40 protein-coding genes (2 of these 40 only partly in view) are annotated in these 57,671 nt (G+C 47.4%); 15 read left to right on the forward strand and 25 right to left on the reverse strand.

Annotation, left to right across the window (positions count from 1 at the left end):
• On the reverse strand, window positions 1–493 hold the 5' end (the start) of the coding sequence (locus tag V7S65_RS01410; protein ID WP_336386458.1) for an ATP-grasp domain-containing protein. 575 nt of this gene lie to the left of the window's left edge; the window shows 493 of its 1,068 coding nt (coding positions 1–493); its start codon is at window positions 491–493; its stop codon lies off the left edge, out of view.
• A 5-nt stretch (window positions 494–498) separates the two neighbouring features.
• On the reverse strand, window positions 499–1,206 hold the full coding sequence (locus tag V7S65_RS01415) for an alpha/beta fold hydrolase (protein WP_111580008.1): 708 nt from the start codon (window positions 1,204–1,206) through the stop codon (window positions 499–501).
• 57 nt (window positions 1,207–1,263) lie between these two features.
• On the opposite strand from V7S65_RS01415, the gene V7S65_RS01420 reads away from it, so the two are divergent.
• Complete coding sequence (locus tag V7S65_RS01420; protein ID WP_111580009.1) at window positions 1,264–2,007, forward strand: alpha/beta hydrolase; 744 nt, start codon at window positions 1,264–1,266, stop codon at window positions 2,005–2,007.
• On the opposite strand, the gene V7S65_RS01425 is transcribed toward V7S65_RS01420, so the two are convergent.
• Together V7S65_RS01425 and V7S65_RS01430 are read right to left on the reverse strand one after the other, a co-directional pair.
• Entirely contained in the window at window positions 2,004–4,106 is a 2,103-nt protein-coding gene (locus V7S65_RS01425) for a TonB-dependent receptor (protein WP_336386457.1), read from the reverse strand. The two genes, V7S65_RS01420 and V7S65_RS01425, sit on opposite strands and share 4 nt — an antisense overlap.
• 290 nt (window positions 4,107–4,396) lie before the next feature.
• Window positions 4,397–7,663 carry a TonB-dependent receptor gene (locus V7S65_RS01430; RefSeq protein ID WP_336386456.1) on the reverse strand — a complete coding sequence of 1,089 codons (3,267 nt, stop codon included), beginning with the start codon at window positions 7,661–7,663 and terminating at the stop codon, window positions 4,397–4,399.
• Between the two features lie 404 nt (window positions 7,664–8,067).
• On the opposite strand from V7S65_RS01430, the gene V7S65_RS01435 reads away from it, so the two are divergent.
• Complete coding sequence (locus tag V7S65_RS01435) at window positions 8,068–9,270, forward strand: bifunctional 3,4-dihydroxy-2-butanone-4-phosphate synthase/GTP cyclohydrolase II (RefSeq protein WP_079468575.1); 1,203 nt, start codon at window positions 8,068–8,070, stop codon at window positions 9,268–9,270.
• A 111-nt stretch (window positions 9,271–9,381) separates the two neighbouring features.
• Here V7S65_RS01435 and V7S65_RS01440 read toward each other — a convergent pair whose 3' ends face one another.
• Entirely contained in the window at window positions 9,382–14,112 is a 4,731-nt protein-coding gene (locus tag V7S65_RS01440) for a translocation/assembly module TamB domain-containing protein (protein ID WP_339545001.1), read from the reverse strand.
• 726 nt (window positions 14,113–14,838) lie between these two features.
• Between V7S65_RS01440 and V7S65_RS01445 the strand changes: the two genes are divergently transcribed.
• The 4 genes from V7S65_RS01445 to V7S65_RS01460 are packed head-to-tail and all read left to right on the forward strand — an operon-like array spanning window position 14,839 to window position 21,287.
• The gene (locus V7S65_RS01445) at window positions 14,839–17,994 is read left to right on the forward strand and encodes a SusC/RagA family TonB-linked outer membrane protein (RefSeq protein ID WP_336386454.1); all 3,156 of its coding nucleotides are present in this window, start codon (window positions 14,839–14,841) and stop codon (window positions 17,992–17,994) included.
• 19 nt (window positions 17,995–18,013) lie between these two features.
• Window positions 18,014–19,573 (forward strand): RagB/SusD family nutrient uptake outer membrane protein, encoded by a 1,560-nt coding sequence (locus V7S65_RS01450; protein WP_336386453.1) that lies wholly within the window; start codon window positions 18,014–18,016, stop codon window positions 19,571–19,573.
• 26 nt (window positions 19,574–19,599) lie between these two features.
• Window positions 19,600–20,274, forward strand: a complete 675-nt coding sequence (locus V7S65_RS01455; protein ID WP_079468571.1) for a hypothetical protein — start codon at window positions 19,600–19,602, stop codon at window positions 20,272–20,274.
• 23 nt (window positions 20,275–20,297) lie between these two features.
• Window positions 20,298–21,287 carry a DUF5007 domain-containing protein gene (locus tag V7S65_RS01460; protein ID WP_079468570.1) on the forward strand — a complete coding sequence of 330 codons (990 nt, stop codon included), beginning with the start codon at window positions 20,298–20,300 and terminating at the stop codon, window positions 21,285–21,287.
• A 319-nt stretch (window positions 21,288–21,606) separates the two neighbouring features.
• On the opposite strand, the gene V7S65_RS01465 is transcribed toward V7S65_RS01460, so the two are convergent.
• Genes V7S65_RS01465 through ggt form a run of 4 tightly spaced genes read right to left on the reverse strand, consistent with a single transcriptional unit; the run spans window position 21,607 to window position 25,343 of the window.
• Window positions 21,607–22,659: a hypothetical protein gene (locus V7S65_RS01465; protein ID WP_336386452.1), complete on the reverse strand. Its 1,053-nt coding sequence runs from the start codon at window positions 22,657–22,659 to the stop codon at window positions 21,607–21,609.
• Window positions 22,660–22,664: 5 nt separating this feature from the next.
• Entirely contained in the window at window positions 22,665–23,087 is a 423-nt protein-coding gene (locus tag V7S65_RS01470) for a hypothetical protein (protein WP_079468568.1), read from the reverse strand.
• Window positions 23,088–23,093: 6 nt separating this feature from the next.
• Complete coding sequence (locus V7S65_RS01475; RefSeq protein ID WP_336386451.1) at window positions 23,094–23,621, reverse strand: DUF1572 family protein; 528 nt, start codon at window positions 23,619–23,621, stop codon at window positions 23,094–23,096.
• 15 nt (window positions 23,622–23,636) lie between these two features.
• Window positions 23,637–25,343: a gamma-glutamyltransferase gene (ggt, locus tag V7S65_RS01480; protein ID WP_336386450.1), complete on the reverse strand. Its 1,707-nt coding sequence runs from the start codon at window positions 25,341–25,343 to the stop codon at window positions 23,637–23,639.
• Between the two features lie 129 nt (window positions 25,344–25,472).
• Here ggt and V7S65_RS01485 point away from each other — a divergent pair, with 129 nt between their 5' ends.
• The gene (locus tag V7S65_RS01485; protein ID WP_336386449.1) at window positions 25,473–28,004 is read left to right on the forward strand and encodes a M14 family metallopeptidase; all 2,532 of its coding nucleotides are present in this window, start codon (window positions 25,473–25,475) and stop codon (window positions 28,002–28,004) included.
• Between the two features lies 1 nt (window position 28,005).
• Here the strand turns inward: V7S65_RS01485 and V7S65_RS01490 are convergent, their stop codons facing one another.
• From V7S65_RS01490 to V7S65_RS01535, 10 genes are all read right to left on the reverse strand, one after another.
• Entirely contained in the window at window positions 28,006–28,614 is a 609-nt protein-coding gene (locus V7S65_RS01490; protein ID WP_079468564.1) for a redoxin family protein, read from the reverse strand.
• Window positions 28,615–28,765: 151 nt separating this feature from the next.
• A complete protein-coding gene (locus V7S65_RS01495; RefSeq protein ID WP_159454213.1) occupies window positions 28,766–29,716 on the reverse strand; it encodes a YihY/virulence factor BrkB family protein in 951 nt (316 codons plus the stop codon).
• A 14-nt stretch (window positions 29,717–29,730) separates the two neighbouring features.
• Entirely contained in the window at window positions 29,731–30,783 is a 1,053-nt protein-coding gene (mltG, locus tag V7S65_RS01500; protein ID WP_336386448.1) for an endolytic transglycosylase MltG, read from the reverse strand.
• 132 nt (window positions 30,784–30,915) lie between these two features.
• Window positions 30,916–31,278 carry a preprotein translocase subunit SecG gene (secG, locus tag V7S65_RS01505; RefSeq protein ID WP_079468561.1) on the reverse strand — a complete coding sequence of 121 codons (363 nt, stop codon included), beginning with the start codon at window positions 31,276–31,278 and terminating at the stop codon, window positions 30,916–30,918.
• Between the two features lie 5 nt (window positions 31,279–31,283).
• Window positions 31,284–32,393: a hypothetical protein gene (locus V7S65_RS01510; protein WP_336386447.1), complete on the reverse strand. Its 1,110-nt coding sequence runs from the start codon at window positions 32,391–32,393 to the stop codon at window positions 31,284–31,286.
• 33 nt (window positions 32,394–32,426) lie between these two features.
• Window positions 32,427–32,948, reverse strand: a complete 522-nt coding sequence (gene lptE / locus V7S65_RS01515) for an LptE family protein (protein WP_336386446.1) — start codon at window positions 32,946–32,948, stop codon at window positions 32,427–32,429.
• A gap of 24 nt (window positions 32,949–32,972) precedes the next feature.
• Complete coding sequence (locus V7S65_RS01520) at window positions 32,973–34,211, reverse strand: sigma-54 interaction domain-containing protein (RefSeq protein ID WP_079468558.1); 1,239 nt, start codon at window positions 34,209–34,211, stop codon at window positions 32,973–32,975.
• Window positions 34,212–34,266: 55 nt separating this feature from the next.
• Window positions 34,267–35,679 (reverse strand): tRNA (N6-isopentenyl adenosine(37)-C2)-methylthiotransferase MiaB, encoded by a 1,413-nt coding sequence (gene miaB / locus V7S65_RS01525; protein ID WP_336386445.1) that lies wholly within the window; start codon window positions 35,677–35,679, stop codon window positions 34,267–34,269.
• A gap of 217 nt (window positions 35,680–35,896) precedes the next feature.
• Entirely contained in the window at window positions 35,897–36,403 is a 507-nt protein-coding gene (locus V7S65_RS01530; protein WP_079468554.1) for a hypothetical protein, read from the reverse strand.
• Window positions 36,404–36,426: 23 nt separating this feature from the next.
• Window positions 36,427–37,206 (reverse strand): (Fe-S)-binding protein, encoded by a 780-nt coding sequence (locus V7S65_RS01535; protein WP_336386444.1) that lies wholly within the window; start codon window positions 37,204–37,206, stop codon window positions 36,427–36,429.
• 196 nt (window positions 37,207–37,402) lie between these two features.
• Between V7S65_RS01535 and V7S65_RS01540 the strand changes: the two genes are divergently transcribed.
• From V7S65_RS01540 to V7S65_RS01565, 6 genes are all read left to right on the forward strand, one after another.
• Complete coding sequence (locus tag V7S65_RS01540) at window positions 37,403–37,981, forward strand: RNA polymerase sigma factor (RefSeq protein WP_159454212.1); 579 nt, start codon at window positions 37,403–37,405, stop codon at window positions 37,979–37,981.
• 107 nt (window positions 37,982–38,088) lie between these two features.
• Complete coding sequence (locus tag V7S65_RS01545) at window positions 38,089–39,132, forward strand: FecR family protein (RefSeq protein WP_111580026.1); 1,044 nt, start codon at window positions 38,089–38,091, stop codon at window positions 39,130–39,132.
• A 126-nt stretch (window positions 39,133–39,258) separates the two neighbouring features.
• A complete protein-coding gene (locus V7S65_RS01550; RefSeq protein WP_079468550.1) occupies window positions 39,259–42,738 on the forward strand; it encodes a SusC/RagA family TonB-linked outer membrane protein in 3,480 nt (1,159 codons plus the stop codon).
• An 11-nt stretch (window positions 42,739–42,749) separates the two neighbouring features.
• Complete coding sequence (locus tag V7S65_RS01555; protein WP_336386443.1) at window positions 42,750–44,204, forward strand: RagB/SusD family nutrient uptake outer membrane protein; 1,455 nt, start codon at window positions 42,750–42,752, stop codon at window positions 44,202–44,204.
• Between the two features lie 10 nt (window positions 44,205–44,214).
• Window positions 44,215–45,054, forward strand: coding sequence for a DUF4843 domain-containing protein (locus tag V7S65_RS01560; protein ID WP_111580028.1), 840 nt, complete (start codon window positions 44,215–44,217; stop codon window positions 45,052–45,054).
• Window positions 45,055–45,069: 15 nt separating this feature from the next.
• A complete protein-coding gene (locus V7S65_RS01565; protein ID WP_111580029.1) occupies window positions 45,070–46,476 on the forward strand; it encodes a PKD-like family lipoprotein in 1,407 nt (468 codons plus the stop codon).
• 76 nt (window positions 46,477–46,552) lie between these two features.
• On the opposite strand, the gene V7S65_RS01570 is transcribed toward V7S65_RS01565, so the two are convergent.
• Entirely contained in the window at window positions 46,553–47,869 is a 1,317-nt protein-coding gene (locus tag V7S65_RS01570) for a (Fe-S)-binding protein (protein ID WP_079468546.1), read from the reverse strand.
• 126 nt (window positions 47,870–47,995) lie between these two features.
• Between V7S65_RS01570 and V7S65_RS01575 the strand changes: the two genes are divergently transcribed.
• Complete coding sequence (locus V7S65_RS01575; protein ID WP_336386442.1) at window positions 47,996–48,493, forward strand: phosphoribosyltransferase family protein; 498 nt, start codon at window positions 47,996–47,998, stop codon at window positions 48,491–48,493.
• Window positions 48,494–48,497: 4 nt separating this feature from the next.
• Here V7S65_RS01575 and V7S65_RS01580 read toward each other — a convergent pair whose 3' ends face one another.
• Together V7S65_RS01580 and V7S65_RS01585 are read right to left on the reverse strand one after the other, a co-directional pair.
• A complete protein-coding gene (locus V7S65_RS01580) occupies window positions 48,498–49,436 on the reverse strand; it encodes a DUF2279 domain-containing protein (protein WP_336386441.1) in 939 nt (312 codons plus the stop codon).
• Between the two features lie 102 nt (window positions 49,437–49,538).
• The gene (locus tag V7S65_RS01585; protein ID WP_336386440.1) at window positions 49,539–51,263 is read right to left on the reverse strand and encodes a phospho-sugar mutase; all 1,725 of its coding nucleotides are present in this window, start codon (window positions 51,261–51,263) and stop codon (window positions 49,539–49,541) included.
• Between the two features lie 124 nt (window positions 51,264–51,387).
• Between V7S65_RS01585 and V7S65_RS01590 the strand changes: the two genes are divergently transcribed.
• Window positions 51,388–52,041: a protein-L-isoaspartate(D-aspartate) O-methyltransferase gene (locus tag V7S65_RS01590; protein ID WP_079468543.1), complete on the forward strand. Its 654-nt coding sequence runs from the start codon at window positions 51,388–51,390 to the stop codon at window positions 52,039–52,041.
• A gap of 51 nt (window positions 52,042–52,092) precedes the next feature.
• On the opposite strand, the gene V7S65_RS01595 is transcribed toward V7S65_RS01590, so the two are convergent.
• From V7S65_RS01595 to V7S65_RS01605, 3 genes are all read right to left on the reverse strand, one after another.
• Window positions 52,093–54,561 carry an outer membrane beta-barrel protein gene (locus tag V7S65_RS01595; RefSeq protein WP_336386439.1) on the reverse strand — a complete coding sequence of 823 codons (2,469 nt, stop codon included), beginning with the start codon at window positions 54,559–54,561 and terminating at the stop codon, window positions 52,093–52,095.
• A gap of 169 nt (window positions 54,562–54,730) precedes the next feature.
• Entirely contained in the window at window positions 54,731–57,307 is a 2,577-nt protein-coding gene (locus V7S65_RS01600; RefSeq protein WP_336386438.1) for a TonB-dependent receptor domain-containing protein, read from the reverse strand.
• 167 nt (window positions 57,308–57,474) lie between these two features.
• A protein-coding gene (locus V7S65_RS01605; RefSeq protein ID WP_336386437.1) for a DUF445 domain-containing protein crosses the window boundary here: on the reverse strand, window positions 57,475–57,671 show its end. The gene runs 391 nt beyond the window's last position; only the last 197 of its 588 coding nucleotides appear in the window; its start codon lies off the right edge, out of view; it ends in the stop codon at window positions 57,475–57,477.

Here is a 57,671-nt window from a genome sequence, read left to right on the forward strand (position 1 = left end):
AGAAATCATCCTTATCCTCTACGCGGTATACATGTTTCCATCCGCCACCGGCGTAGGGTTTCATGTATGCCGGGAAGCTAACGTATTCAAAAATGCTGTTCCAGTCGAACGGATAAATCAGGTTGCGGAATGATTTATCGGTGGTATCGTCCGGCAGTTTATAGGAAGGCAGCAGTACGGTGCGCGGCACATTTACGCCGATCTTTTCCGCCAGGGCGTTATTAAAAAACTTATCGTCGGCGCTCCACCAGAAAGGGTTATTGATTACCGCGGTGCCGGCAGCTGCGGCATTTTTCAGGTAAGACCGGTAGAAGGGTACATCCTGCGAAATACGGTCTACGATAACGGCATAGCCCGGATCGGCGCCCTGCATTACTTTGTCGATGGTCACAAATTCCGCAAAGATGCCGGGAGGGTTAATGCGGTTTACACGGTCTACAAATGCCTGTGGAAAAGTGTTTTCCTGCCCGAAGAGAATCCCGATTTTTTTCATGGTGCTTACTTGATAAGTGAAACATAATGCGGCAGCATTTCCCGCCATACCGGCCAGTCGTGGATGGTTTGCGGGCGGATATCCAGCCAGTGGGCTATTTTTTTGCCGGTAAGTATACCGGACAACAGTTCGTTTTGTGGCCGGGTTACATCCCTGTCTGCCACGCCCAGTACAATACCCATGCGCCAGAGGTCTGCATGCTGGTTTTCCGGCACATAATCGGCCGGGTTATTATAGTAAACGTTGTCGTCGTAGTGTCCGTCCATGCGGAATTTAATATCGAAGATCCCGCTCAGGCTGAATAAATAAGAAACACGGTCCGGATGCCGGAAGGCGAAGTTGGCGGCGTGATAACCGCCGAAGCTGCAGCCCGCAGCCACTATCCGCTGATGCCCTGTTTCGGTAACAATGCGGGGCAGTATTTCTTCCATGAGGAGCTTGTCGTAACAGGTATGATTATACGCTCTTTGTTCCGGGGGAATATTTTTATTATACCAGCTGAGTGCATCAATACTGTCGGGGCAATACACTTTAATTCTTCCTTCTTCAATAAACCAGCGGAGGGCTTCAATCAGGCCAAAGTCCTTGCTTTCATAGTAACGCCCCATAGAGGTAGGGAACAGGAGCAACGGGTACCCGCTATCGCCGTATACCAACATCTCAAATTCCTTTCCCAGGTTGGGAGAATGCCATTTTAAATAGTTTTCGGTCACGGGAAAGTGTTTAGTTAAATTTAAAAAAGATTATTGGTTTATTGGTAAATTGTTCCGGTGCAAATACGTCAACATTATATCAATTCTGCGCATCTGGCGCGCAGAGTGCAGCTGGATAGCTACTTCACCGGTACATCTCCCCATATACTTTTACTGGTAAATGATGGTCAGGAACTTTCCGGGTTATTACCGGCGCTGCCGGCCACTGTACTGGCAGTAGGCATTTATGCGGATGCCGACCGGAAAGCTGTTTATGGCACCGCCGGCGTACCGGATTATATGGGGCAGGGCCAGCTGGCAGAAAGCTATACCCGCTTCATTATTGCGGAGTTGCTGCCATTCCTGCAACAACAGTATCCGGATATGCGTATCGTGCAGCGCGCCTTTGCAGGCTTTTCCCTGGGAGGCTTATCGGCATTGGATATTGTGTGGCATCACCCGGACCTTTTCCAGTTGGCCGGTGTTTTCTCGGGTTCATTATGGTGGCGTAGTAAGGCGCTGGGAGCGGGATACCGGGATGATACGCATCGCATTATGCACCAGCTGATCCGCGCAGGCAGCTATCATCCGGGGCAGCAGTTTTTCTTTGAATGTGGTACCGCCGATGAAACGGCCGACAGGAATAACAATGGGGTGATTGACAGTATCGATGATACCCGGGACCTGATAAAGGAGTTATTACAAAAGGGCTACAAACCGGACAAGGATATTTTTTACCTGGAGATTCCAGGTGGCCGGCATGATATGGCCACCTGGAAAACCGCTATGGATCTCTTCTTACAATTACCTTTCTTTTATTAGTAATTAACGGCGATGCCTATATTAAAGGAGGCGCCTTTTCCTTTGGAATAAAACCCTGGCTGCATAAACCACTGGGCGCGTGCCGGGAAATAATCTTCGTTGAAGAGGTTATCAATACCCAGTGTAAGCAGGGTACGGGGCGCCACTTTATAGCTGGCATTGAAATTCACCAGGTTGTACGCAGATAGTTTTCCTTCGTTACCATTGTAAACGCCTTTGGCATTTTTCTCAAAACGGTTCCGGCCATTTACGCCCATGTACTGCAGTCGTACTTCCAGCTCCGGCACCGGGCGGTAGCCGATGCTGCCGGTTACTTTTGGAGGAGCAATCCTTCTGCCATTCAGGTATACATTATAGCTGCCGCCTGTTTTGGCGGTATCGGCTTTTCCTTCGAGGTAGCTGTAACTGGCGCTGATATCGAGGTTATGCAGCACCTGGTATTGCAGCGACGCTTCAAAACCATATACACGTTCGGGGGTTCTGCTTACATTGAACAGATCGGTGTTAGGGTCAAAGATCATGTCTGCACCCAGTTTGGAGGTGCTGATAAATCCGCTTAACTCAAAGCGAAGCTTTTTATATTCGCTCACAAAACCCAGTTCATAGTTATTCACCAGTACTGCTTCTGTATTGATCTTTTTAATATCGTTTACTTTCGCATCGCGCAGCGCCAAGCCTATGTCAGACACGGAGAAGCCCTGTGAAAAACTAAAGTAGGGCATGAATGCCGGCAGGCGGTTGTAGCGGATACCGGCATTAAATAAAGTAGCTGTATAATCCAGGTCGCCGCCTTTTACTGCTATGCTCGGCGCGCTTGTAGTGCCGTTGGCGTTAGTAAGCTGAAGAGTGGTGTAATCATCCACACTTACCCTGACTCTTTCCACGCGCACACCGGCTTTCACGATCAGGTTTTGCCAGAGCGACCACTGTGTTTCCGCAAATGGTGCATAGTTCAGCATATTCATCTCCGGTACCCATATCCTGCCGTCTACCAGCGGCTGTGAAGTAACGTTGTTCAACAGGTCAGCACCATAAGAGAGTGTTCCGTTAAAAGCAGTTTTGTTGGACAGCGGGGAGTTAAACATTAACCGCAAGCCTTTTTTCTTATCGATGGTATGGGACTGTCCATCGCCACCTTCAAAGCGGCCAAACGACACATAAAAGATATCATCCCTTGATTCATAGTACGCATCTGCCGTGAGAGAGGTGCCGCCAATCAGGCTGTCGGCCTGGTAGAGGAGGTGCAGGGTTTGATTTCCTCTCGGCCCGGTGGCCACGCCGGCGGGCGTACCCAATACACCGGAGGCAGGGATGCCTTTGGCGATATCGCCGTTCACGAGGTTGTAGTGGGAGTTCTGCTGGCTGCGGTAGTAGTTGTACATCAGCTGTATACGCTGACGGCTGTTTACCTGGTAGCCAACTTTCGCAAAGGCGTTGTAGCTGTCTGTTTCACCCAAACTGTAGTTAGGGCCAACCAGCTTGCCTTTCGCGTCTTTAAATTCGCCGGTTTGTTCTGCCACACCGCTCACGATGTAATCGAACTTCTTGTATTTTCCCTGTAATACCTGGTTCAAACGGCCGCCCACACTGTTTTTAATACTGGTGAGTGAGCCGGTGGCATTGATCATCGTTTTACCGGATAATATTTTATCTTCTTTGGGCGTAACCGTGATGTAGTTGATCAGGCCGCCGGTAGCGCCGTTGCCATAGATGGCGGTAGCGCCTTTCAGCACATCCACCCTTTCCAGAACGGATGGGTCAATGGAGCGCATATCCACTTCCCCGTTGCGGAGGGGGGTGGATTGCGGAACGCCGTCGATCATGATGAGTACGGAGCGGCCACGGAGGGATTGTCCTACGTTACTGTTGGTTTGTGTACCGGGCGCCAGGCCGGGTACTTCCCGTGCGAGGATATCCGTTACATCTGTATTTACAGTCATGTCATTTTCCAGCGTCTTCCGGGTGATAACGGTTACGGAAGAAGGAACGTTATCCAGTGTTACCGGCTTGCGGCTGGCAGATACTACAATTTCTCCCAGTGCTCTTGGTTCACCCAGTGTATCTTTTTTATGGTTGGTGGTATTTTTCTGTTGTGCCATCAGAGGAGCGGTTATTCCGCAGCCGGAGAGTAGCAGGAGGCATATTTTTTTGTGTAGCATGTGGCGTATAGCAGTGTGTTGCCTTTTTATTTGCGTATTGGCTGAATTATTTACGGGGGCGAAATTAGGTAAAAGGATGGCCATTGATTTACGCAATCGGGAAAAATTTGGGGGAGGGAAGGGGTTTTAAATTTCCTTCCGGGAGAAGTAGATCATCTGAGGTTGCCAGCTAAACAAAAGAGGGCTGACCATCCGGCCAGCCCTCTTCTTATAAATTAAATCCTGCTTTCTTAGAAGCTGTAACGAAGACCAAGTTGTCCTCTCCAGCGTGCAGTGAAGTTGTTGATATAGTATGGTTTTTCATCGCCAAAACCATTGATTTCCCTTCTTCTGTCATATTGGAAAACCGCGTTACCTGAGGTAGCATCCAGTTTTCTGAATGTGAGCGGAGTAGAAGCGTTGTTGGCGATAAAGTAAGTTCTGCCCCAATCCTGGTTCAGCAGGTTACCTACGTTCAGGATATCGAAAGTGATTTCCACTTTATGACCTTTGTAAATAGGCAGTACCTGCGCTATTTTAAAGTCAAAGATATTTTCGAACGGAGTGCGGCTTGCATTTTTCTTTGCATTTTCACCACGATGTTTGCTCAGGTAGCTGTCGTTGCTGATCAGGCGTTCCAGATCAGCTCTCTGTTCATCCGGAGTGCGGCTGTAGATTACATTGCCTTTGGAATCTTTCTGAGAGATCAGGTCGAAGCTCATAGTGGCTACTTCTGTTGCCTTTGGAATGTAGATCAGGTCGTTGTTACCGCTGGAGTTCAGGTCATCACCGGTAGGATCAACAGTGTTGAAATATACCCATGAGTAAGGAATACCAGACTGACCGTTGTAGAACAAGGTTACAGTAGTACGGAATTTATCTTCTTTACCATATTTAAAGGTTTTGGAAGCTACTGCCAATACGCGGCTGCCCATGCTGTAGTTAGAGCGGGCCATTTCCAGGTTGTTCAGGCCATTGATGTTTGGTCCAAAACGCCAGTTGGAACCGGCAGTAGAAGAGGTACCATCATTTACAGAATAAGAATCACCGTAAGAATAGCCAACTTTCAGGAACAAACCGTTACTTGTTTGTTTGGTCAGTTCACCGGAGATGTTATAAGTATAACCTTCGTTGGTGTTTTTCAGCAGGAGAATCTGGTTACCCCAGTTTGTGGTTTTCTTTTTCCAGGTTGGTCTTTTAACACCACCGCCTAAAGAAACGCTGTCACCGGTAGGAATAACGTTCAGGTTTTCCCAGATCGCGTTGTTGAGTGTTTTGGTGAAGTTACCTTCAATAGTAGCACTCATTCCCCATGGCAGTCTTCTTTCGATAGCCAGGTTGGTTTTAAACATCTGCGGGAATTTGAAATCCTTGTCAGACAGGTTAATGTTGGAAGGGCTGCTTCCTACGTTAGCACCCATTGCAGAGAGGTTGGCAGCAGAGTACTGTCCATAAAAAGGACTGTTGCCGTCGTAGTTGAAACGGAAACTGCTAGGTAAACCTGAACCGCTCAAACTTACGTTGGTATATACGTTACCGGTATTTCCATACTGGTTGGAAATCCATACAAATGGTACACGGCCTGTAAAAATACCAACACCACCGCGGATAGTAGTCAGTCCGTCGTTGGTTACATCCCAGTTAAAACCAACGCGCGGAGCGATCAGTGGTCTTGACTTCGGAATGGTGGTAGTAGAATAACCTGCAAAGTTCGGGTCTTTAGAGAATGCTACGTTATCCGGAGGGGTGGTTGGGAAGATAGGAATGTCTATTCTTACGCCATAAGTCAGGGTGAAGTTTTTCCTGATATTCCACTCGTCCTGTGCATAAATACCGATCTGTGCTGCTTTGAAGCCAATACCATCCCGGAGGGTAGAATCTGCGGTGTTATAGTTGATCTGGTATTGTCTTGGTTTCAGGTTATTGATAAATCCGCTGATGGAATCATAAGTGTAAGAACCGAAAGCACCCTGGATAAAGGTATTTTTGATCTTATAGATTTCAGCATTGGCGCCTACTGTAATGGTGTGTTTACCTTTATACATGGTCAGGTTGTCTGTGATAGTCCAGATACTCTGATCCAGTGCATTGGCAGTAGAAGAAAACTCGCTACCCAGGTTGATGGTACGACCGTTATCATTAATGGTAACAGTAGGGAAAGGTTGACCCAGGGAAGTTCTTCTGTCTTTTACATTATTATAACCAATCCTCAGTTCATTACTCAGCCTGTTAGAGAAGTTGGAGTTCAACTCAATAACGCTGGAGTTACTTTTTGAAGGGAATTTATAATAGTTGTTTGCAAAAGCAGCAGTACTGTTAGTCCGGCTGTAGATCAGGTCACTTGCATTCAGGTAGTTATGACGTACGGTCAGTTTATGTACGGCGTTGATGTTCCAGTCGATACGTCCAAAGAGGGTAGTAGATGGTTTATCACGTTCCTGGTCCGTATAACTTCCCAGATCTACTTTATATTTATTCTGAACAAAGTCGTAGATACTTTTCAGTTCATCGACAGTAACGTTGGAAGATCCGGTTGCAGGGTTGAAATCTACCGGGTTATTCCTGACAGATCTCTCTGCATTTACAAAGAAGAACAATTTGTTTTTGATAATTGGTCCGCCCAGTGATGCACCGAATATTTTATTGGTGAAATCGCCGTAGCCCTGGCGGGTAGAATCCGGGGCTTTACCTACGAGGGATTGTCCCTGGTAGTAGAAGTACGCTGAACCATGAAAATCATTTGTTCCGCTTTTGGTAATGGCATTGATACCACCGCCTGTAAAACCGCTCTGTTTAACGTCGTAAGGATTCAGTACAATTTGTAACTGATCAATAGTTTCTATGGAGATAGGGTTGGCGCCTGCCTGGCCACCGTTGGTACCGGAAGCAGATAAGCCGAATACGTCGTTAGTTACAGCGCCGTCAACCGCGAACTGGTTGTACTTGTTACTCTGGCCGCCAAAAGAGATACCCATAGGTGAACCGTCTTTACCATTGGTAGAAACAGATGCCTGCGGGCTCAGTCTTACGAAATCCTGTACACTTCTGTTTACAGTAGGAATATTGTCCATCTGTGTACGGGAAATGTTCAGTGCGGTACCGCCGTTTCCTTTGGCGATAGCCCTGCTGGCAGTAATGCTCACTTCTTTCAGGCTGGTAGAGCCTTCAGAGAGCGATACATTTAACTTCAGCGGTTCCCCGAGTTTGAGGAAAATGTCGTTGTAAGTTTCAGTTCCATAGCTGATAAATGAAACTTCCACCTTGTAAGGTCCGCCAACACGAACGTTAGGGATGGTAAATTCACCACTGCCGCGGGTAGTGGTGCCATAAATTGTTCCAGTAGGTGTGTGGGTGGCTTTTACAGTGGCCCCGATCAGGCCCTGGCCTTTAGAATCGGTTACAACACCGGTTATGCTGCTGGTAGTTACCTGCGCATAGGTTACAAACACGGTGAGCAACAATGAGAATGTAAAGAGTAGTTTTTTAAACCCCATAAAGCAAAGAAGTTGTTGTTTCAAACGCAAAGTTGAACAATTTTCCCGTGAAAATTTTAACGCGGAATTAACAAATTGTTAAGTACACTGTGGATATCTCAAGTGGCATATCAAAATTTGAATTGCATCTAGCCATAGCCTTCTTAATAAATAGTTTTTTCAAGAATTTCCCCGAAAATTACGATTTCTCAAATATGAGATATTAATAATGAGAAAAATCTGCTACCACAGTGAACCTTATCGGGTTTCAGGTGTATAAATCCTCTATTAAATTGGCAATCATTGTTATATGTTAAAATTACGCTGTATAATTAACATCTTCCCAATGGTTTTCATATAGAACAGCACTTACTTCCACCGGCAACTTTTCACATGTATATGTTGTAACTTTGCGCAATTCAACATTACTGACCCGGAGGGAATAATATATGTTAGATACAATAGAAGCAGCAATAGAAGATATAAAAAACGGTAAACTGGTGATCGTGGTAGACGACGAGGACCGTGAAAATGAAGGTGATTTTATCACGGCAGCACGTAACGTAACACCTGAAATCATCAACTTTATGAGTACCCACGGCCGTGGGCTCATCTGCGCACCGCTGGTAGAAGAGCGCTGCGAAGAACTGGGACTGGATCTCATGGTTCGCGATAATACCGCCCTGCACCAAACCCCTTTCACCGTTTCGGTAGACTTGCTCGGACACGGTTGCACTACCGGCATCTCCGCACACGACAGGGCTAAAACAGTACAGGCGCTGATTGATCCCACCACCAAACCGGAACATTTGGGTAAACCAGGCCATATCTTTCCGCTGAAAGCCAAAAGCGGCGGCGTTTTACGCCGTTCCGGCCACACGGAAGCCACCATCGACCTGGCCCGCCTTGCAGGGTTTGAGCCTGCCGGCGTACTGGTGGAAATTATGAATGAAGACGGATCTATGGCCCGCCTGCCGGAACTCCGCGAAATTGCCACCAAATTCAACCTGAAACTCATTTCTATAAAAGACCTGATCGCCTACCTCCTCAGCACGGAAACGCTGATTGAAGAAGGCGTGAAAGTACAGATGCCCACCAAATACGGCAACTTTGAACTCATCGCCTTCAAACAAATCAACTCCGGTGAAATTCACATGGCATTGAAAAAAGGCGACTGGAAAAAAGATGAACCGGTACTGGTAAGGGTCCACTCATCCTGCGTAACAGGGGATATCCTCCACTCACTGCGTTGCGACTGTGGCGAACAACTGCACGCCGCCATGCAAATGGTGGAAAAAGAAGGGAAAGGCCTTATATTATATATGAACCAGGAAGGAAGAGGTATCGGTCTTATGAACAAACTGAAAGCCTATAAGCTGCAGGAAGAAGGCATGGACACCGTAGAAGCCAACCTGGAACTGGGCTTTAAAATGGATGAACGCGACTACGGCGTAGGCGCACAGATCCTCCGCCATCTCGGTATCTGCAAACTCCGCCTCATCACCAACAACCCCCGCAAACGCGCCGGTTTAAGTGGTTATGGCCTGGAAGTTGTTGAAAATGTGCCCATAGAAATTCATCCCAACCCGCACAACGAGAATTATCTTAAAACCAAACGCGACAAATTGGGACATGATATCCTGAAAGGATAAACCGACAGTCATCATTGGGAACGCGTATAGTAAGGAATGAACCCATTCCTGCAAAGTAAACCACACCGGGGAGTAACACTGTTTAACAGCAGTTGTTGTTCCCTTTGTTGTTTATTCAATATTAGTAGTATCTGCTTTAATGCGGGAAGAATCATCCTGCTCCTGTTTCAGCATCGCTGCACGGCGGAGGGAATCCAGTAATGGTGTACGTCTGCGCCGCCTGTCGTTAAACAGCTCGCTGAAACGGTTGTATTCCCTGATATAGGAAATGCCCACACCGGATTTTGTACGGTTGTTGAGGTTATACACATCATAATCCGTTTTACTGAAGGCATTGATACGGAAACGGCCATCCGGCGTAAGCAGGTATTCAATGCGGAAGTCGCCGGCAAAACGGTTGGTATTGGCGGAAGTAGCCGTTTTACCCCAGTCGTAATCACCACCGGCATATAAACGGAAACGGTTATTAAACAAATTGCTGGTAATACCGGCGCTCACCTGGTTACGGTCTACCGAGGAGTTGTCCTGTGGTCCGCCCACATTGTACGCGCGGTAGTTCACATTCACCCCGATTCCACTTCCTTTCAGCAACGCCCCGGTGATGTTATTGAGAATGGCCTGCGCCTGGGCGGATAAGGCTTGTCCCACACTGTTTTTACCGGTAATGCCCACATTGGCAGCAGCGGTAGTAGTGGCATCATCCGGCAGGAACTGGTTGGAAAACAGCAACCCCCACACCTGGAACAACGCCTTGTTCTGGTCATTGTTGATCTCTTTCAGATGGGCAGCTACACCACTTTCATAAGCCAGGCTGCCCACTTCAGGCAACTCAATGGAGTAAGTAATATCCGGTTTCAGCAGGGCGCCACGCAGGTTGATCAGCACATCCACTTTTTCGGTGCGCGTAGCCAGTTTATCGGTGCTCACATTGGTACCCTGGCCTACCAGGTTATACAGGCTTACCTTTGGCAGGGAGTACTTCGCCATGATGTTTACCCGCGCTTCCGACGGATCACCGTTCCAGGTAATGGTACTGTTCTTTTCTATGTCGAACTTCCAGCTGGTGAGCCGCTGGAAATTGAAGTTATAGGAACCGTTATTAATCTCGTAGTTACCAAACATGGTGAAATCGCCTTCTGTATTCACCGTGATCTGCAGGTTACCGGTACCGTTGGCGGAAATAATATCGCCGGTGGTGGCGTCCAGGATCACATCGATCTGTGCATCAGGATTGGCGGCGATGTCCAGCTTCACGGTGAGTTTGGTATTGTCTTTTTTCTTCTTCTTTTCAACAATCTCGGTACCGTAGCTTTTGAATGTGATGTAATCGTACTTCCCGATATCCTTGCTGTCGGACATAGGGAGATAGAAGTGCGTGCCTTTAATCGGGCGGGCCAGGATGTGCATCTGCATATCGTTCAGCGGACCGGAGAAGTATACTTTACCATCGGCCAGCACATCTCCGTAAAACAGGTCGTTATCGGTGGCGCTGGTATTCAGGAACAGGAATCCGCGGCCGGTAACATCAAAGTCGAAGTTGAGCTTGTCGAAGTGATCATGACTGATATACCCGCTGGCAGTGCCTTTGGTATTGTATTTATCTACCAGCGTAAAGTTGCCGAATTCAATCAGGTTGTCATCTATGTTCACATTCAGTTTCGGAATGCGGTAGTGGGTGCCCAGGTAATCTACGGTAACACCTACGGTATCGAGGGTGAGCGCGCCTTTAACGGAAGGCACCCGCGTGGTGCCGCTTACATTTAAGGTGCCGGTTACCGCGCCGGTGAGATTGGATACATAGCCGGCGAGATACTTATTCAACAGGCTCACAGAGGTGCCATTGAGCTTCACGCTGGCATCAATCCCGTTGTTGGCCGCGGTTAATCCCACTTTGCCCTGTGCCAGGAAAGCCTTTCCTTCGTTATCAGATTGTATATTAAAGGTGGCGTCGCCGGTAAGATGATGATAGGTGCCATCTATATTTAAAATGCCGATGGAGTCGTTATCGATACGCAGCTCCCGTGTTCTCAGCGCGGTATTGATGTCGAGGTTTGCGGTAGGATCTGCAATATTAATGGTGCCATCCGTAATACCCTCCACCCGTGTGGAAATCAGCTGGGAAGGAATTACATCTGCCAGGTTCAGGTTTTTAAGTGTAACGATGAATTTTGATTCATCGGGATTATATTCATTGGTTTCTACGGTAATGCTCTGGTCATTGCGGGTAACCCGGAGATTTTTTACCGTGAGAAAATGTTTGCTCCAGTATATTTCGTTGCCGGGGGTAACATTCCATTGCCGTTCATTTACGGTGAAGGCGCTGTTGAGGAAATTAATCTTCAGCCCGTCCGCTACCGTGATGATCCGCGCATAGAAGCCATCCAGGGATGAGGTGTCTTCCGCGGCCAGGTCCACTTTTACAAAAGAGGTGTCATGCCCTGAACTGGCCAGTATCACCGGGTTTTCGAGGATCACATTTTTGCCGGATAATACTTTGCCAATGCTTGCACTGATGTTCACCTTATTAAAGTTGCCATCTCCCTTAACCTGTAATTCCTGTACATGATATCCCAGGTAGCCGGCTTCCGGTACCTGGATGTTTAAGGCCAGGTTACCGCCATTCATGGTATTGAGCGCGCCGGTTACGGTAGCGTGATCAAACCCGGAGAACTGTTTGGTAAAGCCGCTCAGCAGTTTATCCACTTCACCGAGATTAATAGCATAGGTGAAGTTCTGGTTGATGACGGCATTTTGCGGTGCACTGAAATAGCTGGGGTAATATTTATACAGCAGCAGGTGAAAAGCATCCGGCAGCTGGAGGAAACTGTATTGTCCTTTTACAAAACCGTCTATTTCACTGCCGGTAAATTCGAGCAGCTTCTGGTTGTCCACCATGTGCGACGATATATACAGGGAATCAAATTCCAGGCGGCGGTTGTCCTTAAATGCAGATACATCGTACATCCGCGCGGTACCATCGAAGTTATCGATGTTGCTGCCCACAAAGTTCAGCTCCAGTTTGGCCTGCAGTGTTACGGAATCTTCTGTGATATGCAGGGCTTTCAGATCTCCCTTACGGATTTCTGAATTAAACTTAAATTCCGGCAGGGCGGCATTAAAATCAATGGTCCCGGCAAAGTCCATATCCAGGTTGGGATCATTGGCGGTGAGCGAGCCATTAAAGAATTTGCGGCTCATTTCCCCCTTTGTTTTGATGTTCCGGTAATTATATCCAAACAGGGATATTTCCTGCACATCGGCATCTACGGTAGCTTTCAGCGTTTTAAAGTTAAAGCCGGCGCCGTCTACTTTGGCATCTAGCGAAATGGTAGACAGGTTGGCATTATTAAAAAGGCTGCCAATATCAAAGTTGGTGGCTTTTAAACTCCCGGAGTAAACGGGGATATCGCGGCTGGTTTTAAAGTTAAGATCGGAGTTCAGTTTACCAAGATTGGTCTGGAACTGGCCATAGGCCACAAAGTCGTTGATGAACCCGGTATAGCTTCCCTGGAAGCGGATGGAAGAAAGGCGGTCGATACGCACTGTGCTCACAATATCTTTTACAATGGGCATGATCTGCATCACGTCATTGCCCGTAGTAACCAGTTCTTCTGTATGAAAATCGATAAATGTTTCATAGATATCCGGCAGTCCGCGCATTTCCAGGCTGCCTTTAAGACGGGTGGTAGTACCGGCAGTAAGATCTATTTCAGATGCTTTCAGGTTGCTGACAGGGCCCCTGGCCTTACCGCTCAGCGTAATTTCTTTTTTCCAGGTAGAAAGGGGCGGTGCAAAAAAGGCGATATCGTCTGAAGATAGTTTACAGTTTTTGAACCGGGCCTGCATGAACACATCATTGATATAATCGCTCATATCGCTGATGTCGCTGTATTGCATGGTGTAGTAGTCGCCGATATGACTGCGGTTGGTTTCGAGGTCGAGCTGTGAAAACTCCATCTCCACGGGCGACATTTTAAACCGGCTGGTTAATTTTTTCACTTCAAAGCCGCTCCGCTCTTTGGTGCGCAGGGTCAGATCCCCGATCACACTATCTTTTACCAGGCTGGTATTGGTGAGGGAGAGATTGATTTCATTGAAGCGGATATGATTCGGCGCAAAATAGCCGGGTTCTATTTTCGTGCTGTCGTCGGGGTTATCCACACCGAAGATGCCGTTTTTGATATTGAGTTCTTTCACCACCAGCTTCCAGTTATCATTGTTCCAACGCAGCTGCTGCAGTTGCCCGGTATCGGGTACGGGGTGGTCCGGACTGGGTTTCCGGCGGCGGCGCAGGGGAGAGGCAGCGTAGCTGCTGATAATGAAATTGGGATTAGTGAGGGTAAGTTCCTGTATATCGATGTTATGTTTCTGGAGATCGAGGTTTTTGGCATCGAGATAAATACGTTTGGCAGATGCCCGCATATCTTCACCCACCCAGGCATCCACCTGGTTGAGCCGGATGTTTTTAAGATCAATCTTTTTCAGGTCCAGGGAAATACCGCCGGAAGGCTGGGTGCTGGTATCCGGTTTGGAAGAGCTAAATGCTTCTTCGAGAAAATGGTAGTTCCACACGGAATCTTTGCGGGTACGCAGCAGGTTTACCTGCGCATTTTCCAGCCCGATGAATTTGATAATGGGCTTGTCCTGGAAAAAGAACCAGTCGGTGATGCGCACCTGTAGCTTGCCTGCGTACAGCAGCGTGTCTTTGTGCTGGTCTTCAATAAGCGCGCCTTCCAGCTGCATACTGTTGAACAGCCGGAAGCTCACGTGGTCTATTTCCACGCGGGTTTTAAGCTGCTGCGACAAGCGGCTGGTCACTTCATGCACAAGGAAGTTCTGCACCACGGGGATGTTTACCAGTATTCCGATCAGAATGACAAGGCCTAACAAACACAGTAACACGACAGATAATATTTTCCGTACTTTTTTCAGGCGGCAAAGTTTATCCGGCAAAAATAATTAATAGTTGGCAGTCAATGCCATTTAGCAGATAAATAAGATGGATTTCCGGTTTAACCGGCAAAGTATGCTGACCAGTGATTTCGTATATAGGTGCCAGTGAGTGTGTACCGGTCCCTTGTACACCCGGAAAAAACGGCCCGTTGAGTTTATCATGAAATTGTCGGACCTTCTTTTTTATTGTGGTATTATATTCTTATTTGATAATAGTATTTTATCTTATAAAGATGAAAGAATAAATGCACCTATCTTCTTTAAATCTAATTATCAATACTTTATGGGGATATATAGCTATTTCTCACCGCGTGAAAATCTCCGTCATAATAGTGTCACTAATTCTTTCCGGCCTATTAGGAAAACTTTAACATTTCTAAATTTCCTTCCAGAACAATGAAAGTACGAGTGAGCAATTAATGAACAATGTAGCATTTCAGTGAACAAACATTTAAGTAACCAGATTTATTCAGCCAAATTATAGTATACCAGCAACAATTGTAATTCACCCGTTCCAATAACAGTAACAACGATTATTTCACCAGTGAACAAAATTCCGTAAACATTCAGTCAACCAGTCTGATAATTCCAGAATAATTCAATAAACCAGAATCTATGCACAAAAAGTTGCTACTACTAGCGCTAATGGGATTCCTATGCCTGCACGCATGGGCCCAGGAGCGAAAAATTTCAGGTACTGTTACAGATGATAAAGGAGGGGTATTACCCGGTGTATCTGTAAAAGAAGTAGGTACCAATAATGGGGCGGCCACCAGCCCCGAAGGCCAGTTTACGCTTACCCTGAAAGGCAATTCCAACAAACTTTCCATTTCATTTATAGGTTTTGAAACGCAAACAGTGGTGTTGTCGGGGAAAGCATCTTACTCCATTTCGCTGAAGCCGGATGCCAAAAGCCTGAAAGATGTGGTGGTAATCGGCTACCAGGAAGTACGGCGTAAAACGGTAACAGCAGCGGTTTCCAGCGTGAAAGGCAAGGACATCGAAAACCTGCCTTCTCCCAGCTTCGACCAGCTCCTGCAAGGCCGTGCAGCCGGCTTGAACGTGCAGAACTTCACCGGTGAACCTGGTGTAAGAGGCTCTTTCGTGGTAAGGGGAAACACCTCTATCAGCCGCGATGCCAGCGCCGCCCGCACCCTCAGCTCCCCGCTGTTTGTGATCGACGACATCCCGGTGTCACTGGACGATGCCGCCGCATTTGACAACACCGGTACCAACTACATTGCCGGGCTGAATCCCAACGATATTGAATCGATCGACATCCTGAAAGATGCATCGGCAGCAGCTATTTACGGCTCCCGCGGTGCTAACGGCGTGGTAATCGTGAAAACCAAACGTGGTAAACAGGGTAAACCACAGGTGAACTTTTCCACCTACGCCGGTATGATCCAGAAACCAAAGTTTGAAACAGTATATGGCGGCGCTGAAGAAAGATGGTTCAAAATGGACTACCTGCAAAAGTACCTTACTGATCAGCAGAAAGTGAACGGTATCCCTATGATGCTCACAGATAGCCTGAACCCCGCTTTCAGCGGAGCGGTCGACTGGCAGGATCTCTTCTACCAGAACGGTATCATCCAGAACTATGACCTGTCTGTTTCCGGCGCATCAGAAAACACCAACTACCGCGTGAGCGGCAACTACTACAATGAAGATGGAACGATCCGTGGTACCGGTTTTAAGCGTTATACCGTTTCCGCCGCAATGGGCGTGAAAATGTCGTCCCGCCTGAATGTATCCTCGCTGTTCCGTTTGAGCCGTGGCGACAGATCCCGCGGCCGTGGCGTATTCCCCGGAGAAAATACCATCCCGTTAATAGGCGGCCAGTATCTTTCTTCCCTGTTTAATATCTCGGATATCGATCGCAAAAATTTTACCGGCGACCTGGAATCCGGTCGTGATAAAAACATCAACGATGATATCACTGCCAGTCTTACCGTAAACTACGATATCACTAAAAAGCTGCGCTTTGCTTCCATCGGATCTATCCAGTCCAGCATCAATACCCGCGACATTTTCCGTCCCGGAGAGCTGAACACCGCCGGGTTGTCTTATGCACAAAGTGGTAAATCGCGCTTTGAAAATGCGAACCTCGATAACACGCTGAGCTATACTTCCGACATCATCAATAAAGACCATCACTTAAACGTGCTGCTGGGTAACACCATCAACAATATCCGGAATGAATTTACCGGTATCGGCAGCGGCGCGCTGAGTAACGACAACGTGAAAGTGGTACAGGGCTATAACCTCAGCTATATGATGTACAGAGACGCATATGGCAACCTCGTTTCCGGGTCTGATTACCAGTCGTCCGGCATGCTGTCCTTTTTCTCCCGTGTGAATTATAACTATAAAGAAAAGTACCTGTTGTCATTTGCCTATCGTGCAGATGCTTCTTCCCGCTTTGGCCGTAACAGCAGATGGGGCTACTTCCCCTCTGTATCCGGTGGCTGGAATATTTCAGACGAACCATTTATGGCCCCTTTCAAAAAGTGGGTGGAGTATTTCAAGATCCGTGGAAGCTATGGTGTAACAGGAAGTTTACCAAAACAATATTACCTCCAGTATAATACTTACAGCATCAACCAGGGTACCTATGGCGGATCTACCGGCGGCACCTACAATGGTGTGAATGCGGTAACGCCTAACTTCTCAGATGGTGTGGCACAGGACGGATTAACCTGGGAACAGGCCATTCAATCCAACATCGGTGTGGATGCAAGTTTCTTTGGCGGAAGATTGAATGTAACTGCCGATGCGTTCAACAGGGGTACTTCCAAGTTGTTGTTTAACCTGCTGCTGCCTTCCACTTCCGGGTATGATAAGGTAAATACCAACGCGGTAGATGTACGCAACACCGGCGTGGAATTCACAGTGCAGGGTCGTATTACACCGCCCACCACTAAGTTCCAGTGGAGTTCTACCCTGATATTGTCTTTCATCAAAAACCAGATTGTTAAATTACCCAATGATAACCGTGATCTGATGGTACCGGACAACAACACCGGTATGACCTATGTATTGACCAAAGGACGCGCTATCAATGAATTTTACCTGATCAAAAACAAAGGAGTATACGCCAGTGAAAAAGATATTCCTTTTAACCCTTACACCGGTGAAAAGCTTACCTACTGGGGCGGTAACCATACCGTGCAGGCAGGCGACTTTATCTGGGAAGATCAGAACGGCGACTATGATGTTTGGGACTGGAATGATAAGGTGCGCAGCGGTAATCCTAACCCCGCGTGTACCGGCGGTTTCACCAACGTGTTCTCTTACGGACCCTGGAGCATGCAGGTATATCTGACGTTTACCCTTAAACGTGATATCTATAACAAATACATGTCCGACAGGCTTACCGGTTTAACCAACAGCTATGCAACCATTGCAGCTATAGATCCTTCTACTATCGACAGCTGGCATAAAGAAGGCGATAACAGTAAGTATTCAGAAGTGATTCCTTACAGCGAGAAATATTACTACCAGTTCCTTCCTTTCTCTTCTGCATTTGTAGAAAATGGTTCCTACCTGCGTATCAAATACCTGAACCTGGCGTACCAGTTCAGTCCTAAGTTCCTGGAACGTGCAAAGCTGAGCAAACTCCAGATCTACGGGGTGGTAGACAATGTAAAGATGTTCCAGAAATCAAGCGTTCCGGATGCGGAAGCAGTGGATGAAAAAGGTACTTACACCGGTGGCGGCTACCCGATACCACGTAAGTTCACCCTCGGTGTAAATGTTGGTTTTTAATTTTTAAAAAGAAGAAGATATGAATTGTCTGAAAAATATATTCACGGTAATAGCTGCAGGACTGCTGTTGTCGCCTTTCGTGTCCTGTAAGAAGCTGCTGGATCAGGAGCCCATCAATTCTCCCTATAACTCCGTTTTCTGGCAAAACCAGCGGGATGCAGAACAAGGTGTAGCCGGCGGCTATGCGTTATTGCGCAGGGCTTTAACATCCAATACAGACTGGGATCAGAACATGTCGCATTTTGCATATGGTTCCTTACCCGCGTATGAATTTAACGATTACGACGTATACGATGTAAGGTTCCTGGTGAAAGGAGGAGATGGCATGAATACCGCAGATTTCCTGGGATCTTACCTGGATAAGTATCACGACTGGTCGCCCTACTATAAAGTGATCACGCAGGCGAATATTATGCTGCATAATATTCCCAATATTCCGGATGCACAATTCACGGATCAGGCTACCCGCACCCGTAACCGTTTCCTCGGAGAAGCTTACTTTCTGCGCGCCTTCAGTTATTTCTATATGGTGCGTATCTGGGGCGATGTGCCGCTGGTGATGAAGTATGATCCTAATCCAGTAGGAGCAGAGAACATTCCGAGAACCAATGAGAAGCTCATCCTGGATACCTGTATAGCTGATTTGAAGAAAGCTATCAGCCTGTTGCCGTGGGAATATAAAAGCGGGAGCGAAAGAGCGGTAAGAGCTAACAGGGGCGCTGCATTTGGCTTACTGGCGCACGCCTACATGTGGAGAAACTTCCTGAATAAAGGACAGGTAGCATCCGATGTAACCAATGCCATTGCAGCCGTAGATTCGGTTGAACAAAGCGGTCAGTACCAGTTACTCACAGCCGATATGTATCCAAAAATCTTCCACGGAAAATCAATGGAAGGCATATTCGAAATCAATATGCAGGTAGCGAATGGCGAACAGCAGGTAGAAAAAGGATTTTATTATAGCATCCTGAAAACACCTTTTATCAGTAATAAAGATGGGAAGGTAGATGCCCCGAATATTGACCTGATCAATATGCTGTATGATGAAGCCGGCACCGATGTACGCCGCCACTATTACTTCACCAACCTGGATGCGTTTGGTCAGTACGATGTGATGATCTGCAAGTTTGCAGGCCCTAACCGGGAAAACATCAACTACCGTAATCCCGGCAACTTCACCGATGCTTCCGTAGATGCCAACATCATCCTGATGCGGTATGCTGACCTGTTGCTGTTGCGTGCAGAAGCCCGCGCCGACCAGGGAAATGTAGGCGCTGCACTGCAGGACATCAACAGGGTAAGAGCCCGCTCACATGCGGAACCAATTCTGCCTGAAGATGTGACCGATATTAAAGAAGAAGCATTCCTGGAACGCTCCCGTGAATTATATGCAGAAGGACAACGCTGGTACGACCTCGTACGCACCGGTATGCTCATGAACGGCAACGTGAACGCTGCTCCTGGTTTTCCGCAGGACCGCTTTGACGCCGGTGGCTGGAAATGGCCGGTAGGACGTGTACTGTTCCTCAACAACAGCGTGCTCACACAAAATGAATACTGGCTGGGTAAAGTGAAATAGCATCTTGAAATTTTAAATGTACTGACATGAACAAACTAAAAATATTTACCACAAAAGCAGGATGGGGCATCTTACTGGTTACCCTGTTGTTCGCTGCCTGTAAGAAAGATGATCATTTCCTGGGCGGTAGTCCTACCAACGATCATACAGATCTTACCACCTACGATTACCTGAAAGCCAATCCTAATTTCGATACGCTGATCCTGCTGATAGACAAGGCCGGCCTGAAAGAAACGGTTAATAGTGATGTTACTTTTGTAGCGCCTACGGATTACTCTATCAAGCAGTTCCTCGCTGTGCGCACAAGACTGTTGCAGATTGAAGAGAACGATGAAAATATCAAATATACCATCGACAGCCTCAAAGCGCCTGAGCTGCGCGACTCCCTGCTGGCTTATATCTTCACAGGTAAAATTGTACGCGCAGATCTTTCGCTGGAATCACAGATATATAAAAATAAAGTGAACGAAGACTTCGCTTTCAAGCTGATTAAAAGCGGTGGTTACGACGACATTTTCTCGGCAGGTGTAAGGTTTATGGCGTTAACCAAAGTGATTAATGGCCTCGATCCGGACCCACGCCCGGATGACTATCCGGAAGAAGACAGGGATATGCAGTATACCTTGCAAACAACCGGTATCATTACCAAAACAGGTGTATTGCATGTACTGCAAAACAACCACGTGTTCTATTGGAAATAGTCATCACCATTAAACTAAAAAGTATGTTGTATAAATATAAAGGGATAAAACTGCTCACATCCGCTGTTCTGCTCGGACTACTGATTGCCGGATGTAAAAAGATTGAAGAAGGCTTTCTGAGCGATGGCCTGTACGTACCGGATACCCCGATAAAAGTACAGCGGGGTAACGCTTTCCAGAAAACAAACGCTATTCTTGCAGATGGTACCACCCAGCCCATGACCGTGAAGCTGCTGGATATCAGGAGAGCCGATAACAAAAAACATGCGGACGAATTTTATAAAGAATATCCCGTTTACGTATATACGGCAGCGGTAGATCCTGCCAAAGACACTACCATAGAGCTGGTGAATAAAAAGCGGGAACTGAAAAAGATGCAGCCTTATGTATTCCTGGCCAGTGGTCAGTTTGTATTTAACGGCGCTACCGATAGCTTACCGCTGGGCGTTACCTACGAGTATGATGTAGAAGTATCCAATGTGGCCGGTTCCAAAGTGTATAAGAATATTGGTACACTCACTACTATTGATCCGCCATTGGTTACCGAAACAACTGCCAACTGTAACTTCTTCCCGGACGATGGTTCTCCTACCGTACCAATGGGCGCACCGGTAATGACAATTACCAGGGTCAGTGAAAGCGGCGCTTCTGTTATCCTGAAAATAACAGATAAAGATGGTAAGACTTTCAATCCGAAAAAAGGAGAGATCATTAAACGCGGCGACCGTCCTATTTTTGAGAACTACGCCAGGTTCCATCCGATTGAATATACCGATACAGCTATGATCTGTAACTTTGAGATCGCACCGTTCCCATTGAGCCGCTACTCCAATGGCGGTACCAACTGGAACTACCTGATGTATTACCGTATTCCTTCTGCTTTTGTATCGGTAGATAAAAATTTATCGAGCAAAATCGGTAGCGTGAATCCGCTGTTTGCCTTCCGCCTGATGAAAGCAGGAACATATGTAGTGGAGCTGAGAATGCCTAAAACAGTAAAGGTTACACCGTAAGAATTGTAGTGAAACATACATAAAACGGGGTTGCATCAACAGTAATGATGCAGCCCCGTTTTTATTTGGTATTTCCGCTGATCAGGCTTATTTTTGATATGTGTATAAAACATTGATATCCAACATCTTCATTTTTGGAGTTCGCAGAAGTAGCACGGAAAAACCCCTTGCAAAGCATTGATCCCCAATAGTTTACCGATCAAGTCCACATCACCTCCACGTCACCTCCACATTAACTCCATGTCAAAGGCATGTGCTAAGTATCTCCAAAGCAAGTGAAAGGCAACTGCAAAGTAAGGGCTATCTATCTTCCAATACATTATGGTTTTGTAATGCCAAACTCCCCGAGGAACCGGTGCAGCGTTGTCATATCTTCCTGCAGATGCAGTGCCGACACCACGGCCCTGTTGATTACCGGGCTATGCGGCTGCGGATAAGGAAAGCTGGAAATGATCACGTCCCGGTCCTGCAGGTATTGCACCAATGCCTCACCAGGTGGCAGGATGAACATGGGCAGGCCATGCGGGTTATGCACAGCAGTATTGGCCGTAAGATGAAGGAGATAAGCAATGTTTTGCTGTAACGACCGGTGCATTTTGGCTATCAGTTCCCCCGATTGCAGCCAGGCGTAGGCGTGGGCCGGCATCATAGGCGTGCTGGCGGAAAAGAGAGGCAGCCTTTTTATTGCCATAATATCTGCTGCATGCCCGGCAACAACCCCGCCGGAAACGCTGTATGCCTTTGCCAGTGAAGCGGTGAGCAGGTATCTTACAAATGGTGTTTGCGGTAAAAAATGGATAGCCCCCTGCCCGGCAGGGCCTAATATACCGATCCCGTGGGAGTCATCTGCCAGCACCAATACCTTACGCTGCAATTCCTGCAACCAGTGAAAAGGGTGGATGGTGGCGGTAAGCGGGTTCACGGTGTCGGTGATAATCACAAAGTGATGATCCGGGTGCGTGTTTACTTTTTCGATGGTTTGAGCAATCCATTCCTCCCGGCTCATGACCGGCAGCTCCGGTTGCTGATGCCACAACGATGGGTGTGCATCCGGTGCATACAGGGGCTGTTTACCGCTGGTGGCGTATTGTGCCGCTGCCTGTGATGCCTGGTACCCGGAGGAAAAAACGGCCGCTGATTGCTGTTGCAAATGGCTACTCAGCGCATGTTCTATTTCTTCGTATATGGATAAACGTAAGTTAGCCGACCTGGAGGAAGGAAACAGGGCGCCGTACTTTTCAATCCCCTGCGTAAGGAGGTGCTTGAAGGCAGGCAACTGGTGCAGCCCCAGGTAGGCAAACCCGGAAAAAAACAGGCAGCTGCGGCCGTCCTGTGTAACTGTTCTTCCGGGTGTATAATCTGTATGTAACATAGCCGTTAATCTTTCTTGGTACATAAGATAAACTGGAAATCGGTAGATGTTACCTGCATGTCGAAATAATCTTCGGTAAGCCTGGTAACGGTTACGAGGTTTTCCACTTTACGGTCGCCGTTCTTCGCGGTAACAGAAATCATGGCGCCATTGCTGAGGATAAAGTATTTACCGGTATCCGACCGGCCGGCAATAGTAGCCACAAAAACATTATTATCCAGGAACTGGTAATAAGCATCCCGGTAATAACCTTTTTTAAGATCCTGCGCCTGTATGTATTGCGTGTTGCTGATGGGCGACTCCGGTGGAATTTTTACATCGTATACCCGCCACTTTTTATTCATCAGCAGTTCATTGTTCTTTTTACCCTGACAGGCGGTGATCAGGGGTAACACCGCGATAGCGGTAAGTAGATGACGTATTTTCATGAATGATCAGTTCCTTGTTTTTTCTTTATTGTAAGCGGCAGATCCACCTTTGGGGATGGACAGGCTTTCCCATTTATCTTTCAGGATCATTTTCCCGATGTATACGATTTGTCCTACATGGTAAGGCACATGCGCCAGCTGCCGGTTTATGGCATCTATCACGATGTGAGGCTCGTTGCGGATAAATACGGTCCTGTCCAGGTCTGTTTCCTGCAGGCTGCGGATGGCCAGCAGCATACAGTTCCAGCCTTCATCCCAGCGTTGCAGGAGCTGTTCCTGGGTAAGAGCGCTTTCCTCAAATTCGAGGTCGCGGTTGCGGCCGGGTTTCTCTCCATCGGTGGTGAGGAAATCAGTCCAGCGCGACAACATATTGCCATGCAGGTGTTTGACGATCATGGCAATGCTGTTCGGCTCTCCGTCCGGTTGCCAGTTCAGCTGGTCTTTATTGAGCCGCTGGATGGTTTTAAGACCCAGTTCCCGGTGTATTTCCAGCCGTTTTAGTACGCTTTGTAAATAGATAGACTGAATAGACATGTCAATATTTTTAAGTTAATATCCTGCTGCGCTGTCGTCGCCGCGTTTATCACCGGAAGCTTCCAGGTAGCGGCTTTCAGGCGCTCTTTTAATAATTTCAGTACGACCGATAGGGCCGCGTTTCACTACTTTATAACCCATTCCTTCCAGCGCCTGGATGGTGGTGTCGGGGAAATCATTTTCCACGGCAATTTCATCCGGCAGCCACTGGTGATGGAATTTAGGTTTGTTGATAGCCTCTGATGGAGTGAGTCCGAATTCCAGTGTATTCATCAACGTTTGAAAAACGGAAGTGATAATAGTAGAGCCGCCGGGGGTACCCAGGGAATACAACACGTCGTCCTTTTGTAAAACAAGGGTGGGCGTCATGGAGCTGAGCATACGTTTGGCCGGTGCGATGGCGTTGGCTTCGGTGCCTACCAGTCCGTACATATTAGGTACGCCGGGTTTTACACTGAAGTCGTCCATTTCGTTGTTGAGCAGAAAGCCTGCTTTGCCCACTACTGTTCTGCTGCCAAAGTGACCATTGAGGGTAGTGGTTACGGCTACAGCATTGCCATCGGCATCGATGATACTGAGATGTGTGGTTTCTTCGCTTTCAGGAAGCACGCCTGCTTTGGTGTGTTCGCTGGAACCTGCTTTGCCGGGCGTAAAGTCCTGCATGCGGGTGGCCAGGTATTTTTTGTTGGTGAGTTGGGAGACAGGCACCTTCACAAAATCGGGGTCGCCGAGAAACTGGGCGCGGTCGGCATAAGCGCGTCTTTCAGCTTCCACCATCAGCTGAACTGCCTGTGGCGACTGGAATCCCCATTGCGAAACGGGATAGTTTTCCACCATACCCATCAGCTGTTGCAGGCAGATGCCACCGCTGGAAGGCAGGGGCATGGTTACAATCGTATAGCCTTTATAGTTAAATGCTACGGCTGTTCTTTCTTTTGCTTTATAGTTTTTGAGATCCTGCAGGGTCATGATGCCGTTACCACGTTTCATTTCTGCTACAATGCTGGCGGCGGTTTCCCCCTGGTAAAATCCTGCGGCTCCTTTATTTCGTATAAGCGTGAGGGTATGTGCCAGTTCTTTTTGTACCAGTGTATCGCCGGCTTTCCAGGGTTGTTCTCTTACAAAGGCGGTTTTGCTGGTGTTCAGTCTTTCAAAATCGGCTCTTGCGTGGTTGAGTCCATTGGCTTCTGCTTCGGTGATCACAAACCCTTTCTCTGCCAGGCGGATAGCAGGTGCTATGAGTTTTGCAAAAGGCAGTTTGGCGTATTTCATGGCAGCAAATAATCCGGCAACAGTGCCGGGGACGCCTGCTGCGAGGTGGCCATCAAGACTTAGCTGTGTGATTGGATTACCGAGGGAGTCGAGGTACATATCCCGGTGCGCTTTTGCCGGGGCTGTTTCCCGGTAATCGATGGCGATGTTCCTGCCATTTTTGAGATGGCCTACCAGGAAGCCTCCTCCGCCGATGTTGCCGGCGCCGGGATATACCACTGCCAGCGCGAGCTGTGTGGCTATTGCCGCATCCACCGCGTTGCCGCCCTGTTGCAGCACAATGGCGCCTACACGGCTGGCCAATGGATGTGCAGATACTACCGCTCCGTGCAGCACTTTAATATCTTTCTCAATACTATAATCGTAAGGATGTAGTTCATCTGTTATTTGCTGGGCACAGGCGGTATGTAAAGTGCATACCGTCATCCCCAGCATGATAAGGAAACGCATGGGTATCTGTTTGGATCGAAATTAACGATATGCGGGGAATTATAGGAAATTTAATAATTTAAGTGGTGTTAATAATTATCACCGGAAAACAATTCCTAACTTACAGTATTCAATAATTGCAGGCTTTCTATGCGCAGATTTGTTCTAATGGCCGTTGTTATACTGGGCGCTTTTTTCGCGGATGCCCAGCTGCCAACACCCGGTCAGTTTCTCGGTTATCCCCTGGGAACCCAGTTTACGCCACATTATAAGGTGGTAGATTACTTCAAACAGGTAGCAGCTACGGCGAAGAACGTAAAGCTGGAACAGTATGGTACCACCTATGAAGGCAGGCCGCTGGTGATGGCTATTGTTGCTTCTCCTGAAAATATAGGCCGGCTGGATGAAATCCGGCAGCACAGCCTGGACATGTCTAACGCAAAAGGCGGCAACACCGGTAACCAGCCGGTAATTGTATGGTTAAGCTATAACGTGCATGGCAATGAGGCTGTTTCCACAGAAGCAGCTATGAAAGCATTGTATGAACTGGTGAATAACGGGAATGCACAAACGCAGCAATGGCTGAAGAATACAATAGTGATCATTGATCCCTGCCTTAACCCCGACGGCCGCGAAAGATACGTGAATTTCTATAACAACACCCGCAGCGTTACACCCAATGTAAACCGCTGGTCGAGGGAGCATAATGAACCCTGGCCGGGCGGAAGGGCTAATCATTATTACTTTGATCTGAACCGCGACTGGGCCTGGCAAACACAAAAGGAATCGCAGCAGCGGGTGGCGAAGTACAACCAGTGGATGCCACAGCTGCATGTGGATTTTCATGAGCAGGAAATAGAGGCGCCTTATTATTTTGCGCCTGCGGCAGAACCTTTTCATGACGCCATTACGCCCTGGCAGCGCCAGTTGCAGGTGCTTATCGGCAGGAACAATGCGAAGTACTTCGATCAGCAGGGCTGGTTGTATTTTACAAAGGAACGCTTCGATTTGTTCTATCCCAGCTATGGCGATACCTATCCTATGTACAACGGCGCTATTGGTATGACATACGAACAGGGTGGCAGCGGAAGGGCAGGCGTAGCAGTACTGAAAAAGGATGGCGATACGCTTACACTCACCGACCGTATTGCGCATCATTTCACCACCAGCATGTCTACCGTGGAAGTGGCGTCCCAACAGGCAGAAAAGATCATCAGCGAATACAAAAAGTATTTTGAAGCAGCACAGAAAACGCCACAGGGCGGGTATAAATCGTATGTGGTGAAAGCCGGCGGCAATACGGAAAAGCTCAATACGCTGGCAGAACTGCTGCGTAAAAATAATATCGCGTTTGGCTTTGGCGCCAATGCCGGCAGCGCCAGCGGGTTCAATTATTTTACGGGTAAAACAGAAACGTTTACCATCGATAAAGAAGACCTGGTGATCAACGCCTACCAGCCACATTCCAATATGCTGCGGGTATTGTTTGAACCGGTATCGCACTTAACAGATTCAGTTACTTATGATATTACTGCATGGGCGCTGCCTTATGCTTACGGACTAACTTCCTATGCGGTGAAGCAGCCGTTAACACCAGCTGCAGATGTACCGGCCGCGCGTAACAACACGACGTTATCGATACAGCAACCATACGCTTACCTGGCTAAGTGGAACAGTGTACGCGATGTGAAATTCCTGTCGGCATTACTGCAAAACGATATTAAAGTACGCTTTACAGAAACGCCGTTCACCGCCGGGGGAAAGGATTTCCCGGCAGGCACGCTTATCATTACCCGCTCGGGCAATACTGCCAAAGGGGATCAGTTCGACCGGTTCATTACCATGCAGGCCAATCACTTTAAAATTTCACTGGAAGCAGTGGCCACCGGTTTTGTGGATAAAGGAATGGACTTTGGCTCCGATAAGATCCGCTTTATCCGCAAGCCGGAAGTAACCCTGCTGGCGGGAAGAGGCATCTCTTCACTGGGCATGGGAGAGATCTGGCATTTCTTTGAACAACAGCTTGACTTCCCCGTAACGGTAGTGGATGAACGAAATGTGGATGATATTAACTGGGACCGGACAGATGTATTGATTTTAGCAGATGGTGATTATAAAATGTTTGACGACAAAGCAGCTACCGACAAGCTGAAAGAGTGGGTGAATAACGGTGGAAAACTGATTGCACTGGAAGGTGCGGCAGCACAGGTAGCGGGCGCCGAATGGGGTATTAAACTGAAGAAAGAAGAGGAGAAAGATAAAGACGCCAAAGAGAAAGCGGCAGCGGCCCATCCGTATGATGCGGTGAAACCTTACGCCAACAGGGAGCGCGAAAGCATTAAACAGTTTATTCCCGGCGCCATTTATAAAGTGCAGCTGGATACTACACATCCGCTGGCTTTTGGCTATCCTGCTTTGTATTACACGCTGAAACAGGATGCCCATTTATATGAGTTTATTGAGAGTGGTGGCTGGAATGTGGGCGTGTTAAAGAAAGACAGTTATCTCACCGGTTTTGTGGGCGCATCTACCCGTCAGCAGTTGAAAGACGGGCTGTTGTTTGGCGTGAAAGAGATAGGTAACGGAGCCGTTATTATTCTTGCAGATAATCCTTTGTTCAGAAGTTTCTGGGAAAATGGCAAACTGTTGTTCAGTAATGCAGTTTTCCTGGTAGGACAATAGTTTAAAGGTTCCTTTTTATATTACATCCCAGGCTATGGGAGGTGTTGATGCTAACGGGTTTACCAGCCAGCATTTCATTGATGGCATTTTGCAGGAGGCGCGTTTTTACGGCATCCGCGTTACCCGGACTATCATCAATTCCTCCCTTATAAGCAAGCCGGCTGTTTTTATCAAACAGGAAGCATTCGGGTGTATGATTGGCATCGAAAGCATTGGCCAGCACCGCATTTCTATCTACCACATAATACCAGCTGAATTGCTGTGAGGATGCATACTGCTTCATGGCGGCAAAGGACTCACTGCCGGTACGCGCAGCTTCATTGGAGTTCACCATAATTACGCCGATCTTGTTTTTTGATGCATACTGGCAGATGTTACGCAGCCGCTCCTGGTTGCGCAGCATGTACGGACACTGATTACTGCCAAAGATGACCAGTAACCCGTTTGTGCCTTTTGCGGTGGCCAATGAAATCTCTTTTCCGGAAATATCGGTACAGGCAACTTCTGATTTTGGTAAGGGAGATCCTGGTTCCAGGGGAACTTCCCGGGTTGGATGAAAGGAAGAAAGTAAAATAGTACAGCAGGATAAATAAAAGGTGGCCTTAATCATAGCAAATGGTTTTCAGGTCCTGACTAAATATAGTAAAATGCTACAGGATATTCTTGCCTTTTTTTCAGGCAAATAATCGTTTAAGATATAATAAAAAATAATAAGATAGAAATATTTGTCAGGTAATAAAAGAACGAATTGATAATGTGTATTATGCGGGCAGGGATTCTTTTTTTCTTGCGTCGCTGACGGTTCTGATACTGGCATTCAGTTCAAAGCCAACCAGGAGGATAAAGGAGTTGAAGAACACCCACAGCATGAGTACGAGGATGGTACCGATGGAGCCATAAATTTTGTTGTAGTTGCCAAAATTATTTACGAACCAGGAAAATCCTACGGTAACGAGGATCATGCATATGGTGGCTACGGCGGCGCCGGCGGTAATAAATTTCCAGCGGGTGGTGGTAGCGGCGCCAATGCGGTACAGCACTGCGTTAACCGAGTAAAAAAGCATAATGATCAGCACCCACCGGGCTATATCGATTACGTTCCGCAATAGTGTACTGTGGATGCCAATAATATTAAACAGCCAGCGGAGGGTAGCTCCCTGTGCAATGATAAGGGCAACGGTAATGAGCAGCAGGAGAACCAGGATAGCAGTAAGTTGCAGGGCTATCAGCCTGTTTTGCCACCACTTTCTTTTCCGGAAGCCGGCGCCCTGTATTTTGCTGAACGAACGGAGGATGCCCATTACGCCGTTGGAGGAATAGAAGAATCCCATCAGGAAGGCAATAGAAAGCAATCCGTTGCGGTGTGTGTAGAGGAAGTCGTGGATCATTCCCCGCACAATCATGTAGGTGTTGTAGTTGGGCGTAAGATCTTCTGCCAGGTCGTAGAGGGTGGGCTCTATGTTTTGTACCGGGATGTAGGGTACCAATGTGAACAGGAAGATGAAAAACGGCGGGATGGCCAGGAGGAAGTTAAACGAAATGGCCCTGGCGCGGTCGCCCAGTCCCCGGCTTTTGGTTTCCTGCCCGAAATGTTTTAGTACGTCGTATAATGGGATGCCTTCAAACCCGGGAAGGATCAGTGTTTTGGTCCTTTCCACCAGCCGGCGGTAGGGTTTTGAACGGAAGATGATGTTTTCGGGTCTGAAGGCCAAATTTGTTATTTTATTTAGAATCCTCTTTTATTCAGTTCTGCCTGGTATTTTCTTGCGTTTATCAGGTGCTCGGCATAGGTGGCTGCGAAAGCATGATAGCCGGAGAAGTCGGCTCTGGCACAAAAATAAAGGTAATCTGTTTCCGGAGTATTCAACACGGCATTTAAAGTTTTTTCCGAGGGGGTACAAATTGGTCCCGGAGGCAATCCTGCATAACGGTAAGTGTTATACGGAGAATCGAAGAGGGTATGGTTTTCCCGGATCCTTTTCAGTCCGAAGTCCTGCAGTGCAAACTTCACGGTGGGATCTGCCTGGAGGCGCATGCCTTTCCGGTAGCGGTTAAGGTATACGCTGGCCACTATTGGTTTTTCATCGTTTTTATTGGTTTCCTCTTCTACAATGGAGCCGAGAATGGTTACTTCATTGGCGGAGAGTCCCAGTTTAGCAGCTTTTTCTTTTCTTTCCGGCGTCCAGAATTCTTCCCTTTCTTTTTCGATCTTTTTAAATACGGCTTCTGCGCCGGTATTCCAGTAAAACTCAAAAGTATTGGGGATGATGGCGCACATTACGGTGTTGGTGTCCAGGCCAAACTGGCGGAGGTATACCGGGTCGTTCATCAGGGAGCGCATTACAGTGGAATCTGCTTCCAGGTTGTTGGAGATTTTCCTGACGAAATCGTTTTTAGTGCGGAGTTTATTAATGACGAGTACTACCGGCGTCTGTTTTCCGGAGCGGAGCATGCGGGCAATGTCGAAGTTGCTCATGCCGCGGGTAATTTTATAGCGTCCTGCTTTTACGCGGTTGGGGTAGTCCAGTTTTTCCGCCACCCAGTTAAAGCTGTTGCGGTTGCGGATAATGCCTTGTTCTTCCAGTCCGTCGAGTACAGCAGCATAAGTGCTGTTGGTGCGCACATAAAAGTACTTGCTGTCGCCGAAGGGTTTGGTATTGGGGCCAAATACGCGGTAAGAGATATATACCAGTGCACCGGCTGCCAAACAGCCGGCAATGACCAGTATCCGTCTTATCCAGACAGATTTTGCGCTGGATTGTTTGCTTTTCTTCGCCATAGATAGTGTTGGAAGTTACAAGTGGGCAAAGGCGTGATCAGTCAGGTTTTTCAATTACTCCGCCGGATGCCATTAAAAAAAACCTCGCTTTTAACGGCGAGGTTTCAAATATTATTATTCCGATAGTGTTAATTACTTGTTGGGAGCGGGAGCCGGCGCCGGAGCAGGTGTAGTACCTGGTAACGGAGTTGACTGTGCCGGAGGCGCAATTGGCTGTCCTGCGGATGCTTTTTCCACTGCACTAGGTGCTACCTGCTGAACTTTGCTGCCTTTACCAATAAAGAAAGGAGCAGTCAGGCACAAGATGGCAATCAGTGCCGCCAGTATCCAGGTACCTTTTTCCAATACGTCAGTTGTCTGACGCACCCCAATCACCTGATTTCCAACACCACCGAGGTTGCCGGAGAGTCCGCCACCTTTTGGGTTCTGGATCAGCACGAAAAAGCCCAACAACACACAGGCTAATATGATCAGGATACCAAAAATTATCAACATAGAAATTACTGTTTATTTTTATCTGTTTTTGACTTTAAGTCTAATATCTTCTGCGCAAAATAAGCGTTTTTGTCGGGATTAAGCAAACTTAATTTTTGATATATCTTAATCGCGTTGCCATACTGCTGCTGACGTACCCAGATTTCAGCCAGGGTTTCAGAAACGATATCGTTGTTGAATACGATGGAGTCCATCGCCATTTTTTCCACTGTTTCAGAAACTTCCGGTTCTTCGTCTTCTTCATACATCCGGTGTAATTGCTGGTGATACCAGTCTTTGCTGGTTTTACCGGCAAAATTGTCCTTCATTTGCCGTAACCAGGAGGTAAAACTCTTCATTTCTGCCGCTCCCTGTTCGTTTAAATCATCTGCTTCTTCAGGATGTTTGAGCCTTTTGTAAGCAAAATAATCGTCCGTGTATAAAGGTTGAAAGATCAGCTCCGTTTCTTCTTCGGCTGCTGCCATTGGGAATATCTTAATAGGCCCGGAGGAAGTTGATTCCTCCTCTTCGTTTGCAGCCTCCACATGATCCACATGATCCTGCCCGTTTGTGGCGGCCGGCATCACTACCGGTGGGGGTAGTACTTCCACGGCATGACTGGCGCCTCCGGGTTCAAAATCTGCGATGGCTATGGACGCTTCCGTTTCCGGGGCGGTAGTATGATATTCCGGTGTATGTGCTGTTTCTGTTACTGATGCCAATGCTATATTTTCTTCTTCTTCTTCCGGTTCAGGAATGGTTACCGGTTCTTCCATCACTTCCTGTTCTTCCGGATCTGGAATAACTACCTCTTGTTCCGCTGGTTCAGGAATAGTTTCTATTTCCGGAAGTGCATCTTCCGGAATAATGGCGGCCACGCGGTTTTCTACCTCCTGTAACACCTGTTCTGCGGTAATCAGCTGATAAGCATAGTGATGCTGATCTGAGTACAGGAGCGCTTTTTTAACAGCAGGGTGATGAAGGTTGCCGGTTTGCTGGTATACTTTTCTTGCCAGCAGGAGGCGGGCTGCGGAAAAATATGGGTGATCCGCTACCAGTTGCTCCATTGCAGCTTCATTTACCAACTCCAGGGAGGGTTGTAGAAACACATGTGCTATAATCCTGTTTGCCGTCATAGGTTGCTAATGTAATAAATTAATGATTACACACTACCAGTTTGCAAAAGCCCTGTTGAAGATATCATCTGTGATACCTGGAATAATATTGCTTTCCAGCAGATTGTTTTCTACGGTGCTGGGCAATTGCGTGGCCGGGAACTCTGCGGAACGGGAAAAGGATTGGGTAAAGCCTTTTTTATCGCCTATCCTTTTAATGAAAGTAACGTTTACGGTAACATTGAGCCTGGAAGTAGCTGCCTGGTCAACGTTGGTTACCGCCGCATTGGAAAAGGAGTAGCCGGTAATGGTGGCTTTGAACTCATAATCGGCGCGGGGTTCTGTTTCGTTCACCTGTGTAAGACGGGTTTGTGAAGTGATCTTATCGCGCAGTTTCATCGTCAGCTTCTGGCTTAAAGTCGGGTTATTGATAGGCGCCCTGTTTTCAATAAAGCGTACGTTCACGGTGGTGGCTCCCTGGTCTATACTGGCGCCGGTGGTAGAGTACTTTACGCTGCAACCTGCCAATATTGCCATTATGCCAACGGCTATAAATACTTTGATATTGCGGATCATTGTGGTGCTAAAATTAAGATTCGTTTATTCAGCGATATTATATTCTTTGAGTTTGCGGTAAAGCGTTCTTTCGGAAATACCGAGATCCAGCGCGGCATCCTTACGTTTGCCTTTGTGCTTTTTCAGTGCTTTCACAATGAGCTCTTTCTCTTTGTCGGCAATAGATAATGTTTCTTCTACTTCTTCGTGATGATCAATTTTATTATCCGGCAGGATAATGGGTTGTTGCGCCGGTCCCAGTCCTGCGCCGGGAGGCGTATTCATTTCTGCAGCGCCGGGATAGCTGTGCAGCACATGATTATCGGCATGATACTCGGCTGCATGGGCCATATTCGGATTTTGCAGGATGTCGAAGAACATTTTCTTTACTTCTGTTACATCTTTCTTCATATCGAAGAAAAGTTTGTACAGGATATCCCTTTCACTGTTAAAATCGCTGTTCTGTTGCGGGGCTGCCAGCATAGGCAGGCGGTTTACTTCCGGCTGATCGGGCAGGAACCTTTTCAGGTCATTGGCAGTTACCAGCTTATCTGAAGATAGAACGGAAATTTGTTCTGCAATATTTTTCAGCTCGCGGATATTACCTCTCCAGGGATAGTTCACCAGGATATTACGGGCTTCTTCATCCAGTTGTATCGAGGGAGTTTTATATTTTTCGGAGAAGTCTACCGAGAATTTTCTGAACAGTAAGGGAATATCTTCTTTACGGTCGCGGAGCGCAGGCACCCGGATGGGTACTGTGTTGAGCCTGTAGTAAAGATCCTCGCGGAATTTGCCCTGTTGGGTGCGTTCCAGCAGATCACGGTTGGTGGCGGCTACTACCCGCACATCTGTTTTCTGTACTTTGGAGGAACCCACGCGGATATATTCACCGGTTTCCAGTACACGGAGCAGCCGCGCCTGTGTACCCATTGGCATCTCCCCAATTTCATCGAGGAAAATAGTGCCGCCGTTAACGGTTTCAAAGTAACCCTTACGGCTGTCTACCGCGCCGGTAAACGATCCCTTCTCGTGGCCGAAAAGCTCGGAGTCGATGGTGCCTTCAGGGATAGCGCCGCAGTTAACGGCGATAAATGGATTATGTTTACGTGCGCTCAGGGCATGAATGATCTGTGAAAAAACCTCTTTACCAACACCACTTTCACCATTAATGAGTACCGTGAGATCGGTATTGGCTACCTGAACAGCCACCTGCAAAGCGTAATTGAGTGCAGGACTACTACCAATAATGCCAAACCTGTTTTTTATAGCCTGTATGTCCATAAGCGGTTATTCATATGTTTGATGGTTTAAAATACAGACAGCATATTGCTATCTGTTATTGTACTGCTTTCCCGATCAAAGTACCTGATGTGCAGCTTTCCACTTTAACCATAACGTAATCGCCCTTTTTAAAATTTTCTTTTGGAAACACGATTACCTTGTTCTGATCATTACGGCCAAAAAGTTGCTCATCAGAGCGTTTGGAAGTGCCTTCCACCAATACTTTGAAAGTCCGGCCTACTTCTTTCAGCATGTTTTCCTGCGAAATGTCGCGGTGCAGCGCCACTACTTCTGCCAGTCTTCTTTTCTTTACTTCTTCCGGAACATCATCTGTATACCGGCGTTCCGCCAGTGTACCCGGACGTTCGGAGTAGAAGTACATGTAAGAGAGGTCGTAGCGGGCATAGCGCATAAGACTGAGCGTTTCCTGGTGATCTTCTTCTGTTTCGGTACAGAATCCGGTGATCACGTCGGTCGACAAGCCACAGTCGGGGATCAGTTCACGGATGCGGTCCACCTTTTTGATATACCATTCACGGGTATACGTACGGTTCATGAGCTGCAATATGCGTGAGCTGCCGCTTTGCACGGGCAGGTGAATATAGTTGCAGATGTTATCGTACTTCAGCATGGTGAAGAGTACTTCATCTGTAATGTCTTTTGGATGGGAGGTGCTGAAACGTACGCGCAGCAAAGGATTGATGAGCGCTACTTTTTCCAGCAGCATGGCGAAGGTGATGGTTTCGCTGCCGTCGTTGCTGGTCCAGTAGTAGGAGTCCACGTTCTGGCCCAGGAGTGTTACTTCGCGGTAGCCATTGGCAAAGAGGTCTTCCGCTTCCCTGACAATAGAGTAGGCATCGCGGCTGCGTTCACGGCCACGGGTAAAAGGCACCACGCAGAAGGAACACATATTATTACATCCCCGCATGATGGATACAAAGGAAGTAACCCCGTTGTTGTCCAGTCGTACCGGGCTGATATCCCCGTAAGTTTCTTCGCGGCTCAGCAATACATTCACCGACTTCTGACCGGTACCTGCTTCTGCGATCAGCGCGGGGAGGCTGCGGTAGGCATCCGGACCTACCACCAGGTCTACCAGTTTCTCTTCTTCCAGCAGTTTACCTTTGATGCGTTCGGCCATACAGCCTAAAACACCCACCAGCATGCCGGGGGTTTGCTGTTTTATTTTTTTGAATTCAGTAAGACGTTTACGTACAGTTTGTTCCGCTTTTTCGCGGATAGAGCAGGTGTTGAGCAATATCAGGCTGGCTTCTTCCGCGTTGCGGGTGGGGCCATAGCCTTCCTCGCCCAGGATGGAGGCAACAATTTCACTATCGTTGAAATTCATTGCGCAACCATAGCTTTCTATGTAGAATTTTTTAGTATATGTTTGGGTGCCAGTCGTTGCAGGAGCAAAAGCTTCTCCCTGGCGACTTTCATCATGCACTTTGGTATCCAGATCAAGCATCCTGACAAAAATTTTGGAAGGCAAAAATAGGTAATAAAAATAACAAAATGACAGAATGGCAGAAAATAGTATTTCCGGATGATTAATGTGCTTTCCTATATAAAAGGACATTAATCATCCGGAAACAGCTAATGGTGTATGCCTTATACCCGGCGTATCCACGAAGTATCCTCGAAGGAAAGGTGGACTTGAAGCGCAAGCGCCCGCGGGACGGAGGTTACGCGGTTTTTACCCCCAGCTTCTTCGCAATCCAGCTGTTTTTCAGCGGCTGCAGCCATTGGGTATCCAGTTCCTGCTTCGTGAGTACGGTATTATTCAGGTAGATGGTGTTTTCATCGATATAACCTTTCTCCAGGGCATAGGCGACCTGGGCCATAGGCAATAGCTCTACTTTATCTTTTACGATGAAGCCGAGCAGGAGGCGGTCGAACATATTTACGCTGTACTGTTGCTCTATACTTTTGATAATGCGAACGGAACTATCTGTACTGCAGCCACTTACGGTGGTCTGCGATTCGTCTGCCATCAATACGATCACCTGGTTCAGCACTACCTGTCCCCAGCCTTTTACGGGAGCGCCGTGGGCGTTCCATTGGGCTGTGAACTGATGCAGCTGCTCGTTAATTTCCAGTATCTCCTGTTCATTGAATGGTCTGTTGCTCTGGTATATCCAAACCCTGGAGGCGGGAGAAAAGCCTGAAGGGAAGATGTTGCTGGTGTTCATAACACAAATTTAGGTAAATGGATTCATTTCATGCTCTCTGCGATCAGTTCTGCGATATCCAGCACCTTTACGGATTCTTCCTTGCCGGCGTCTTTTACGCCATCGGTGAGCATGGTCATACAAAAAGGACAGTTGGAGGCGATTACCGCAGCCCCGGTGGCTACAGCCTCACGTCCGCGCTCAAAGTTAATACGGGTGGCGCCTTTTTCCTCTTCTTTGAACATCTGCGCGCCACCGGCGCCGCAACAAAGACCTTTGCTTTTGCAGCGCTTCATTTCCACGAGTTCGGCATCCAGTGTTTCCAATACCTTGCGGGGCGCTTCATATATATTATTGGCGCGGCCCAGGTAGCAGGAATCATGATAAGTAATTTTTTTGCCTTTGAAGGTGCCGCCTTCCTGCATCTTTATTTTTCCTTCATCAATCAGCGACTGGAGGAAGGTGGTATGATGTATTACTTCGTAGTTGCCTCCCAGTGTGGGATATTCATTTTTCAGTGTATTAAAACAATGCGGGCAGGCAGTAACAATCTTCTTTACCTCATACATATTCAGCAGCTGGATATTATTCTGCGCCATCATCTGGAAAATAAACTCATTTCCCGCTCTTCTTGCCGGATCCCCGGTGCAGCTTTCTTCTTTTCCCAAAATGGCAAAACGGACGCCCACTTTCTCAAGGATAGTAGCAAATGCCCGGGTTATTTTCTGGGCACGCTGATCAAAACTTCCTGCACATCCCACCCAGAACAGCACTTCCGGGGTTTCTCCGTTTGCGGCATATTCTGCCATTGTCTTAATATGCATTCTTGTTATTTTAAATTAATACCGAAAATGATTGCATGCAATCAAATGAAAAGCCGAAAAGTCATGCAACTGTCTAAAATTCTGGTGTATCCTTTAAATTTCGACACTTGCTTACTATTATTACTGTTTATATCTTTAAGACGAATTGAATATAAAGATAAAAAACAGAACCGCACAAATTTTAAATCTAACTGAATTGTACGCCAGCCTGAATGATAAGGAGCTATGGATCAAGGTAGTGGAAGGCGATAAGGATGCATTGTCTTTCATCTATACACAGCATTTCCCCGCACTGTTCAACTATGGAATGAAGATTCATGCAGATGAAACTATCGTAAAAGATTGTATCCACGATCTTTTTGTGACGCTCTGGTTCAGCCGGGAGCGTTTATCCATTACTGATACCATCCGCTTTTACCTGCTGGCCAGTCTTAAAAGGAATATTCTCCGCAGCCTGAAGCCCCTGTATGTTCCCAGTATGTTTGATCAGTCGATGGACAGGGCCGATTTCAGCACCAACCCGGAACAGATCATCATGGGGCGGGAGTCGGAAAGGGAGCAGCAGCAGAAGCTGGTAAAAGTGATTAACCAGTTGCCACGGCGGCAGCAGGAGGTATTGCACCTGCGTTATTTCCAGGGACTGGATACAAAAGAAGCCGCCGCGCTGATGTCGCTCAGCGTGAACGCCACGTATGTGCTGCTGTCGCAGGCATTGCGCTTCCTGAAAAAGCACAGCGATAAACTGGTTACACTCTTTTTGTTATGGCCATTTTAATGAGTGTTTAACAGACAATTGAAAGACAGCGGAAAAAAAATAAAAAAAAGTGGCGCCGGAACGCTAAGATTTTAACACCGGTTTACTTTACACTATAAGTATTGAAGATGAGATTCAGGGAATTCACTATTTCAGATTTTTTGCAGGAACCTTCTTTCCGGAGCTGGGTGCTGGATAACGACGCCACAGCCGCCGCTTTCTGGGAAGAATGGATAGGCAGTAATCCGGATAAGCGTGAAGACGTAATGCAGGCCAGGCAATGGTTGCAGGTAATAGGCTCCCCCACCTGGGTGCCTGATGCCGCCGCAGCACCCGATACCTGGAACCGCATTGTGCAAACCATCGATAAAACAGAAAGATCCGGCAAACCGGGCATCTTTGCCCTGCAGCCGGTAATGAATACCATAAAAAACAGGAGATGGCTGCCTTATGCCGCAGTGCTGGCGGGTATTGCCGTATTATATGCCGCCGCTTTTTTCCTGTTCACCGGCGGGGAAGTGCATCAGGCTACTGCAATGGGGGAACTGAAAACCATCCTGTTGCCCGATAGCTCGGAGATCCGGCTTAATGTGAATTCATCGGTGAGATATGCAGACAAATGGAATGCGAAAGATGCCCGCGAAGTATGGATTGAGGGAGAAGCATTTTTCACAGTAACGCATAAACGCAATAATCAGCGGTTCATAGTGCATACGCGCGACATGGATGTGCAGGTAACGGGTACCGCTTTTAACGTTAACACCCGGCGGGTGCAAACACAGGTAGTACTGAACAACGGCGTGGTGAAACTGGCGCTGCGCCCCCGCGGAAGCGATACCGCAGCACCTATCATCATGAAGCCCGGCGACATGATCACTTACTCAGCTACCACCAATGAGCTGACCAATAAAAAAGTAGACCCGGAAGTATATTCTTCCTGGCAAAGTAAAAAGCTATTATTTACAGATACGCCAATTACGGAGGTAATCAAATCCCTGCAGGATAACCTGGGCATCACTATTGAGCTCCAGGAGGAAAGCCTGGGCAGGCAAACATTTACAGGAACAGTACCTACAGATAATGTAGAAGTATTTTTCAGGACATTATCCAGGTCGTTACAGGTTACCGTTACAAAAACGGGCGCCCATACATACAGGATCAACCAACAATAGTATTTGAACTGACATAATAAACAATGCCTTACCCGCCGCATCCGGGAGGGGGACTTATGCACCGATGAAATTATAATCAACCATAATAACGAGGTAACAATTATTCAACCAACCTAATCTATTGCTATGATAGAATTTTACGCCAGGCGTGTTGGCGGAAGCATGGCTATGGCCCTGCTGATACAGCTTTGTGTGTCGCCGGCTACAGCGGCGCCTTTGCACCGTCAACATGATGTATTGTACGCCACTACCCGTCCGGTTACACAGCAGCAACCACTTCCCCTGAAGGAGGTCATTGCGATACTGGAAGACCGGTATAAAATACGTATTAACTATACGGGCAACACCATCAAAGACCTGAAAGCAACGGTTCCTTCGCCAAAAGCAGCAGCCATTAAAATGCAGGCTTACCTGCAACGTTTATTGCAACCACTGAACCTGGAGGTAGAAGAAGCCGGCGCAGATAATTATATCATTTTCCGGAAAGATCCGCCACAGCAAACGGCTCCCGCTCCCAAACAGCAAACACCTGTTCCAGTTCCTGTAGCAGCTGTGGTAACCGCCGCCCCGGCACCGGTACAGGAAATACCCGTGCGTCCGCCGGTGAAAGGACAGGTAACCCAGGAAGACGGCGTGCCCATCCCTGGCGTAACCATTGTGGTGAAAGGTACCCGCAATGGCGTGCAAACCAATGCAGACGGCCGCTTTGAGCTGAGAGATGTTCCCGATAACGCCATACTGGTATTCAGCTACATCGGCTATAAAACACAGGAAATAAAAACAGGAAAGCGTACATCCATTTCCGTTACCCTGCTTACCGATATGCAGTCGCTGAAAGACGTGGTAGTAAACGGTTATCAGAATATCAAGAAAGATAATTTCACCGGATCAGCTATTACTATTACGGGAGAAGAGCTAAAACGATTCAATCCTCAGAATATACTGGCCAGTATTCAATCTTTCGATCCTTCTTTTAAACTCGTGGAGAACAACTTCTCCGGATCAAACCCCAACGCCCTGCCCAACATCAATGTAAGAGGCACCACCGCATTGCCCACCGGCAAAACCACGGAACTCACCCGCAACCAGATCAACAGCACACCCAACCTGCCGCTGTTTGTGATTGATGGCTACCCCGTTCCGGTACAGTCGGTATACGACCTCGATCCCAACAGGATTGCGGCGGTAACCCTGCTGAAAGATGCGGCAGCCACCGCGGTATACGGCTCCCGTGCCGCCAATGGCGTACTGGTGATCACTACCCGGCCTCCAAAGGAAGGCAAGCTGTCGCTCACCTATGGCTATGAACTGAACGTTACCACACCAGACCTCACAGCATACCACCTGCTCAACGGTGAGCAGAAACTGGAATACGAGAAACTGTCAGGGGTATACGAAAACGCATTAGGACAGGGACGCGATGAACTGCAAATGCAGTACTACGCCAAACGCAGGAATGTACTGGCCGGCGTAAACACCTATTGGTTGTCGCAGCCGCTCGGCACCGATCTCGGTCACAAACATTCCGTTACGCTGGAAGGAGGCTCACAGTCGCTCAAATATATTATCGATGGCCGTTATCAAACCAATGCAGGGGTGATGAAAGGATCAGGACGCGACCGTTACAGTCTTGCTACCAACCTGCAATACAACCTGAAGGATAACAAGATACTTTTCCGTAACCAGTTCACCATTTCACAGGTAAATGGCCGGGAATCCCCATACGGCGAGTTTTCCACCTATGCCCGTATGAACCCCTATTTTCCTAAAACTGATTCTACCGGCAGACTGCTGCGGGAACTGGATAAATGGAATGTACCCGATTACCAGACCAATGGCATGAAACTCAACACCGTGCTGAATCCCATGTATGAAGCCACATTGGCCAGCTTCAACAAATCTGAATACCTGGAGTTTACAGACGCATTTTCTGCGGAATATAATATCACGAATACGTTGAGACTCCGCGGTGATCTGAGTTTAACCAAACGCCGCTCTACCGGCGATCAGTTCGTGTCTCCCTATAGCAACGAGTTCTTTGATAAAACCGGCGATGACCTGAAAGACCGTGGTACCTACACTTTCGGTGTTCGTGATGAGATACAGTACAATGGTAACCTGGTATTGAATTACAACAAAGGAATAGGCGATCACTTCTTTAACTCTTCACTCGGTTTAAATATGCAGGAAGCTAAAAACTCCCTGAAAACCTTTAAAGCGCAAGGGTTTACGAACGACCGGTTTACTGATATCACCTTTGCCAGAACATACGAAAGAGACAAAGCGCCTACCGGCGAAACGTATGAAGAAAGACTGGCCGGCGCTTTGGCAAGTATTAACTACTCCTACCAGAACCGCCTGCTGATGGATGCTACCCTGCGGGTAGACGGATCTTCTAAATTCGGGGTAGATGCACGCATGGCGCCTTTCTGGTCGTACGGACTCGGATGGAACCTGCACAACGAAAAGTTTCTGCGTAACACCATCGTATCGCAGCTGAAACTGAGAGCCACTACCGGTTTAACGGGTGAAGTATCTTTTCCGGCCTATTTATCCAATACTACTTATGAATACTATACCGGCGACTGGTACTCCACCGGCGTAGGTGCGCACTTTAAAGCGTATGGCAACTCCAACCTGAAATGGCAGCGCACACAAAACTACGACCTGGGTGCAGAACTGGGCCTGTTCCACGACCGGTTATATGTAGCGCCCCGCTATTATTATAAACGCACAAAAGATCTGCTGGCAGATATCAACGTAGCGCCTTCCACCGGCTTTTACCAGTATAAAGAGAACCTGGGAGAAATGGTGAATAAGGGATATGAGTTTAACATCCGTGGAAACGTATACCGTAACCGCGATATGTCTGCAAACCTCTGGGTAAACATGGTGCATAACACCAACGTGATCACCAAAATATCCAATGCGCTGAAAGCCTATAACGATGATATCGATAAACAACAGAATGAAAAAGATGAGCTGAAATCTTTATCGCTGCTGCGTTATAAAGAAGGACAATCCATGAATACCATTTACGCGGTAAGATCGCTGGGGATTGATCCTGAAAACGGCAAGGAAATTTTCCTGAATCCCGATGGTACCAAAACCTACGTATATGATGTGAAGAATACCGTGCCGGTAGGAGATCAGACACCCAAGCTGGAAGGGTTCTTCGGCGGTAACGTAGTGTATAAAAGCTGGATGCTGGAAGTGAGCTTCTACACTAAGTTTGGCGGCGACTACTACAACCAGACGCTGCTGGACCGCGTGGAAAATGCAGACCCGAGATTTAACGTAGACTCCCGCGTGTTAACTGACAGGTGGAAGCAACCGGGCGATGTTACTTTCTACAAAAACATTGCTGATCAGTCAATGACCAGGGCCTCTTCCCGTTTTGTACAAAAAGAAAACAGGCTGGAATTTAAATCGCTGTACCTCTCTTATGAAGCGCCCGCAGCATTCTACAACCGTTTGAAGATGAGAAGCCTCCGTTTTTCGCTTAACATGAATGATATCGGCTACTGGTCTACCGTAGAGGCAGAAAGAGGTATTGATTACCCGTTTGCCAGGAGCTTCACTTTTTCACTTCAAACAAGGTTCTAAAATCATTATATATGAAGAAGTATTTAGTCCTCATTTTATTACTCACTACCTCCTGCAGCAAATGGCTGGATATAAAACCGATTTCGGAAGTATCCGGGGATGAGCTGTTCAAAACTGAAGATGGCTTTAAAGATGCCGTGAATGGCCTTTACAGCCTGTGCCTGAATGAAGAGATCTATGGCAAGGAGCTGATGGGTGGTTTGCCCGATGTGCTGGCACAGAACTATGCTATTCCTGTTATTGATGGAAGTGGTTACCGGCAGGCGGCTATCTATAACTATAAAGATAAGAGCCTGATAGGCAGGAAAGATAAGATCTGGCAAAGATTGTATGAAGTGATTGCCAACAGCAATTTAATTCTTGCTAAAGTAGACCAGCAAAAAAGTATCCTGTCGGGTGTTAACTACGGTCTCATTAAAGGAGAATCGCTGGCAATGCGGGCCTGGTGCCATTTTGATGCGCTCCGCCTGTTTGCCCCTTCCTTTGCCAGCAAGCCGGCCGCACAGGGCGTGCCTTATGTAACGGAGTTTTCCAAAAACGCTGCCCCCATGCAAACCGTAACAGCCTTGCTGGATTCTGTGATCAAAGATCTCACCGCAGCAAAAGAAATATTGCGCGGCGTGGACCCGATTTTAAATGCGGGTTATAAAGTAGGATATATGATCAGGGATTCCAGTACAGAAGGCAACGGGGAAATGTTTGTGCAGCAGCGCCGTCACCGTTTAAATTATTATGCAGTATGCGGTGAGCTGGCCAGGGTATATCTCTATAAAAATGACCAGATACACGCGTTACAGAATGCCCTGGAAATTATTAATGCAAAGAAATTCCCCTGGACCCGCCAGGAGGATTTCATGAATGGCAACGATGCAAAGAAAGACAGGATCCTGTATAAGGAACTCATCTTCGGCTATTATATGCCCAACCGGAAAGATGCCATGAACGACCAGTTCCGGAAAGGTAACGGACAGGGATTGTTTATTTCCAGCACAGAAGGCAAAAACATTTATGAAGTAGCCGGAATAGGCGGGGAGGACTTCCGATTTAAACAATGGTTCAGCGAACAATCCGTAAACAGTACTACTTACCTGCAACTGGAAAAATACAAGCGTACCGATGATAATCTTCATTACCTGATGGGGCCTGCATTGCGGCTCAGTGAAATTTATTACATCGCGGCGGAATGCACTTTCGCTACGGCTCCGGATAAAGCCTGGGCATATTTCAATGAAGTACGACTGTACCGCGGTATCGGGCCATACAGTGGTCCCGCTGATGCCAACAGTTTTTATACCGAACTGCTGAAAGAAGCGCGCAAAGAATTGTACGGGGAGGGACAGCTGTTCTACATGTACAAACGCTTAAACAGACCCATACTGGGATTAGGCGGCAAGCCGGTGGCAGCCTCCGATGGCGTGTTTGTACTGCCGCTTCCTGATGATGAAATCGCATACGGTAACCGATAAAATATTGCACATGAAAAAGATAACAGCGATAAGCATGTTCAGCTGGATACTGCTGATAGCATGCAAAAAGCAGGATGATCTGGTGTTCCGTGAGAACAGTAATGTTTATTTTGATTTTACAGATGATGTAAAGAGCACCAGGGTAGACAGCTTCTTTTATTCCTTTGCCCTCTTCCCGGAAATATCCATAGACACCCTTTTACTGCCGGTAAGAATTTCCGGCGAGCGGGTGCCGTACGACCGGTGGTTTAAAGCAACGGTATTAGCCAATGGCTCCACCGCCACCGCCGGATTGCATTACAAAGCGCTGGACACAGCGTATAAGATCCCGGCCGATTCAGGTAAGGCGTATCTGCCGCTGATCATTTACGGAAGTGATCCGCTGCTGCTGGACACCTCTGTGGTGATTAAACTGAAGATCAGTGCTTCCTCCGCATTTAGCAACGATTTCCCTTCTTACGATACCGCCAAGATTACGTTTTCAAACCGGCTGGAACAGCCGTTGTGGTGGGTAGTGTGGGAAAGCGACCTCGGTGTTTATTCCCGGGTGAAGCATGAACTGTTTATCCGTACCTCCGGCACCACGGAGTTACAACTGGATAATTCCGACTGGCAATCCACTCCCAAAACATTGTTTTACCTGCGGCAGTTCCGTGCATTTATGATGGACCCTATTGCCCGCACCGTCGATTATAAGGATAAGGGTTATGCGATAGGACAGGAACCAAACGGTACTTATTATTTCTATAACACCGGTAATCTTAATAAAAAATACCCGCTCGAATACAGTGCGGCCGACGGCAGGTATTATTTCCATGACGAAAACGGGAACAGGATTGTACCACAATAACAAAAACCTATACACATGAAACATGTATTTCTATATATCATTGGCATCCTGGTATTATTTACCGCCTGCTATAAAGACAAAGGCAATTACGATTATCACCCGGTTCCCGAACCTATAATCACCCGGCTGGATACCGCTTACACGGCGGTTGTAGGGGATAGCTTTATCATATCCCCGAAGGTGGTGCTGGCCTCCGGCAATACAAAGTACCAGGGGTTGTGGAAAATTTCCGTTCCCGGCCAGATGGGTACGCAGGATTATACCGGCCAGGAGCTGCGCATCGTATTTGGTTTGGGCGCCTCGCGCTATCCCGCGATGTATATTGTGTATGATAGTATTACCGACATGAAGTACTATTATAAATTTGTGATCAATGGTACTGCTACCTTTACCCGTGGCACAGTGGTGTTGAGTGATGATGTAACGGCATCCAAAATATCTTTTATTAAGGAAGATGGCACGGTACAAGCCGATGTATACACCAATATTAATCACGATACCCTTCCTGGTGGTGCATTGCAGCTAACCATGATGAAAAATGTTAACTATGGTAATCTTATTACCGGTTACTGGGCTACTTTTAAAACGGGAGGCGTTTACATTGATCCTAATAACCTGAGCAAGCTGAGAACGCTGGCGAAGAATTTTTATTCCGATCCGGGGCCGCTGGAGGTATCTACTTTTATTCCTTCGAGTCTTGGTGTACCCGTAGGTATTATCAACAAAAAGTTATACCGCGGTGCTACAGAAACCGCGCCCTTTGCCACCTATTACGGTTTTATGGGCATCCCGCTTTCCGGCACCTATAGCCTGTCGCCGGCCATTATTGCGAGCGATCCTGATAACCGGGGGTATTTCGTGGGCTTTGAGGAAACGAAGCGGAAGCTGGTGCGGATGGACTGGGGCAACTATCTTGATACCAACTACATCGTAAAAGATTCTGCATTTACCCCTAAGAACCTGAAGATGGATATGTTGCACCTGGGGCGTTTTTCAGACAACGAATGTTATGCTTTCTGCGACAGTGTTGGCCAGATCAGGGAACTGCGCTTTGGCGTGGAGTTCAGAACCGGTGGCGATCCCGTTTTCCACGCGCTGGAAAAAAGGAAACCGGTGATTGCAGATAAGATCAATGCCACCACACTTTGGGCCGAGTCGCCGGTGGGGGTATTTTATTTCACACAGGGAGATAAAGTATTCCGGTATAACCCATTGAATAAGGATGTGAAAGAAATGGCCACTTCTTTCAGTGGTCAAACCATTACCATGCTGAAACTGCTGGATAACGGCAACCAGTTGCTGGTAGGTGTGAGAGGCAGTATTTTTTACCTGAATACAGGCACGGGGCATAACGGAGAAACCACGAAGAGAGTGGATGGTATTCCGGGAGCGCCGAAGGATGTGATTGTGAGAGCAAATTAATGAATGAGTCCCTATTGCATAAAAAGAAGAAGCCGTCAATTATGACGGCTTCTTCTTTTTATATGCTTAATGATCTTTATTCTCCGGTCCATTTATCCCGGTCGTCCATACTGAACTTCCAGGGGGCCATATTATTTTCGATGTTGCTGAACATGCCGGTCCATTCTGCCGGGGCGCTGGATTCTTCCATTACCAGGTGGCGGCGCAGCTGGAGGATAATATCCAGCGGGTTAATGCTTACAGGGCATTCCTGTACGCAGGCGTTGCAGGTAGTGCAGGCGCGCAGTTCTTCTTCTAAAATATAATCGCGTAAAAGGGCTTTGTTATCATCTTTAAAGGCGCCGCCGTTGGCTTTGATGTTGTGGCCTACTTCTTCGAGGCGGTCGCGGGTATCCATCATTATTTTGCGGGGCGACAGGAGCTTGCCGGTGATATTGGCCGGGCAGGCAGCTGTGCAACGGCCGCATTCCGTACAGCTGTAGGCGTCCAGCAAGTTTTTCCAGGTGAGGTCCATTACATCTTTGGCGCCGAACTTAGGCATGGTATCGGAGGCCGGAGCGTTGGCAGCCAGCTCCGGTTGCAGCATCAGCTGTACTTCATGTTGTACGGCAGGCATGTTTTCCATTTCACCTTTGGGTTCCAGGCTGGCATAGTATGCATTGGGAAATGCGAGGATAATATGCAGGTGCTTGGAGTAGGGGAGATAGTTCAGGAAAGCGAGTACACCAGCGATGTGCAGCCACCAGCAGCTGCGCTCCAGTACTTCCAGTGAGCCATCGGACATGCCGCTGAGCATGGGCGCAAACATGCCTGAAACCCAGAAGTTGCCGGTAGCTATGTAATGCGTGGCGCCTTTCGCCTGTAATGCCTGATCGGCTGCGTTCATGGTGAGAAACAGCAGCATCAGCACAATTTCGGTGATCAGGATATAATTGGCATCTGAACGCGGCCACCCGTTAAGATCCTTGCTCATAAAGCGTTTTAGCTTTAATATGTTTCTGCGTACCAGGAATATGGCGCATCCGGTAATTACCAGTACAGCGAGTACTTCAAATAAGCCGATCAGCACCGGGTAAACAGCGCCCAATACGGGAACGAATAAACGATGTGTGCCCAGGATACCATCCAGGATGATTTCCAGTATTTCAATATTAATGATCAGGAATCCGGCATATACGAAAAAGTGCAGTACAGCTACCAGTGGGTTACGGAACATTTTTTTCTGACCAAAAGCCAGCAGCAGCAGGTTTTTCCAACGCTGATCCGGATGGTCGCTCAGGTCTTTATCGCGCCCCAGTAGTATGTTTTTCCTTATCCGGCTTGCCTTTTGGGCAAAAAGATATACCGCTGTTCCGAATAGGATCACAAATAATAATTCTTGTACAATTCGCATTAGCTCAGATTTGACTCCCTAATTTATGTCTTTTTTAGCTATCAGCCGTTAGGGGTTAAGGTTTAGTGTATTTGATTTTTTTGCTAAGTGCTAACTGCTAATGGCTAATTGCTTATTTTTGCAACCATGGAAAGCAGGAACATCATTCTAACGCAGGATATCATTCAAAAGAAAATTGAGCGTATTGCTTATGAAATCTATGAGCATAACAGCGATGGCACGGATATCATATTGGCCGGTATCTGGGACCGTGGCGTGATCATAGCTCATAAACTGGCCGCTATCCTCGGACAGATATCTCCCCTGAAAATCCATATTATTGAACTGCGCCTGGATAAGCAGCATCCCGGTGAAGTAGTGGTATCTGAAGAAATAGACTTCGATAATAAAGTGATAGTGGTGGTAGATGATGTGGCTAACTCAGGCCGCACCATGCTGTACGCCCTGAAACCGCTGCTGAAATATCTCCCCAAAAAAATCCAGACCGCCGTACTGGTAGACCGTAAGCACAAATCCTTCCCGTTATCCGTTGACTTTGTAGGATATTCACTGGCCACCACCCTGCAGGACATGGTGCTGGTAGAAATGAACGGGGAAGAGATTGTTTCCGCTTACTTTGAATAAGTGATTAAAAATAGACTGCGTGTAATTTCATGTTCCCCTTTGAATTGATTTCAAAGGTGGGGGCGGGAAACTTGAGCATATTCAATACCTGGAATATTACTTTAACGCCTTTTTTCCGTGTGGGTATTTTGGTAAAATCCACATCGGGGGAAAGATAGAACTGCCGTACGCGACGGAGTTGACTATAGTCGTGGTAGATCCCGTGTTCATCTGTCCAGGTATTATCGCGGCCGCCTATCATCCCCTGTGAACCATACCCCACGGCAATATTCAGCCATTTGGGGAGCCGGCTTTCTTTCCGGAAGGAGTAAAGGTTTACGGATAGCCAGTACGTTTGACCGTTATAATCTTTCAGGGTTCTTTCCCAGAAGGTGGTGCCAAAAAGCTGATCTGCCTTATGCTGTAATACGGGATCATCATAATTTTGTGGATGCGCTGAAAACTTTAGCTGGATACGTTGCTCGTTCCAGGCCAGCTCCTGGCTGATGAGCAGGGCCGACCCGATAGCATTGGCGCCCATATCTCCCCAGGAAAACCCCCATTCAGAAGAGTAGCCGTCCAGTACTTCCACAACAGACTGGTAGGCAAATCCGCTCAGGCCGCCGATCCAGATCTGTTTCTTTCGTGGCAGTCCCGACCAGCGCCACATTTCGCGGCTATATTTCCCGATAAAGTACGCGCTGAAAATATGCCCGGTCTTATCCACCTGGTTCCATTCGCCCATATCATTAAAAAAATGAAACCCCGACCTGGGATAGCCTTTGTACCAGGCAGTGTTAAGCGCTGCGAGTCCGGCGCCATAAAGGGCCGCGGTAGCGCCGCTCAGGATCCATACGCGTGATTGGATGGTAGTATCGGGTATAGTGGAGAAAGGCACTTTTTTTTGCGCCATGCTGCTGAAAAACGGCAGTAACAGGATCAGGATGAGCAGTGGCTTCTTCATGCGGGTAGCTAAACAATACCGGGAATGCTGAAAGGGGGAAATTCCGGAGGAGTCCTTTCTTTCAACATTCCCGGTTTTTATCATCTTTTCAGATGACGGGCGTTATTTCAGTTTCAGATCCTGAATAATGCCGGTTATTTTTTGATTCAGTTCAGCGGTCACCTTGTCGTAGTCACCTGCGTTGGCTAAAGGCGCATTTACGCTGAAGTAGAATTTGATTTTTGGTTCAGTACCGGAAGGGCGGGCGGATATTTTGCTGCCATCTGCCAGTACAAACTGTAATACATTGGATTTCGGGAGGTCCAGCGATTTGATGTCGCCGGTTTTAATATCCCTGATCTGTTGCAGCTGGTAGTCGTAAAGAGTTACTACCGGTGAGCCGTTGATGGAAACCGGTGGATTTTCGCGGTATCCGCGCATCATTTCAGCGATTTCTTCAGCGCCTCTCATTCCCTTCTTGGTAATAGAAATCAAACTTTCCATGTAATAGCCATAGCGTACATAGATGTCGATCAGCTGTTCAAACAGGGTTTTACCCTTGCTGCGCGCGTAGGCGGCCATTTCACAGATCATGGCTACAGAGGCGATGGCGTCTTTATCACGTACATTCTGACCAATCATATAGCCATAGGACTCTTCCCCTCCGCAGATGAAGTTTTCTTTTGGCTCTTTCCGGCGGATCAGGTCAGCGATCCATTTGAAGCCGGTGAGTACGTTATAGCAGGTAATATTGTTTTTGGCAGCAAATACATCGATCAGGTCGGATGTTACTACTGTTTTGGCAATATAGTCGTTTGCTTTGGCGAGTCCTTTGCTTTTGCGGCTTTCCACGATGTAGTTAAACAGCAGTACGCCGGTTTGGTTACCGTTGAGCAGGATCCATTCTCCTTTCAGGTCTTTCACGGCAATGCCTACACGATCGGCGTCGGGGTCGGTACCCAGGAGGATATCGGCATCAAGTTCTTTCGCTTTCTTAAGGCCGAGGTTCATGGCTTCCGATTCTTCCGGGTTAGGATATACCACGGTGGGGAAGTTTCCATCCGGTGTAGCCTGTTCCTGGACAATGTTTACATTGGTAAAGCCGTATTGCTCCAGCAGCTGGGGCACCTGTGTGATGCCGGTACCATGAATAGGCGTATATACTATTTTAAGATCGTGCTGTTGTTTGTTGATATCGGGATTGATGGACAGGCTGAGCAGTTCCTGGCGGTATGCTTCGTCTATTTCCTTACCGATGAGGGTGATATTGGCTTCACCACCGGTCCATTTCACCTCGTCCGGGGAAGCGATGTTCTCTACTTCACGGATCACGTTGTTGTCGTGCGGAGGTACCAGCTGTGCGCCGTCGTCCCAATAGGCTTTGTAGCCGTTGTATTCTTTCGGGTTATGGGAGGCGGTGAGTACTACACCACCCTGGCATTTAAGGTAACGGATGGTAAAAGACAGTTCCGGGGTGGGGCGGAGGCTTTCAAAAAGAAACACTTTAATATCGTTGGCGGCAAAAACGTTGGCAACGGTTTCCGCGAAAAAGCGGGCATTATTGCGGCTGTCGTGTGCAATGGCTACCTTAATTTCGCCGGTAAAGGTTTTTTTGAGGTAATTGGCGAAGCCCTGGGTGGCCATTCCAAGAGTATATTTATTCATGCGGTTGGTGCCAACGCCCATGATGCCCCTGAGGCCACCGGTACCAAATTCGAGGTTACGGTAAAAAGCGTCGTTAAGGTCATCAGGGTTTCCTTCCTGCATTTTCTTCAGTGTGGCAACGGTTTCAGCGTCGTAATTACCGTTGAGCCATTGCGCTACTTTGCTTTGAATATTTATATCCATGGTCTTTTTTTTGTGAGCCGTAAATGCTAAAATGGATTGTAAAGTAAAAATAAAAAAATGAATGTTGGAAATTACAGATTTCAAAATACATTGAAAATCCCTTGTATTGGTTAATTTTGCTGCCATGAGGCGGTATGAAGATACTTATAAACAAAAAGGATTACGTAAACAGTTAGTCGATAGTATCCGTCAGAAAGGTATTACAGATGAAAACGTACTGGCAGCTATTGGCAATATTCCCAGGCATTTTTTCCTGGATACGGCTTTTGAAAGTATAGCTTACGACGACAGGGCCTTCCCTATCGGGGAGGGGCAAACCATTTCGCAGCCGTATACGGTAGCCTATCAAACGCAGCTACTGGAAGTAAAACCCTATGAAAAAGTACTGGAAATAGGTACCGGCAGCGCCTACCAGGCATGTGTACTGGCCGAGCTGAAAGCCAATGTATTTACGATAGAACGGCAACGGAAGCTGTTTGACCAGGTAAAAAGTTTTCCTTTCAAAGCCCAGTATCGCAATCTCCGTTTCTTTTACGGAGACGGTTATGAGGGATTGTCGACCTATGCTCCCTTTGATAAGGTGCTGGTAACGGCGGCAGCTCCCTATATCCCTGAAAAATTGCTGCAACAGATGAAGATCGGCGGCAAAATGGTGATTCCCGTTGGCGGGCAGGAGGTACAGCGTATGCTTCGGATCACCAAAATCAGCGAAACAGAGAATGAGCAGGAGTTATTTGATAACTTTTCCTTTGTACCCATGCTGGCCGGAAAAAAATAATGCAGGGGAGATGAAGCCCCTGCACTGATATGATCCTGTCTTATTTTATTATTAAAGCCGTCCCGCGCCCTCTCTGGGCTTTTCCTCTTCCTGTTTTTCTTCTTCTTCCTGTGGTTTCTTTTTCTTAAAGAGGTTCGGGTCCATTTTGCCAAAACGGTAGCGCACATTCAGCCGGATGAAGCGGGTAGCCCTTTTACGGTCGTAATCCTGGATGAAGGTATTGGTTTCGTAGTGGGAGCTGAACTGCTGCGTATTCAGCAGATCCGAGATATTGAGGGCCACCACCAGCGATTTGTTCAGCAACTCCTTGCGCACTCCCAGGTCAATCCCATTCATCGCTTTGAAAGTTCCCTGCGGCTGAATGCGCGGAGAGCGGAAATGACCGCCTAACTCCACACTAAACTTACCGGGTAAACGAAATTGTGTGTTTCCGTTTAACCCGTAGCTGAAGTTTTCATTATTGACGGCGATGCTGGTAAGCTTGCTGTATTCCACATTCAGGTTGGCCCATACTTTCCACCATTTGGTAAGATTTAAGCTATAAGACACATTTCCGCCCATATTCTGCTGGGTGGCCAGGTTCATGGGTTTGGTGGTGGTAACGCCGGAAATGGTATCCAGGGTGCTGATACGGTCTATGTTATCATTTGTTTGAGCAAAATAGGTACTGGTGCTCAGGTAATTATTGGATTTGGGATAATATACCGAGTAGCTTACCTCAAACTTATGCGAGAGAGCCGGCTGCAGCTCCGGGTTACCGGTACGGATATTCTGCGGGTCGGAGTTATTGATGTACGGCAGCAGCTGATCAAAGTTGGGCCGGTCTATCCGGGTAGAATAGTTGAACACCAGGCTTTGGTTCTGGTTCTTCGGCATATTGTATTTGAGGAATACGCTGGGGAACAGGTTAAAGAAGCGGTTATTCACCGTGGTATCTTTTGTAAACGAGTATCCTTTGAGCTGCGATTGTTCCGCACGCACGCCTACCTGGTAACCCAGGTTGCCGATGGCGTTGGCAAAATTGAGATAGCCGGCGTAAATGTCTTCTTCATAATCATATTTATTGGACAGCGTGGGGCTGATCACATAATCTTTTTCATCCCAGTCGAACAAGGTGGCTACGTAGTTATTGTCGATATGCCGCATGGTGGCTTTCACCCCGGCTTCCAGTTTACCTTTCTTACCAAGTGGGGAAGTATAGTCCGATTGCAGGTTCCAGAAGCGGTTGCCGTTTTTCCCTTTATTGCTTTGTTTATCGGCATTGGGAAGCGTATCAACGGATGCAATATGATACTGGGTATTATAGTTGCTTCCGCTGCTGCTGTTATTGCCGCTGTAGCTGATATAGGCCGTGAGTTCCTGGTTGGGCTTATCGAAAGTATGTTTATAACTGAGATTGGTATTTTTATTATTGCCGCGGTTATAGCTGTTATTGGCGCGTTCCCCGTTACGCAGGGATTCCATTTTCTGGTCCATGTAGTTCAGGAGGATGTTGTCTTCATTCTGGCTGTAGTTATAGTTCAGTCCCTGCGACAGCGTGAAGGTATTGTGATCATCCATGAAGTAATCGAATCCGAAGCGGCCGCCGTTGTTGGTGTTCCTGTTTTCATTTTTACTGATCTGGGAGAAGTACCACGTGTCGCTGCTGTCTGCAATCAGATTCTGGCGGAAGCTTTTTCCGCTGCCGTTTACCTGTTCGTAGCGACCGTTGTAGTTAGCGAAGAAGTTAAACCGTTTCATACGTAAGCTGGCATTGGCGCTTCCGAAGCCTTCCCCGCGGGTAGCGCCGCCTACGTTGAACATTACGTTGTAGCCGATGGCCTTATCTTTTTTCAGTACGATGTTGATAATACCGCCGCTGCCGTTGGCTTCAAACTTCGCGGAAGGATTATTGATTACTTCCACCCGGTCGATGCTTTCCGCGGGGATCATTTGCAGGGCTGTTTTAGCATCCCCGAAAGGAGAGGGTTTACCATCTACATAAATAGTAACACTTTTACCACGGAGCGTAATGTTATCATCGATATCCACATCCACGCTGGGGATATTTTTTAGTATATCCGTTCCCGTTCCTCCTTCTGCATTGATCATATTACCGGCATCAAATACCTGCCGGTCTATTTGCATGGAGAAGGCTGGTTTTTCTGCTTTAATTTCCACAGCATTCAGCACTTTACCGGCGGGTTGCAGGCGGAGTGTGCCGGCCAGCGTATTTTTCCCTTCTGTAACCCTTACGGCTTTTTCCAGTTTTTCGTATCCCATAAAAGTGATGCGGACTACATAAATGCCTGGCGTAATATTATTGAGTGAAAAGGTGCCGGTGGGAGTGGTGTAAGCGCCGGTAACCATAGAAGAATCTACTTGTTTCAGTAGTACCACGGAAGCGTATTCAATAGGTTTCCCGGTAACAATATCCGCTACCTTTCCTGTTACCTTCAGGCTTGTGGGGATTGGCGTTTGTGCGTTGACGTTATACGACGCAACAAACAACACGACCATGAGTGAGAAAAAATTTCGCATGCGTGGACTTAGCAACTTTAATAATGATACAACAACAGCGTAAAAGTAATAGGCGTATGTTTAAACATTCACGAAATATGATGAGTGGTAGCTAAAAAAACATGGCCGGCAGAGTGTTGTAGCACTACTAACCGGCCTGTGGTTTGCATTCACCTTCTTTAGTATGTTTTTAGAAACTCTGCATGGGATCGCCCATCTGTGTATCGTTTCCGGAGTCTTTCTTTTTCTTTTTAAACAATGATGCATCAAACTTGCCGAAGCGGTAGCTGAAGTTGAGTTTCAGTATCCTGGATTCACGTTTGCGGATATAATCCTGTGCAAACTCCGGCGACGCCTGGTTCAGCTCATACTGACGGGTATTGAAAATATCAGATACGCTGAGTGTTACAGAAGCGGCTTTATTTTTCAGGAAATCTTTTTTCACTGCCAGGTCTACTGTGCTGAAACCTTTGATGGTACCCTGTGCGGAACTTGGGATCTGGTTAAATCCACCTCCTCCGCCACCACGGCCGCCGCCGCCACCACCGCCGGATGACGGAAGTGCAATAGTAGGCGCCTGGTAGGTGGCATTTACCTGCACGGTGAAGTTGGCCGGTAATTTTGTTTCAGAATTTATTTTAGCAAACCAGCTGAAGCCGTTGTTATCATAGTTCTGCCCATTGGCGTTTACCTTCATATCTGTTTGATAGAGGTTCACGTTGGTGGTGAGATCCCATCCTTTCAGGATTTGATTTTTCATGGTCAGCTCCGCACCGTAAGAGTTGCTCCTGTTGGCATTGATGTACTGCGTGAGCAATGTATCCGCGCCGATGGGTGTGCTGATGGTGGAAATCATATCGTTCGTATTCCTGAAATACACGCTACCGAGGAAGTTGCTGTTGGCCCAGTTCTTTACATATGAAAACTCAAAGCTGTTGGTATATTCCGGTTTCAGGTTTGGATTACCTTCCCGTTGATTCTGCGGATCGCTGTAATCGCGGTATGGAATCAGCTGGAAGAAATTGGGCCTGTTTACACGGCGGGAATAATTCAGCTGTAACTCCTGGTCATTCTTTAATTTTTCAGAGAGGAAGAGGCTGGGAAAGAAGCCTGGTACTGCTTTGGTGGGCTTGTACTTAGTGCCTTCATTTTCGCCTGCATACACATATTGCTCTACACGTAAGCCTGCCTGGTAGCCGAAGTTACCAATGGTATTGGCGAAGTTGGCGTAACCGGCATAGATCTCTTCATTGTATTTATAATTGTTGGAGAGCTGCGGGTTGTTGACAAATTCACCGGTAGTAGTATCCCTGTCGTACACGTTATACAAACTGGTGTAATCGCGCAAAGTAGCTTTAGCGCCTACTTCCAGCTTACCATTCTTCCCGATGGGATTGGTGTAATCTGTTTGAAAAGTAACGAAAGTGGTTTTACCGTTGGTGGTATTGTTTTGCAGCAATGCTTGTCCGAGTGGCGATCCAGCCGCGTTTTGCGCTTGTGTGAGATAGTCGCCGTTGCGGTTATTTTTGCTGTTATTATAGTTGATATCAGCGGTCCATTCTTTATTCGGTTGTGCAAAGGTATGTTTGAAACTCAGTGCAGTAGTGTAGTTACGGAAGCTGAAGTCGTTATTGTTCAGGCGGTCGCTGATACCGGTTACCACGTGATCCTTATCGGAGAAGGTGCTGCGCAGGTCTTCGTTGTTTTTAAAATCGCCGGCCACAATATTTTGTGAGATGGAGATGGTGTTCCTGTTATCGAGCATATAGTCCAGTCCGAACCGCCCGAACTGGAACAGCGGCTTGCTGGTGCTGTTGCTGTTCTGGAAGAGGAAGTTGGTATCTGCCTTCTGGCCGTTGCTGTAGTTGCTGCGGCTGGTGGTACCATCTGCCCAGTTCTGATTGGCATTGATGTTATAGTTGGCGAACACATTGAATTTACCCTGACGGATATTAATATTACCGCCGCCGTTGTATTTATTACCTGTGCCGATACCTGCATTCACGGCGCCATTGAAGCCGGCTTTGCGGTTTTTCTTCAGCACAATATTCAGTATACCGGACATGCCTTCCGCGTCATATTTAGCAGAGGGGTTGGTAACCAGTTCAATACTTTCTATCGCATCTGCGGGAATCTGATCCAGGGTAAGTGTAGAGGGTTTGCCATCTACAAAGATATTGGGAGAAGCATTACGCACGGTAACATTTCCATCGAGGTCTACATTCACAGATGGTACATTTTTCAGTACGTCCTGTGCGGTGCCACCAACGCTGGTGAGGTTCCTGTCTACGTTAAATACTTTTTTATCGATGCCCATCGCAAAGGCGCTTTTTTGCCCGGTGATCTCCACGCTTTGCAGTGTTTTTACGTTCTGCTGCATTTTGATATTGCCAAGATCCTGTTCAGTGGCCTGTGGTGTGATGGTTACTTTTTTCTGCATGTTAGTGTAGCCCATGAAATTCACCCGTAGTATCATGGGGCCGAAGGGCAGATTTTCCAGGCTGAAGTCGCCATTGGGTTTGGTGAGCATGCCTGTTACCAGTGAGGAATCTTTCTGCCTTAATAAAGTAACAGAAGCATATTCTATTGCTTTCCCTGTTTTAGCATCCACCAGTTTGCCATATAAATGGCCAATCTGAGGCATGTTGGGTCTTCCCTGTTGTCCCTGTCCTTGTGCCTGCCGAGGGGCTGTAGCTCCGGGCGCCTGTGCAAAGGTGTGCGCCTGCCACAAAAGTATACCAGCAAGAACTGCGTAGCATTTTTTCATCCTTATAGTTTTTTATCCGGACTTTCTTCTCAGATAAGGACAAATGTATCGGGGTACAGGTATGAATGGTTTGAGATTGTGATGAGTGGAATTATTACGCGCAGGAAATTGCAAATATAAGCGCTAAGAGGTCTTAACAGTAGTTAACAGAGGTGTGTTTCAGCGTATTACCAGAGGGAGATGGCCATGCATATTAACCCGGTAATGAGTCCGCTGATGGCGCCGAGGAGTTTAAAACTTTTTAGTTCCCTGCTGAGGAGGTTGTGGGTAATGGTTTCCAGTTGTGCTGCGGAGATACCGGCAATTTTCTGTGCTATCATTTTTTCCAGGTTCAGGTCCTGTTCTATGTTATCGAGGTATTGGC

Source organism: Chitinophaga sp. CCNWYY40 (assembly GCF_037483205.1).
In the GTDB taxonomy this organism is placed as follows: Bacteria; Bacteroidota; Bacteroidia; order Chitinophagales; family Chitinophagaceae; genus Chitinophaga; species Chitinophaga ginsengisegetis.

Excerpts from the sequence above, each read along its gene's own strand:
- V7S65_RS01425 (WP_336386457.1), bottom strand. The coding sequence starts at position 4,106 with ATGGCACAACAGAAAAATACCACCAACCATAAAAAAGATACACTGGGT.
- V7S65_RS01435 (WP_079468575.1), top strand. The coding sequence starts at position 8,068 with ATGTTAGATACAATAGAAGCAGCAATAGAAGATATAAAAAACGGTAAA.
- V7S65_RS01445 (WP_336386454.1), top strand. The coding sequence starts at position 14,839 with ATGCACAAAAAGTTGCTACTACTAGCGCTAATGGGATTCCTATGCCTG.
- V7S65_RS01450 (WP_336386453.1), top strand. The coding sequence starts at position 18,014 with ATGAATTGTCTGAAAAATATATTCACGGTAATAGCTGCAGGACTGCTG.
- V7S65_RS01455 (WP_079468571.1), top strand. The coding sequence starts at position 19,600 with ATGAACAAACTAAAAATATTTACCACAAAAGCAGGATGGGGCATCTTA.
- V7S65_RS01460 (WP_079468570.1), top strand. The coding sequence starts at position 20,298 with ATGTTGTATAAATATAAAGGGATAAAACTGCTCACATCCGCTGTTCTG.
- V7S65_RS01465 (WP_336386452.1), bottom strand. The coding sequence starts at position 22,659 with ATGTTACATACAGATTATACACCCGGAAGAACAGTTACACAGGACGGC.
- V7S65_RS01470 (WP_079468568.1), bottom strand. The coding sequence starts at position 23,087 with ATGAAAATACGTCATCTACTTACCGCTATCGCGGTGTTACCCCTGATC.
- V7S65_RS01475 (WP_336386451.1), bottom strand. The coding sequence starts at position 23,621 with ATGTCTATTCAGTCTATCTATTTACAAAGCGTACTAAAACGGCTGGAA.
- ggt (WP_336386450.1), bottom strand. The coding sequence starts at position 25,343 with ATGCGTTTCCTTATCATGCTGGGGATGACGGTATGCACTTTACATACC.
- V7S65_RS01485 (WP_336386449.1), top strand. The coding sequence starts at position 25,473 with ATGCGCAGATTTGTTCTAATGGCCGTTGTTATACTGGGCGCTTTTTTC.
- V7S65_RS01490 (WP_079468564.1), bottom strand. The coding sequence starts at position 28,614 with ATGATTAAGGCCACCTTTTATTTATCCTGCTGTACTATTTTACTTTCT.
- mltG (WP_336386448.1), bottom strand. The coding sequence starts at position 30,783 with ATGGCGAAGAAAAGCAAACAATCCAGCGCAAAATCTGTCTGGATAAGA.
- secG (WP_079468561.1), bottom strand. The coding sequence starts at position 31,278 with ATGTTGATAATTTTTGGTATCCTGATCATATTAGCCTGTGTGTTGTTG.
- V7S65_RS01510 (WP_336386447.1), bottom strand. The coding sequence starts at position 32,393 with ATGACGGCAAACAGGATTATAGCACATGTGTTTCTACAACCCTCCCTG.
- lptE (WP_336386446.1), bottom strand. The coding sequence starts at position 32,948 with ATGATCCGCAATATCAAAGTATTTATAGCCGTTGGCATAATGGCAATA.
- V7S65_RS01520 (WP_079468558.1), bottom strand. The coding sequence starts at position 34,211 with ATGGACATACAGGCTATAAAAAACAGGTTTGGCATTATTGGTAGTAGT.
- miaB (WP_336386445.1), bottom strand. The coding sequence starts at position 35,679 with ATGCTTGATCTGGATACCAAAGTGCATGATGAAAGTCGCCAGGGAGAA.
- V7S65_RS01530 (WP_079468554.1), bottom strand. The coding sequence starts at position 36,403 with ATGAACACCAGCAACATCTTCCCTTCAGGCTTTTCTCCCGCCTCCAGG.
- V7S65_RS01535 (WP_336386444.1), bottom strand. The coding sequence starts at position 37,206 with ATGCATATTAAGACAATGGCAGAATATGCCGCAAACGGAGAAACCCCG.
- V7S65_RS01545 (WP_111580026.1), top strand. The coding sequence starts at position 38,089 with ATGAGATTCAGGGAATTCACTATTTCAGATTTTTTGCAGGAACCTTCT.
- V7S65_RS01550 (WP_079468550.1), top strand. The coding sequence starts at position 39,259 with ATGATAGAATTTTACGCCAGGCGTGTTGGCGGAAGCATGGCTATGGCC.
- V7S65_RS01555 (WP_336386443.1), top strand. The coding sequence starts at position 42,750 with ATGAAGAAGTATTTAGTCCTCATTTTATTACTCACTACCTCCTGCAGC.
- V7S65_RS01560 (WP_111580028.1), top strand. The coding sequence starts at position 44,215 with ATGAAAAAGATAACAGCGATAAGCATGTTCAGCTGGATACTGCTGATA.
- V7S65_RS01565 (WP_111580029.1), top strand. The coding sequence starts at position 45,070 with ATGAAACATGTATTTCTATATATCATTGGCATCCTGGTATTATTTACC.
- V7S65_RS01570 (WP_079468546.1), bottom strand. The coding sequence starts at position 47,869 with ATGCGAATTGTACAAGAATTATTATTTGTGATCCTATTCGGAACAGCG.
- V7S65_RS01575 (WP_336386442.1), top strand. The coding sequence starts at position 47,996 with ATGGAAAGCAGGAACATCATTCTAACGCAGGATATCATTCAAAAGAAA.
- V7S65_RS01580 (WP_336386441.1), bottom strand. The coding sequence starts at position 49,436 with ATGAAGAAGCCACTGCTCATCCTGATCCTGTTACTGCCGTTTTTCAGC.
- V7S65_RS01585 (WP_336386440.1), bottom strand. The coding sequence starts at position 51,263 with ATGGATATAAATATTCAAAGCAAAGTAGCGCAATGGCTCAACGGTAAT.
- V7S65_RS01590 (WP_079468543.1), top strand. The coding sequence starts at position 51,388 with ATGAGGCGGTATGAAGATACTTATAAACAAAAAGGATTACGTAAACAG.
- V7S65_RS01595 (WP_336386439.1), bottom strand. The coding sequence starts at position 54,561 with ATGCGAAATTTTTTCTCACTCATGGTCGTGTTGTTTGTTGCGTCGTAT.
- V7S65_RS01600 (WP_336386438.1), bottom strand. The coding sequence starts at position 57,307 with ATGAAAAAATGCTACGCAGTTCTTGCTGGTATACTTTTGTGGCAGGCG.